The 57,671-nt window shown below is 32.8% G+C and carries 48 protein-coding genes (1 of these 48 cut by a window edge); 32 read left to right on the top strand and 16 right to left on the bottom strand.

Annotated elements, in window-relative coordinates; translation table 11 throughout:
- From BMX53_RS07690 to BMX53_RS07720, 7 genes are all read right to left on the bottom strand, one after another.
- Positions 1-265, bottom strand: the start of a protein-coding gene (locus BMX53_RS07690; RefSeq protein WP_074745510.1) for a Crp/Fnr family transcriptional regulator. The gene continues 311 nt to the left of window position 1, outside the view; only the first 265 of its 576 coding nucleotides appear in the window; it begins with the start codon at positions 263-265; the stop codon falls past the left edge of the window.
- 30 nt (positions 266-295) lie between these two features.
- Positions 296-1,240: an alpha/beta hydrolase gene (locus tag BMX53_RS07695; protein ID WP_074745512.1), complete on the bottom strand. Its 945-nt coding sequence runs from the start codon at positions 1,238-1,240 to the stop codon at positions 296-298.
- A gap of 63 nt (positions 1,241-1,303) precedes the next feature.
- Positions 1,304-1,873, bottom strand: coding sequence for a Crp/Fnr family transcriptional regulator (locus BMX53_RS07700; RefSeq protein WP_074745514.1), 570 nt, complete (start codon positions 1,871-1,873; stop codon positions 1,304-1,306).
- A gap of 7 nt (positions 1,874-1,880) precedes the next feature.
- Complete coding sequence (locus tag BMX53_RS07705; RefSeq protein WP_074745516.1) at positions 1,881-2,495, bottom strand: alpha-ketoglutarate-dependent dioxygenase AlkB family protein; 615 nt, start codon at positions 2,493-2,495, stop codon at positions 1,881-1,883.
- Positions 2,496-2,681: 186 nt separating this feature from the next.
- Positions 2,682-3,236 carry a hypothetical protein gene (locus BMX53_RS07710; protein ID WP_074745518.1) on the bottom strand — a complete coding sequence of 185 codons (555 nt, stop codon included), beginning with the start codon at positions 3,234-3,236 and terminating at the stop codon, positions 2,682-2,684.
- Positions 3,237-3,500: 264 nt separating this feature from the next.
- Positions 3,501-4,052, bottom strand: coding sequence for a hypothetical protein (locus BMX53_RS07715; RefSeq protein ID WP_074745520.1), 552 nt, complete (start codon positions 4,050-4,052; stop codon positions 3,501-3,503).
- A gap of 167 nt (positions 4,053-4,219) precedes the next feature.
- Positions 4,220-4,609, bottom strand: a complete 390-nt coding sequence (locus BMX53_RS07720) for a group III truncated hemoglobin (protein WP_074745522.1) — start codon at positions 4,607-4,609, stop codon at positions 4,220-4,222.
- Between the two features lie 58 nt (positions 4,610-4,667).
- Between BMX53_RS07720 and BMX53_RS07725 the strand changes: the two genes are divergently transcribed.
- The 5 genes from BMX53_RS07725 (at position 4,668) to BMX53_RS07745 (ending at position 9,087) form a co-directional block, all read left to right on the top strand.
- On the top strand, positions 4,668-5,417 hold the full coding sequence (locus BMX53_RS07725; RefSeq protein WP_074745596.1) for a Rossmann-like and DUF2520 domain-containing protein: 750 nt from the start codon (positions 4,668-4,670) through the stop codon (positions 5,415-5,417).
- Complete coding sequence (locus BMX53_RS07730) at positions 5,417-5,944, top strand: KdsC family phosphatase (RefSeq protein WP_074745524.1); 528 nt, start codon at positions 5,417-5,419, stop codon at positions 5,942-5,944. The genes BMX53_RS07725 and BMX53_RS07730 overlap by 1 nt, the downstream gene beginning before the upstream one ends.
- A 17-nt stretch (positions 5,945-5,961) precedes the next feature.
- Positions 5,962-6,546 carry a Maf family nucleotide pyrophosphatase gene (locus BMX53_RS07735; RefSeq protein ID WP_074745526.1) on the top strand — a complete coding sequence of 195 codons (585 nt, stop codon included), beginning with the start codon at positions 5,962-5,964 and terminating at the stop codon, positions 6,544-6,546.
- Between the two features lie 5 nt (positions 6,547-6,551).
- Complete coding sequence (locus BMX53_RS07740) at positions 6,552-7,076, top strand: mechanosensitive ion channel domain-containing protein (RefSeq protein WP_038986440.1); 525 nt, start codon at positions 6,552-6,554, stop codon at positions 7,074-7,076.
- Positions 7,077-7,395: 319 nt separating this feature from the next.
- Positions 7,396-9,087 carry an SLC5/6 family protein gene (locus tag BMX53_RS07745; RefSeq protein ID WP_074745528.1) on the top strand — a complete coding sequence of 564 codons (1,692 nt, stop codon included), beginning with the start codon at positions 7,396-7,398 and terminating at the stop codon, positions 9,085-9,087.
- Between the two features lie 44 nt (positions 9,088-9,131).
- Here the strand turns inward: BMX53_RS07745 and BMX53_RS07750 are convergent, their stop codons facing one another.
- Together BMX53_RS07750 and BMX53_RS07755 are read right to left on the bottom strand one after the other, a co-directional pair.
- Positions 9,132-9,740 carry a trimeric intracellular cation channel family protein gene (locus BMX53_RS07750; protein WP_038986438.1) on the bottom strand — a complete coding sequence of 203 codons (609 nt, stop codon included), beginning with the start codon at positions 9,738-9,740 and terminating at the stop codon, positions 9,132-9,134.
- A 20-nt stretch (positions 9,741-9,760) separates the two neighbouring features.
- Complete coding sequence (locus BMX53_RS07755; RefSeq protein WP_074745530.1) at positions 9,761-10,498, bottom strand: RDD family protein; 738 nt, start codon at positions 10,496-10,498, stop codon at positions 9,761-9,763.
- Between the two features lie 18 nt (positions 10,499-10,516).
- Here BMX53_RS07755 and BMX53_RS07760 point away from each other — a divergent pair, with 18 nt between their 5' ends.
- The 9 genes from BMX53_RS07760 to BMX53_RS07800 all read left to right on the top strand — a co-directional run bounded on the left by BMX53_RS07760 (position 10,517) and on the right by BMX53_RS07800 (position 21,375).
- A complete protein-coding gene (locus BMX53_RS07760; protein WP_074745532.1) occupies positions 10,517-11,482 on the top strand; it encodes a stage II sporulation protein M in 966 nt (321 codons plus the stop codon).
- A 3-nt stretch (positions 11,483-11,485) separates the two neighbouring features.
- Positions 11,486-12,412 (top strand): hypothetical protein, encoded by a 927-nt coding sequence (locus tag BMX53_RS07765; protein ID WP_074745534.1) that lies wholly within the window; start codon positions 11,486-11,488, stop codon positions 12,410-12,412.
- Complete coding sequence (locus BMX53_RS07770; RefSeq protein ID WP_074745536.1) at positions 12,412-13,242, top strand: DUF4129 domain-containing protein; 831 nt, start codon at positions 12,412-12,414, stop codon at positions 13,240-13,242. The genes BMX53_RS07765 and BMX53_RS07770 overlap by 1 nt, the downstream gene beginning before the upstream one ends.
- Positions 13,235-14,440, top strand: a complete 1,206-nt coding sequence (locus BMX53_RS07775) for a hypothetical protein (RefSeq protein ID WP_074745538.1) — start codon at positions 13,235-13,237, stop codon at positions 14,438-14,440. The genes BMX53_RS07770 and BMX53_RS07775 overlap by 8 nt, the downstream gene beginning before the upstream one ends.
- 9 nt (positions 14,441-14,449) lie before the next feature.
- Positions 14,450-15,448, top strand: coding sequence for an AAA family ATPase (locus tag BMX53_RS07780; protein WP_038986429.1), 999 nt, complete (start codon positions 14,450-14,452; stop codon positions 15,446-15,448).
- 14 nt (positions 15,449-15,462) lie between these two features.
- A complete protein-coding gene (locus tag BMX53_RS07785) occupies positions 15,463-16,797 on the top strand; it encodes a DUF58 domain-containing protein (protein WP_074745540.1) in 1,335 nt (444 codons plus the stop codon).
- A 4-nt stretch (positions 16,798-16,801) separates the two neighbouring features.
- The gene (locus BMX53_RS07790; RefSeq protein ID WP_083394397.1) at positions 16,802-17,596 is read left to right on the top strand and encodes a TrmH family RNA methyltransferase; all 795 of its coding nucleotides are present in this window, start codon (positions 16,802-16,804) and stop codon (positions 17,594-17,596) included.
- 642 nt (positions 17,597-18,238) lie between these two features.
- Complete coding sequence (locus BMX53_RS07795) at positions 18,239-20,836, top strand: SEL1-like repeat protein (protein WP_074745542.1); 2,598 nt, start codon at positions 18,239-18,241, stop codon at positions 20,834-20,836.
- 74 nt (positions 20,837-20,910) lie between these two features.
- Entirely contained in the window at positions 20,911-21,375 is a 465-nt protein-coding gene (locus BMX53_RS07800; protein ID WP_074745544.1) for a GNAT family N-acetyltransferase, read from the top strand.
- 161 nt (positions 21,376-21,536) lie between these two features.
- Here BMX53_RS07800 and BMX53_RS07805 read toward each other — a convergent pair whose 3' ends face one another.
- On the bottom strand, positions 21,537-22,439 hold the full coding sequence (locus BMX53_RS07805; RefSeq protein ID WP_074745546.1) for a LysR family transcriptional regulator: 903 nt from the start codon (positions 22,437-22,439) through the stop codon (positions 21,537-21,539).
- Positions 22,440-22,592: 153 nt separating this feature from the next.
- Here BMX53_RS07805 and BMX53_RS07810 point away from each other — a divergent pair, with 153 nt between their 5' ends.
- The 6 genes from BMX53_RS07810 to BMX53_RS07835 all read left to right on the top strand — a co-directional run bounded on the left by BMX53_RS07810 (position 22,593) and on the right by BMX53_RS07835 (position 27,087).
- Complete coding sequence (locus BMX53_RS07810) at positions 22,593-23,213, top strand: NAD(P)H-dependent oxidoreductase (RefSeq protein ID WP_074745548.1); 621 nt, start codon at positions 22,593-22,595, stop codon at positions 23,211-23,213.
- A 6-nt stretch (positions 23,214-23,219) separates the two neighbouring features.
- A complete protein-coding gene (locus tag BMX53_RS07815) occupies positions 23,220-23,507 on the top strand; it encodes a putative quinol monooxygenase (protein ID WP_074745550.1) in 288 nt (95 codons plus the stop codon).
- A 4-nt stretch (positions 23,508-23,511) separates the two neighbouring features.
- The gene (locus BMX53_RS07820) at positions 23,512-24,495 is read left to right on the top strand and encodes an aldo/keto reductase (RefSeq protein ID WP_074745552.1); all 984 of its coding nucleotides are present in this window, start codon (positions 23,512-23,514) and stop codon (positions 24,493-24,495) included.
- 4 nt (positions 24,496-24,499) lie between these two features.
- On the top strand, positions 24,500-25,459 hold the full coding sequence (locus BMX53_RS07825; RefSeq protein WP_074745553.1) for a cyclase family protein: 960 nt from the start codon (positions 24,500-24,502) through the stop codon (positions 25,457-25,459).
- 360 nt (positions 25,460-25,819) lie between these two features.
- The gene (locus BMX53_RS07830) at positions 25,820-26,293 is read left to right on the top strand and encodes a GNAT family N-acetyltransferase (protein ID WP_074745555.1); all 474 of its coding nucleotides are present in this window, start codon (positions 25,820-25,822) and stop codon (positions 26,291-26,293) included.
- Positions 26,294-26,298: 5 nt separating this feature from the next.
- Positions 26,299-27,087, top strand: a complete 789-nt coding sequence (locus BMX53_RS07835) for a hypothetical protein (RefSeq protein WP_074745557.1) — start codon at positions 26,299-26,301, stop codon at positions 27,085-27,087.
- An 86-nt stretch (positions 27,088-27,173) separates the two neighbouring features.
- On the opposite strand, the gene BMX53_RS07840 is transcribed toward BMX53_RS07835, so the two are convergent.
- Positions 27,174-29,627 carry a hypothetical protein gene (locus tag BMX53_RS07840; RefSeq protein ID WP_074745559.1) on the bottom strand — a complete coding sequence of 818 codons (2,454 nt, stop codon included), beginning with the start codon at positions 29,625-29,627 and terminating at the stop codon, positions 27,174-27,176.
- A gap of 436 nt (positions 29,628-30,063) precedes the next feature.
- On the opposite strand from BMX53_RS07840, the gene BMX53_RS07845 reads away from it, so the two are divergent.
- Positions 30,064-31,026 carry an IS4 family transposase gene (locus BMX53_RS07845; RefSeq protein WP_244154482.1) on the top strand — a complete coding sequence of 321 codons (963 nt, stop codon included), beginning with the start codon at positions 30,064-30,066 and terminating at the stop codon, positions 31,024-31,026.
- Here the strand turns inward: BMX53_RS07845 and BMX53_RS07850 are convergent.
- The gene (locus BMX53_RS07850; protein ID WP_074745562.1) at positions 31,023-33,944 is read right to left on the bottom strand and encodes a hypothetical protein; all 2,922 of its coding nucleotides are present in this window, start codon (positions 33,942-33,944) and stop codon (positions 31,023-31,025) included. The genes BMX53_RS07845 and BMX53_RS07850 overlap by 4 nt on opposite strands.
- A gap of 965 nt (positions 33,945-34,909) precedes the next feature.
- Here BMX53_RS07850 and BMX53_RS07855 point away from each other — a divergent pair.
- The 8 genes from BMX53_RS07855 (at position 34,910) to BMX53_RS07890 (ending at position 46,243) form a co-directional block, all read left to right on the top strand.
- Positions 34,910-37,126, top strand: a complete 2,217-nt coding sequence (locus BMX53_RS07855; RefSeq protein ID WP_038988242.1) for a RelA/SpoT family protein — start codon at positions 34,910-34,912, stop codon at positions 37,124-37,126.
- 97 nt (positions 37,127-37,223) lie between these two features.
- Positions 37,224-37,694, top strand: coding sequence for a Fur family transcriptional regulator (locus tag BMX53_RS07860; RefSeq protein ID WP_038988244.1), 471 nt, complete (start codon positions 37,224-37,226; stop codon positions 37,692-37,694).
- Positions 37,695-37,721: 27 nt separating this feature from the next.
- The gene (locus BMX53_RS07865) at positions 37,722-38,993 is read left to right on the top strand and encodes an adenylosuccinate synthase (protein WP_074745564.1); all 1,272 of its coding nucleotides are present in this window, start codon (positions 37,722-37,724) and stop codon (positions 38,991-38,993) included.
- Between the two features lie 120 nt (positions 38,994-39,113).
- Complete coding sequence (locus tag BMX53_RS07870; RefSeq protein WP_074745566.1) at positions 39,114-40,796, top strand: OstA-like protein; 1,683 nt, start codon at positions 39,114-39,116, stop codon at positions 40,794-40,796.
- A 4-nt stretch (positions 40,797-40,800) separates the two neighbouring features.
- A complete protein-coding gene (locus BMX53_RS07875; RefSeq protein ID WP_074745568.1) occupies positions 40,801-41,994 on the top strand; it encodes an aspartate aminotransferase family protein in 1,194 nt (397 codons plus the stop codon).
- A gap of 28 nt (positions 41,995-42,022) precedes the next feature.
- Positions 42,023-43,414 carry a tetratricopeptide repeat protein gene (locus tag BMX53_RS07880; RefSeq protein WP_038988249.1) on the top strand — a complete coding sequence of 464 codons (1,392 nt, stop codon included), beginning with the start codon at positions 42,023-42,025 and terminating at the stop codon, positions 43,412-43,414.
- A gap of 45 nt (positions 43,415-43,459) precedes the next feature.
- On the top strand, positions 43,460-44,212 hold the full coding sequence (locus tag BMX53_RS07885) for a shikimate dehydrogenase family protein (RefSeq protein WP_074745570.1): 753 nt from the start codon (positions 43,460-43,462) through the stop codon (positions 44,210-44,212).
- Positions 44,213-44,344: 132 nt separating this feature from the next.
- Entirely contained in the window at positions 44,345-46,243 is a 1,899-nt protein-coding gene (locus BMX53_RS07890; protein WP_038988251.1) for a DUF349 domain-containing protein, read from the top strand.
- Between the two features lie 118 nt (positions 46,244-46,361).
- Here BMX53_RS07890 and BMX53_RS07895 read toward each other — a convergent pair whose 3' ends face one another.
- Together BMX53_RS07895 and gyrA are read right to left on the bottom strand one after the other, a co-directional pair.
- A complete protein-coding gene (locus tag BMX53_RS07895; protein ID WP_074745572.1) occupies positions 46,362-47,630 on the bottom strand; it encodes a tetratricopeptide repeat protein in 1,269 nt (422 codons plus the stop codon).
- A gap of 25 nt (positions 47,631-47,655) precedes the next feature.
- Entirely contained in the window at positions 47,656-50,169 is a 2,514-nt protein-coding gene (gene gyrA, locus BMX53_RS07900) for a DNA gyrase subunit A (protein ID WP_074745574.1), read from the bottom strand.
- Positions 50,170-50,420: 251 nt separating this feature from the next.
- Here gyrA and BMX53_RS07905 point away from each other — a divergent pair, with 251 nt between their 5' ends.
- The 3 genes from BMX53_RS07905 to BMX53_RS07915 all read left to right on the top strand — a co-directional run bounded on the left by BMX53_RS07905 (position 50,421) and on the right by BMX53_RS07915 (position 56,233).
- The gene (locus BMX53_RS07905) at positions 50,421-52,955 is read left to right on the top strand and encodes an ATP-dependent Clp protease ATP-binding subunit (protein WP_074745576.1); all 2,535 of its coding nucleotides are present in this window, start codon (positions 50,421-50,423) and stop codon (positions 52,953-52,955) included.
- A gap of 692 nt (positions 52,956-53,647) precedes the next feature.
- Complete coding sequence (gene rimK, locus BMX53_RS07910) at positions 53,648-55,012, top strand: 30S ribosomal protein S6--L-glutamate ligase (RefSeq protein ID WP_074745578.1); 1,365 nt, start codon at positions 53,648-53,650, stop codon at positions 55,010-55,012.
- 51 nt (positions 55,013-55,063) lie between these two features.
- The gene (locus BMX53_RS07915; RefSeq protein ID WP_074745580.1) at positions 55,064-56,233 is read left to right on the top strand and encodes an LETM1-related biofilm-associated protein; all 1,170 of its coding nucleotides are present in this window, start codon (positions 55,064-55,066) and stop codon (positions 56,231-56,233) included.
- Here BMX53_RS07915 and can read toward each other — a convergent pair.
- Positions 56,230-56,880 (bottom strand): carbonate dehydratase, encoded by a 651-nt coding sequence (gene can, locus BMX53_RS07920; protein ID WP_038987705.1) that lies wholly within the window; start codon positions 56,878-56,880, stop codon positions 56,230-56,232. The two genes, BMX53_RS07915 and can, sit on opposite strands and share 4 nt — an antisense overlap.
- A gap of 4 nt (positions 56,881-56,884) precedes the next feature.
- Positions 56,885-57,529: a carbonic anhydrase family protein gene (locus BMX53_RS07925; protein WP_038987706.1), complete on the bottom strand. Its 645-nt coding sequence runs from the start codon at positions 57,527-57,529 to the stop codon at positions 56,885-56,887.
- Between the last annotated feature and the right edge of the window lie 142 nt (positions 57,530-57,671).

Consider the following 57,671-nt stretch of genomic DNA (forward strand, 5'->3'; position numbering starts at 1 on the left):
TCTTATGTTCAAAAGCCATATTATCTGTTAACCACCAGTTCTCTATTGCGAAATCTATAGTCTGCTCAACTCCATTAGCCTTCATATAATAACTTCTAAGACAGCCCTGCTCTACGAAAAATAATTTATCGCATAGCATATCTGCTTCTTGTAAAACCTCTTTCTTCTTCACAGTAATGATTTCAAAATAAGATAGTATAGTCTCTATCTCTTCTTCTGATAATTGACCAATAAACTTTTCTAAATGTCTTTTGAAGTTATTCATATCTCTTATTTTAATATGTGATAAATATACTTACATCGAGTATAACTTTTTAAAATAATCCATCTTATACTGAGTGAAATCAGTAGTAATAGCACATTCAAAGAAATCAAAAGTATGCACTGCTCCCTTTATCTCTTTAACTTCTATCTGTCCAGCACTCTGCTGTACTAACTTTACGTACTCTTTAGCTTCATCAATAAGAGGATCACATTCTGCTAAGATAAATGTCATCGGTGGTAGATCTTCATAATCATTCATTTGATTTGGGATAGCATACTCTCTCCACTTACTCTCGTTCCCTGATAAATAATGTTTCCACATATATATAGCACTATGTTTAGACTGCATAGGTGCATTAGCATAAGTCTGCATAGATAGTGTGTCTAATTTATCTGAAGTAGGTGGATATAGAATAAAGGCATTAGTTATCGGTATCTTATCACTATCTCTATTTAGGTGTAGTAATGACAAAGCGATAGTTCCCCCTGCACTACTTCCCATTACACTAATATTTTGTTTATTTCCTCCAAGAGTCTCTGCATATTTATAAACATATTGAAGAGCAATAATACTGTCTTCTAAAGCAGCAGGAAAAGGATACTCTGGGGCTAGTCGATAATCAACTGATACAACAATAACCTGAGCTTCACGCACTAAGTCGAACAATTGAAAGTCATATTGCTCTGGACTACCAAAGATAAAGGCTCCACCATGTAAGAATAAAACTACAGGTAATGGTTTGTGTATTTCTTTTGGCTTATAAATTCTTAAGCTCAAAGAAGTATTATATGATGTAAGAATCTCTTTATTATACACCTCTAAATCAGTAGGAATTGTTACTTGTCCTTCTAATCTCATCAATTGCTCTTCTTCTACACGGATCTGCTGAGGATTAAACTCTAAGAGAGTATCATAAGGAATTTGTGTCCACGCACTCATCATAAGAGCTAATAATAGTTCTTTATCTATATTCATATCTAATAGTTTATTTAAAGCACAAAGGTCTTGGCTTTAAATAACTAAAAAGAGGACATAGGTCTATAAATGAGCTTCCTTGCGTATTCGACTCAAATGTCGTGGGGTAATATTTAAGAATGAGGCCAAGTATATACCTGGTATTCGCTGGATATATTGGGGGTAGTGCTGCAATAGTTTTAGATATCTCTCCTTTGCTTCTAAACGTTGAATATCAAAAAGCTTCTCTTCTAACTCCATAAATTGCTCTTCTAACAGCTGCTTAAAAAAGATAGTCCATACTATATTATTCTCACATAACTTATCTACATCTGCCTTATATAATACGTATAATTCTGTTGTTCCTATAGATTGAATATTCTCTTTAGAAGGTTTGCCTGAAATAAAAGACGTCATCGCTGTCATCATACTCTCATCAAAAGTAATACAGTACGTACGTTCTTGTCCATCTTCTAACAAAAAATAAGAACGCAACACTCCTGCTCTAATCCACACAATCTTATCTGCTATCTCTCCTTCTCGGATTAGCATCTCTTTATTGTCTAGAACTTCTTCGTGAAGTAATGGTAATAGTGTATGCCATAATTCTTGATTCATTACATTAGACAGTGTACTAAATGACTTTTGTTTCATAAATCCCTTATTCTTTTATTTCGATGGTTCTAAAGGTAAGATTAATACGTGGAGTATGTACTACTTTAGTTGGAGGTAGTCTATGTAGCCAATTTTCTTGTGTTGTACCTTTCATTACTAACAAGCTTCCATGATCTAAAACTATGTCAATTTTGTTACCATTAATCTTATGTTTAAAAGCAAACTTACGTACTGCTCCTAAACTTACAGATGCAATAGCTCCGTGCTTTTTTAAATCTTTCTCTCCATCACTATGCCAAGCCATACCTTCTTCACCTGTATGATAGAGATTAAGTAAACAAGAATTATAGGTCTCACCCGTTTTCTCTTCTATAAGTTTCTTCAGAGCAACTAGAGTTTCTGTCCAGGCCAAAGCTGTCTTAGTAATATTAGAATATGTATAGCTAAACGACACATCACCATACCAAGCTACTTTGCGTTTAGTGGTAACTTTCTTCCCAAAAATAATAGCTTGATCATGTTGCCAATCAATATTCGAGAGAAACTCTTGGTAATAATAATCACTTGTCTTCTTATCTAATACAATACCGTAATAATCTACTTCTCCATCATAAGGAAGGAGATTAGTAAACTCTTGATTATAATCACTAAACAAATCCATAGTATTTGATTTTTATTATACAAGTTTAGAAAATATCTAACGGAGTATAAAAAATGTCATGCTATAAATTAAAGCAATTAAAGGGTACAAAAAAACCACTAAAAAATACTTTAGTGGTTTTAAAAAAATCTGAATATATAATCCAAAAAATAACGTCTATTTAAAAGGTAACCTTACTAGCCTTTATTACTTCATAGTCTTTAACTCATACTGTAAGTACTTGGCTTCTTTAGGAAAATTATATTTGATAGCTTCTTCCTCTGTTAACTCATAATCTTTTCTGATTAATAACATTTTATTCTTGCGCATCTCGTGTATTTCAAAAAAGTATATCATAAGTTGGTCTCCATCGTTTACCAATGCAGTAACTAATTCATTGCCATTCAAAATATTATAAGGAATTTGTTTTCTATGTTCTTCACATTTTCCTGTTTCTGGATCTTCTATATAAGATAAGTCTGTTCTCACTTTTATCTTTTCTTTATTCTCATCCAGTTCTTCCTTAAATATCCATAAATTATTTTTGCAATCTGCTCCTTTGGAATCCATCTCAAAAACAACCTTTCTGTCTTTGTCTAATAATTGATACTTTGTGAAAGCCCATTCATTTTGGATAAATTTATCATAATCTGTCACAATTGGTGGCTCAATAATAGGAGCTTCACCTCCGTCATCTGATGAACATCCAAAGCTAAACATTGTCAATAAAGACACTGCCATAAACATAAAAATTTTCTTCATAATAATTAATTAATTTGGTTAGACTCCAAATATATAACCATCAATAACGAAGAAAACCAAACAAAACAAAGTAAAACTTATTGAATCTTATAGTATTCAACGATTACAAAAAAAGAAAGTACACTTTGTCGGTATACTCTCTCTAATTTTGTACATTTTAATTCTTTAAGCTAATTTAAAAGTTTAATATTATCTTCTTTAAAACACTACATTATACTTCTCTTCTATCATCATGCATGTTCAATGCTGTGTAATAGTAACTCTTTATTTTTTAAGCTTTAACTTATATTGTAAATACTTAGCTTCTTTAGGATAATTATATTTAATAGCTTCTTCTTCTGTTAACTCATAATCTTTTCTGATTAATAACATTTGCTCCTTACCTATTTCACGGATTTCAAAAAAATAAACCATCATTTGATCACCATCATTTACTAGGGCAGTTATTAATTCTTTATCTTTAATACTATAAGGTGCTACTTTTCTATGTTCTATACACTCATTAGTATCTGGATCAGTTATATAAGATAAATCTACTCTTGCATTCTGTTTCACATTATCCTCGTTAACTATTTCTTTAAAATTCCAAATGTTCTTTTTACATTCAAATTGTCCCATAGCATCGAACTCTTTAACTACTTTTCTATCTTTATCTAATAATTGATAATTATCAAATACCCATTCTTTCATTATTGCTTTTTCATAGTTCGTTTCAATAGGAGGTTCAATAATTGGTTTATCATTATCATCTGATGAACATCCAATACTAAATACTGTCAATAATGACAAAGTCATAAACATAAAAACTTTTTTCATAATAATTAATTTGATTAGACTCCAAATGTATAACCTCCAATAACGAAGAAAACCAAACAAAACAAAGTAAAACAGCTCTAGTCTTACAGTATTCACATATTCCAAAAAAAAAAGAGTGTACATTTAGATGTACACTCTCTCTTATTATCTTTATTCTATCCTTTAATTTATTCTAAAGGTTTCATATTAGCCTCTCTAAAATACTGAATCTTACTTAAGAACATTGCAGCCATACGTTCTGCACGCCACTTAGCTTCATCAGCTCTTTTTCCTTCATATAACTCATCTACTGTAGCATTAAAAAGTACTTTCCATGCTTCAAAATGCTCTGCTTCAACTGGTAGTTGAGCATGTGGGGGAAATGGTTTTCCTCTATAGCTGTATTCTTCTAAAAGAATAGTCTCCCAAAACGCATACATCTTCTCAATGTGTTCTGGCCATCGCCCTTCTAATTTACTATTAAAAATAGGTCCTATAAACTCATCCTCTTGCACTCTTCCATAAAAGGTATCAACTAACACTTTAATATCTTCTATATTTTCTATGTCTTTTCTCATTACAAATTGCTAATTTTACAGTCAATCAGTTTACAAATTAATGCTAAACTTTACTGCTATGATTACAATATCTATTTTAGGTTCAGGTAAAGTTGCTCACCACTTGATTCTAGAGTTCTTAGAACACGATGATATCAAGTTGCAACAAGTCTACTCAAGAAACCCTAACAAAGTTAAGAACTTAGTCTCTGACAATCAAATTATTTCTGATATCAGTGAGCTAAAACCTGCTGATATTTTTATAATTGCAGTCAGTGATGATGCTATAGAAGAAGTCTCTTCGTCTATCCCTCTAAAAAATGCTTTTATAGTGCATACCTCTGGTACCAAGCCGATGGATTCTATTATGAATACCACAAGAAAAGGCGTGTTCTATATGCTGCAAACATTTTCTATAGATAAAGAAGTAGATTTTAGCCAAATACCTTACTGTATTGAGGCTAATAATCCTACTGATTTTCTTCTTTTAGAAAAGTTAGCACTAGCATTCTCTGAAAAGGTATATAAAATATCGTCTGTACAAAGACAGTCTATTCACCTAGCGGCAGTATTTGTAAACAACTTTACCAATCATCTATTCAAATTAGGAGAAGATATTTGTAAAGAAAATATGGTTCCTTTTGATATTCTAAAGCCACTGATTTTAGAAACAGCAAATAAAGTTCAGACCTTATCTCCGAGAGAAGCACAAACTGGACCTGCTGCACGTAATGACCAAGGAACTATAGATCGTCACTTAGAAGCACTAAATGACCCTATTAAAAAAGAAATATATCAACTTATAACTAATTCAATACAAAATAACTAATGTCTAAACATTTTAAAGAAATAATGAATGACATCACTACTTTTATCTTTGACGTAGATGGTGTGTTAACAGATGGAACAGTTCACGTAGCTCAAGATGGTAACTTACTTAGAGATATGTTTATCAGAGATGGATATGCAATGAAAGCAGCTGTAGAAAATGGATATAACGTATGTATTATCTCTGGAGGAAGTAATGAAGGAGTTAGAACTAGATTTAGTAATTTAGGTATTAAAGATATTCACTTAGGAGTATCTGATAAAGTAAAAGTGTTTAAAGAATATATAGCTGCTAATAATATCTCTCCTGATACAGTACTATACATGGGTGATGATATTCCAGATTACCATATCATGCATGAAGTAGCACTACCTACTTGTCCTCAAGATGCTGTACAAGAAATAAAGAGAATCTCTAAATATATTTCTCACCTTAATGGAGGTAGAGGTGCTGTTAGAGACGTAATCGAACAAGTGATGAAGACTCAACACAAATGGTTTCAACATTTCAATGCTAAATTTGATTAATACAGATATTCACTGTTATGCTAAATAACTTATTAAAAGATTACAAAATAGTGTTAGGTTCTAACTCGCCTCGTCGTAAACAATTCTTAACTGAATTAGGTATTGACTTTACAGTTAGAGCTTCTGATATTGATGAAACATATCCTGTAGAACTTACTGGAGCACAAATCACAGACTTTATTGCTAAGGCAAAAGCTGATGCAATAGAACTACAGCATGATAATGAAATTATTATCACTAGTGATACTACAGTATGGAACAACAATCTGTCATTAGGTAAACCAGAAAGTCGCGAAGAAGCATATGTGATGTTAAAAAGTCTTTGTGGACACGAACATGAAGTTATCAGTTCAGTTTGCCTTAAAAGTCGAAACAAAACGACATTGTTCCACTGTACTACTAAAGTCAGCTTTGCTAATTTATCAGACAAGGCCTTATACTTCTATATAGATACCTATAAACCTTATGATAAAGCGGGTGCTTATGGCATACAAGAATGGATAGGATTAGTAGGAATAGATAAAATAGAAGGATCTTACACTAATATAGTTGGTTTACCAACCAAGGAGTTAGTTGACGAATTATTACAATTCATTAAATAAAAAATATGTTTGCAGAATATTATCCAGAAATCATAGCAACAGCAATTACATTAGCCTTATACATTCCTTTTAGAAAATTAGTAGGTTATATCATACGTTCTTTTTCTACAAAAGAACAACGTAAAGATAGTCGTGTAGTATTGATTATACGCTTATTTAATACACTACTATCTGTTATATTTTTAATCGTTATTCTTACTATTTGGGGGGTTAAAGCAGAGAACTTTATGCTTACTCTTACTTCAGTCTTCACAGTTATAGGAGTAGCTATGTTTGCACAATGGTCTCTATTGAGTAACATAACTGCAGGTATTTTATTATTCTTCTCTTTCCCTTTTAGAATTGGAGATACAATCAGAATTCAAGACAAAGACTTCCCTATTGAGGCTAAAATAATTGATATTAAAGCATTCTGTACAATATTAATGACAGCAGATAACGAAAAAATATCTTACCCTAATAGCTTATTACTTCAAAAAGGTATAGTAATAGTTGAGAAAAAAGAAGATATAGACAATCCTACTATTTAATAGTGGCACAAAATTTGTAATTACCATTATGGTTTAAATAGTCAAATGGTAGTAATTTAAGGCTAGCTAACCTCATCACGCAGGTTGTGCTAGCCTTATTTTTTATAAGACTCTCATTTTTACTACATAAACCTCCTCAAAAACAAGACACTAAGAACTTCATTTACTACTTAACCGAGATACAGTATTGAGTACATATATCATGTAACTCCTTTATTGTGATGTTAACTCTAGTTTACATATAACTAGGTTTGACCTATTATTAATATACGTTAGTAAGGTATTAGAATTAACCTACTAACCAAATAAGTTAGTTAAAATGAATACGATTGATTGGAGTATTTTTATCCTTATTCTAATTATTACATTAGCTATAAAGCAGTTTAAACTACAGAAAGTAAATAGTAGCTCTATTTATGACAAATCTACTTTGAACTATGGTGTAAAGCTTATAGCTATACAATCTTTTGTCTATTCCTTCATTTCTCTACCTGGGCAGGCATATTCCCAAGGTATTACCTTCTTACAACTATACTTAGGTATACCAATTGCTGTTTTTTTTACATTGTATGTAATCATTCCTAAATACAAAATAGCAAAAACAAAAAATGCTTTTGAGTACATACTCAATCATTCAGATAAAAAAATACACAACTTAACTGTTGTTCTATACCTTATATTGAGAATGCTAATATTAACTATTACATTCTATGCTATAGCTATGGTCTTATCAATCTTAGTGAAGGTGAACTTTAAAACACTTCTTATATTTATCAGTATTGGTTTTATAGTATTGCACTTACTTTTTAAAAATAAAAACTACCTATTTCAAAAGCACAATCAACTACTATATTGCACGATTATAATCATTCTTATCTTCACTTGTATTTTGTATAAACTTCCTCTTGGGATGTATATAGATGATACCTTAAGCTTTACAGCCTCATTTGATAAGTTAACTTTAATAGACAGTAAACTAGCTGAAAAAGACAAGTTTGATTTAACGAAATGTCTTATTAATGGCACAATCCTGTTTGTTGCATTATTAGCAATGAATACTAAAACACTTCAAATCTATAGACAGAGCAAATATTCTTATAAAACTAAGGACAGCCTATTTATCTATGGTTTATTAAATATTCCTTTCCAGTTTTTCATTCTTTTGACAGGATGTATACTTTTTACATTCTATCAGTTTAATGACGCTCCATTACATTATAACCCTAATAATGTACATACTGTTAAACAGTCAATATATGCAGATCAATACAATGAAATAAAACAAAAATATCACAAGATACTTAGCCTTAGAAAAGAAGCAAGCCTTTTATATAGTGGGCAAATCTACCAGAACTATAGTAATGAGGTACTCCAAGACCAAATATTGAGTTTAACAGAGAATGCAAATAAACTACAACAAGAAGCAAAAACACTTATTAAAAAAGCTAATGATGATGTAGAGGTTAATGACTCTGATTTTATTCTATTACACTTTATCAATTTCTATGTACCAGATGGTATCACAGGTATTATTATTGCAATATTTTTAATTAGCTTAATATCTCTTGGCTTACGTGAAATAAACTGGTTAACAAAAAGTATACTCAATATACTACCTATCAAAAAGAAAAACAAAGCAAATGAACATCCTATTAAAAACAGGTATTTCTTAGTTAGTATACTCGTTATAATACTTATACTTTTGATAACGTATCACGTTCCAGTATTCCTAAACCTGATTCAAATACTGTGGACTTATGCTTCTTTATTTTCAGGTACATTACTTGCCATCCTATTAATAAGCATGTATGGTCGAGCTAATAATCAAATATTCTTTGTCAGTATTATCATTGTTCAACTTAGCATATTCTACCTATACTTTACCACAAACATTCATTATCTATGGTACAATGCCATAGGGTTATCAGGGCTTACTGTGCTTACATTTGTTCTAAGTACGGTATACAACTCTATCTCTATAAGTCAAAAAGAAAAGGATATCCTGATCTAAATCAAGATATCCTTTTATACATAGTACACGTTAAAAGTCTCTACTTATACATTAGCGAAAGGTAAACTCCATTTATACTTAACTGCTAATACTCTTATAAGAATAATAATTCCAGCTGTTCCTATATATAAAATGTCTTTACTCAACTCAAAATAGTTTAATAAATAATACACTAATCCTCCTAAAATACAAGCCGTAGCGTATATCTCTTGTTTAAAGATCAAAGGTATCTTATTGGCTAATATATCTCGTATTACCCCTCCAAAACAAGCTGTAATGGTTCCTAGAGTAACACAAATAACAGGATGTAATCCTACTTTCATCCCTTTCTCAATACCTATCAATGTGAATACTGCAATCCCTATTGTATCAAATAAAAACAATGAATAGCGTAAGAAATTAAACTTTTTATAGAATACAATAGCCATTACAACACCTAACAAAGTAACATAAAAATAACTCAGATTAGTTAACCACATCACTGGGGTCCATCCAATCATCATATCTCTTATAGTTCCTCCGCCTATGGCTGTTGCAAATGCTAAAATAGTCATCCCAAACAAATCCAACCTTCTTTCACGCCCTGCTAATGCTCCGGAAATAGCAAATGCCAATGTTCCTAGCAAGTCTAAAATGTAAAAAAAATCAAACATTAAATAATAATAAAAATCTGCTAACTCTTAGCTGTTAAATAATTGTAGTCTTTTAAAATAGTCTCGACAAACTCTAATTCAGAGGAAGATTTGATATCTACTATCCCCAAAACATTCTTTAGCTTATCTACTAACTTGTATAATAATTGTACATCTCTACTTGCTTTTATTCTAGTTAAAGCTTCTTTTATGATATATACATCTTTGTCTGTTAAACTTAGTACCTGTGAAAATAATGGCACATACTGCTCATCAACTTCCTGAAATATAGTTGCAGATAAAAAAACTCTCTCTTTTACAGAGATTACAGCTGTTCCTGCTAAAATATCCCCTAATCGCTGTCCCTTATCAGACGAAATAACTGTGATTAACCCGATTACTGCTGACCCTATCCAAAAGTCAACTAATCTCATCACCCATCTAGTAGCATAATCTATAATAGTTGCCTCATACCCATCTATCTTAATCACCTTTATCCTCATTATCTTTTTACCAGGAGTTGCTCCTTGCAGAATAGTTTCAAAAAATAAAGAATAAAAGAACGCTGGAAGTAAAAATGTAATTGTAATAGCAGCTTCTGACCATCTATCTAATCCTTGTTTAAAAACATTAAATTCCTCTAATAAATAAAAAACTAAAATAACATATAGAATCTTAAATATCATGTCTAATATAGACGATAACATACGCTCTCCTAGTGAGGCTGGATTAAATTCTATTTTAATATTTTGTGTCGTATTTATTGTTAAATTAGCCATAAATTACATTGCTTTTAAATGAGAGAAGTCGCTTTTATCAAATATAATAAAGAAAAGTGGATTGAATTCGAACATACTTTATATGCCGAAACAATTCACAAACCTGATTATCTTGCTGATATGTACATTCAGATAATGAATGATTTATCTTATGCACAGACTTACTATCCTCATAGTAAAGTTACACAATATCTCAATACTTTAGCGGCACAAACTTATCAAAAAATTTACAAAACTAAACGTATTGAAGAAAATAGAATAGTACATTTTTTCAAGACAGAAGTACCCCTTATTGTATATGAATACAAAAACTATTTATACTTCTCAGTTTTGACGTTTCTAATTCTATTTACCATTGGTCTTGTTTCTGCTCATTATGACTTAGGTTTTATAAGATTAATCCTTGGTGATTATTATGTTAATACCACCTTGGATAACATTAACAATGAAGATGCAATGGCTATCTATAAATCTGGTAGTAATTGGGGAAGCTTTATCGGAATAGCTTTTAACAACTTATTTGTATCTCTTAAATTCTTCGTATATGGTATTTTTGCAGGAATAGGTACATTAGTGTACTTGTTATATAACGGTATTATGGTTGGAGCCTTTCAATATCTATTTATAAAAGAAGGTGCTTTCTTAGAAAGCCTTAAAGGTATCTGGTTACACGGTGCAATAGAGATTACAGGAATAATTATTGAGGCTTTTGCTGGTTTTATCTTTGGAGGTAGTATTTTATTTCCTAAAACATATTCTCGTAAGAACTCTTTTATTATAGGGTTTAAAAATGGATTCAAGATATTCATTGCTATGATCCCTTTTGTAATTACAGCAGCATTTATAGAAGGCTTTATCACTAGATACGCTAAAGAAATGCCAGATATTTTGAACTACTTTATTATCCTGAGTACATTCTCCTTAATTATTTTCTACTTTTTTATCTATCCTAAAAAAGTATATTCTAAACTTAATAAACAATAGTCTATGTTCATTGTATTTAAAAGAAGATCCTTTAGTAATCTAATGAACGATACTATCGAATTCTTCAAAACTGAAGGAGCTGTATATTTTAAAAATTACTTTTCTATTTGTGGTGTTTTAATAATGCTATACTTATTGTGTTCTTACTTCTTAATTGATGTAATTTTTAACGCAATTAGAGAAAGTAAATATGAGACTTCACCTATAAACTCTTTTATAGATAATAATATTGGATTAATCATAGGCTTAGTGATAGTATCTATTATTCTGGTAACTATCATCAGTATTATATCCGCAAGTTACCCTGTATATTTTCTAAAAAATATAGAGGAACAGCCTAAAGAATATCAAAATAAAAACCTTGTTGTAAAGACAATAAAGAAAGACTTTGGTAGATTATTCGGTTTTGGATTAGGTACGTTATTTCTTATTGGCCCCTTATCATTATTACTACTAAGTCTCTCTACTCTTTTAGTCATATTTGTAATCGGAATTCCATTAGTTTTAGCCTTATTCCCAACTATTACATCTTGGATAAGTTTATCTCTATACGAATATATTACGAATAGAAAAGGCTTTTTCGAATCATATAAGATTGGTTTAAATATGTTATTTAGTCAATTCTGGATTATCATTGGTAACACTCTTCTATTTTATGTAGTAATGCAAATAATCCTAGGATTAATAACTTCCATACCTCAGCTACTTTTCTATGGAAATTTATTCTTATCACAGAAGAACAATAGTGATTTTTCTGAGACACAAGGCTTCAAATTAATGTTTTTAGCCATATTCTTACTTACATCTTTAGTCTCATTTATAGCTAACAATGTATTACTGATCAATCAAGGACTAATTTATTACAGTATTAGAGAAAGTAAAGAAAACAAACAGTCTTACGCAGACATTGATATGATAGGAACTAACTAATGAAAAAGTTATATATAAAAATATTATTATCCTTATTTACCATTCACTCTTTTGGTCAGGTAGAGCATGATACCTTGTCTGAACCATCTTCAGATCATTCTAATATAGAAGAAGACGAAGATTATGATGAAGATGAAGAAATAGAGAAAGTCATAAATGTACTACCATACACTGAGGATAAAACAGATAGTATTGTAATTAATAAATTCAAAACAGATTATAAGAAGAAGTATAAATCTGACGAAGAATTTGATTATACTGAGCATGTTAGAAAGAAATCTGCTTGGCAACGTTTTAAAGATTGGCTTAATAAGAAATTAGATGAGCTCTTTAAACCTCTGAATGTCCAAACCAACACATCTCGTCATCTTGATGATCTGTACCGAATCGCTTCTGTATTTGTCATCATACTATTATTATTTTATATAATTAGAGCATTTATCCAAAAGGATATGTATTGGTTATTTAAGAAAAAAGGACGTAAAATAGATGTCCCAGTAAATGATATAGAGCTTAACTTAACTACTGTTAACTTCCCTGCTTTACTAGAAAAAACAATAAACGAGAAGCAATACAGATTGAGTATTCGTTATTATTATCTATGGTTATTACAACGTTTACAAGATCAACAGCAAATAGTATGGAATATAGAAAAAACTAATGCTGACTATTTAAATGAAATTAAAGACGCTAAACTAAAAGAAGACTTTACTTACCTCTCTTATATCTATAACAATATATGGTATGGAGAATTTGAAATAACAGAAACTGAATTTAAACAAGCTCAGAAATCTTTTGATGCTCTATTAAAACAAAGCCATAATGAATAATACTTCTAAAAAAATGCTGTTCCTCTTCTTGGTGATAGTTGGCTTTGTATATTTTATAGAGTCTAATAAAGTCGACCCTATCAACTGGAGAGTAACCTTAGACAATACTAGTAAATCTCCTTACGGAACCTACATACTTGATAAGGAGATTGATTATATGTTTCCTAAAGACAGTGTTGTTCGTATCACTGAGCATCTCTATGATTTTTTTGATAATAGTAACTATGATAGCATTCATACTAATAGCCTATTCTCTTTAAAAGACTATGGTTATCTAGACTCTTTTTCTAGAGTAAAACTAAATGAATATATACTTAAAGGAAATACAGCATTAATTATCCAAGACAATATAGATGGATTAATAGCCGGCATAGAAACCTCTTCTCTTTACTATGAAGTGGATTATAATAACGCAGAAAGCGAACAATTATTTGTTACACTAGCTAATCAAAGCATATCTACTTACTCTTATAAAATCAAAGGATTAAATCCTTACTTCTTTGATATTCCAGATTCATTAAGAAGTAAAATAGAAGTACTTGGTTACCTGAAATACAACGGTGTTAAGTACCCTAATCTTATTCGTCAAAGACAAGAAAAAGGACAATTAATACTAGGGCTTCAACCTATTGCTTTTACTAACTACAATCTACTAGAAAGTAATAATCACTTATATGCACAAGGGATTCTATCTTATTTACCTCAACAAAAAACGTATTACACGGTCAATAAACTACCTACAGATACAGAGTACCACTCTGAGTCTATATTGAGATTTGTATTTAAGAATCCTGCGCTTAAATGGGCTTGGTACTTCTTTTTGGGTACGATAGTCGTATTTATTCTATTCACTGCTAAGAGAAAACAAAGAATAATACCGATAATCAAACCACTTTCTAATACAACAGTCGAATTCACTAAAACAGTGTCTAACCTATACATTCAGAACAAGGATTATCACGATCTAATGAATAAACAAATCATCTATACATTAGAAAAAATAAGAAGAGAGTACTGGATAGATACTACTAAGTTAGACGAGCACTTTATCAATAATCTTCATGCTAAGACTAAAAAGAATAAAGAGGACATTGTTAAGTTTATACGCTTTATAGAACAATTTAGAGCATCTGAAAATTATGCATCTGAAACCTTATTAATCGAATTAAATAAATTAATAGAAAACATCATTGACTAAAAATATACTATGGAAAATATACTAAACACAGAAGAGAACCTACACTTTGAATCTCGCCTTGACTTAAACCTTTTACAAGAGAAAGTACAAGCTATAAAAACTGAAATCAAAAAAGTAATTGTAGGGCAAGACAAAACGATTAACCAATTAATAGTAGCTCTTCTAGCTAATGGACATATTCTACTAGAAGGAGTTCCTGGAGTAGCGAAGACTTTATCTGCTAAGCTACTAGCTCAGACTATTTCTATGGATTTTAGTCGTATTCAGTTTACACCAGATTTAATGCCTTCTGACATACTAGGTACATCTATATTCAATATGCAGAAGAGTGAGTTCGAATTTAAAAAAGGACCTATATTCTCTAATCTAATCCTAATTGATGAGATTAACCGTGCTCCTGCTAAAACTCAGGCTGCTTTATTTGAAGTAATGGAAGAGAGACAGATCACTATAGATGGGCATTCATATATCATGAGTGAACCTTTCTTAGTTATTGCTACCCAAAACCCAATAGAACAAGAAGGTACGTATAGACTACCTGAAGCCCAATTAGACCGTTTCTTATTTAAGATTAATATAGAATATCCTACTCTAGAAGAAGAGATTGCAATAGTTCAAAGAGAACATCAACTGCTAGACCAAAAGAAACTAGCACAAATCAATAAAGTGGTCTCTCCTACTGAGATTATTTCGTTCCAAAAGCTGATTAAAGAAATCATCGTAGAAGAAAAAATCATAGAGTACATCGCTAAGATAGTTGCAGATACACGTACTAATCCTTTATTATATTTAGGAGCATCTCCTCGTGCATCTATAGCTATACTAAATGCAGCTAAAGGTTTTGCAGCTATTAATAACAGAGACTTCGTAACACCAGAAGATATCAAAGAAGCGGCTATACCAGTGCTAAAACACCGTATTATAGTATCTCCTGAGAGAGAAATGGAAGGTGTAACAGCTAATGACATTATCAATCAAATCATAGAAACTATAGATATTCCTAGATAATAAAAACACATCTTATGTTTAAATTATTCAAACAACTTTATTTGCAAAAACGAGTATATATAGTCCTAGGCTGTATCATTGCTCTATTTGTTCTTGCTTTTATATTTCCAATCCTTTATAATGTTGTTTGGGGAATATTTTTACTACTGTTTGTTACAGTACTTGTTGACATTACACTGTTATTTACTAAAAAAGATAATATCAACGCTGTTAGAATTTTACCAGAGAAACTATCTAATGGCGATGATAACGTTATTTATATTTCAGTAGAAAACAAGTATAATATCACTATACACTGTACTATCATAGACGAAATACCATTTCAATTTCAAAAAAGAGATTTTGAGATAAATAGGACTATTCCATCGAAAGAATTAAAGACAATTAGTTATAATCTAAGACCTACTGAACGAGGAGAATACATCTTCGGAAAGCTAAATGTATACATATCTAGCCCTCTTAAGCTTATCTCTAGAAGATTAATATTCTGCGATCAAGCCAACTTAGCTACCTATCCTTCATTTATTCAAATGAAAAAATATGACCTAATGGCATTTTCTAAAAACAAATATACTTATGGAATGAAGAAAATCAGAAAAATAGGTAATACTACTGAATTTGAACAGATAAAAGAATATGTACTAGGTGATGATATCCGAAATATCAACTGGAAAGCTACTGCTAAGTCTAGCCAATTAATGGTCAACCAATTTCAAGACGAGAACACAGAGACTATCTATAACATTATAGATCGAGGACGTGTGATGCAGATGCCTTTTAAGGGGTTATCTCTACTTGACTATGCTATCAATTCTACTTTAGCATTATCTAACGTTATTTTAAAGAAAAATGACAAAGTAGGATTAATGACATTCAATGAGAATATTACCAATCAATTACCTGCAGAAGGAAAAATTAGTCAATTACAAAAGGTTATGGAGCAACTTTACAGAGTTCAAACCAACTTTGTAGAGAGTGATTTCGGCAAATTATATGCCCATATCAGACATAAGATTACACACCGAAGTTTAATCATACTGTATACTAATTTTGAATCTTTATCAAGCTTAAACAGGCAATTACCCTATCTAAGAGCAATAGCCAAAAACCACGTTCTACTAGTTGTGTTTTTTGAAAATACAGAACTGACTAAACTAACGCAAAAGAAAGCTAAAAACTCAGATGAGATTTTTGACAAAGTAATTGCAGAAAAATTTAACTTTGAAAAGCGTTTAATAGTGAATGAATTAACCAAATATGGTATTCAGTCAATCTTAACCACTCCAGAAGATTTATCCATAAACACGATTAATAAATACCTGAAAATCAAAGCAAAAGGTTCCCTGTAATATGATGATTAAAAAAATAGACAGTCCTCAAAACACACTAATCAAAAGCATTGTTCAACTTCAAGAAAAGTCTAGAAACAGAAGACAATCTGGTGCATTTGTCATTGAAGGACTTCGAGAAATAGAATTAGCGACTAAAGGTGGATATAAATTAAAGACTCTTTTATTCAATGCTGATCTTGTATCAGAAGTATCATTAAGACCTTATACCTCTAGAGATACAGAACTCATAGAGATATCTAAAGAGGTATATCAAAAACTTGCTTACAGAGATACTACAGAGGGCGTAATTGCTATTGCTAACACTAAATCATTAAGCTTAGAAGATCTAAAGCTATCTGACAATCCTATTATCTTAGTGGCTGAAGCTACAGAAAAACCAGGTAACTTAGGAGCTATCTTACGTACAGCAGATGCTGCTAACATTGATGCTGTTATCATTGCTAACCCTAAAAGTGATATCTATAACCCTAACGTTGTACGCTCAAGTGTAGGATGTGTATTTACTAACCAGATTGCTATGGCTTCTACCACAGATGCTATCGCATTCTTAAAAGAGCACAATATCAACATATACTGTGCTACATTACAAGACTCTACTTCTTACCACACTAGAGATTATAAAGAAGCGACTGCCTTCGTAGTAGGTACAGAAGCGACAGGACTTACTCAAGAGTGGAGAGATGCTAGTACTAAGAATATTATCATACCTATGAGTGGAGTGATTGATTCTATGAACGTATCAGTAGCAGCCTCTATCCTACTATTTGAAGCTAAAAGACAAAGAGATTTTAAATAAACAATATTAAGGCCTTATACTAGGTTCTTCCTCTATGCTCTATTATGTGTACTACTTATAGTACACATAATAGAGCATATTTTTTTGTTCCCATTTTAAAACTCCTGCCCTTAGACATACCACTCTCATGCAATCTTAAAGGACAATAAGAGAACAATAAATGAACATTTCATCGACAAAAGGCCTCTCCACTCAACTAAACTCGTTGTATTCTCCATGAATTGTCGATGGATCTCGCTCTAACTCACTATTTATAAGCCTTTACAGAGACTATCAATTCTATCTCTCTTTCACACAAAAACAACACAACCTTAAAAATCAACAAGTTACACAAAACAAAATCTTTATTAGAGGAAAGAACATACCTCTTTTTTTTAAAATAAGTGCTAAAAACAATCAAATGACACTTAAAAAAGAAAAAGTGAGTAAAAAAGAACCTAATTGATTACATAAATGCTCATTATTAGCGATGAAAAACAAAAAACAATTTTCTTTTTTTAACTCACTGCCCTATTTTACTATCTACACCAGCAAAAAAATAACAGCCCCTCAATAATTGTTCTCTATCTCCCAAATAGCTGTAAATAGGTATAACTTCTTAACTGTAATTATCCTATTTTTGAAGGCAAAACAAGAAGTATCATGGGACATAGACATATAGTTAGCAATATAGAATTAACATCACAAGGAGAAGTAGAACATCAGTTTGTAGGTGAGTGGAAATATGAGATTCCCCTATTTTTTTTCCCTTTATTCTGTATTCCTATACAATTCAACGAATTAAAAAACTATAGTCTAAAGCCTTCTTACCTTCTATACTTCAGGATGAAAGAGGCGATGCCTATTTTTAAGCAGTTTCACCAGTGGATACAAGGCCATATTGATGAATTAATACCTCAAGAACATCAACCTAAATACACCGAATCGTATAATAAACAAGTATACTACTTCAATAACTTAGAGGGAGACTGTCTAATGTTAGATGGTTCTGATGTGTATAATATGAGCGAAGGCAGTCACAAGAAGTTGGCAAAAGAGTACTTAGTGACTTTACAAGGGTTAGCAGCTGAGTTTAAAGAATTATTAGACAGCAATGCAAGTGTGGAGCAGTTCAACAATTCAGATATCGCTACCTACTTCTTTCCTTTTAGCACTTTCCAGGAGTACTTAAATAACGACAATGCTAATTATGGTTGGGATTGGTTAGAAATAGCCTTCCAGCCTAACTATGACTTTCTACATTTTGAAGAAAATGAGAAATGGGGTATTAAAAAACTTGATGGAGAGATTATACTACCTGCCCTATATGATGGAATTGGAGAATTTGAAGAAAGTGGATTAGCATACATCATCTTAAATGACAAATGTGGACTTATTGATAAAACAGGAAAGATTGTATTAGAACCTGTTTGGGATTATGTAAGTGATACTGCTGTTACCTATATATCTGGTGACAATAATGACTTTGACGATTACGAGACTGTGATTACTTGTTCTTTAAAAAAGGAGGAGAAATACGCTTTTTACAATATCAGTACACATGAGTTTCTTTCTGATTTTATCTATGACGAAATAGAGCTCCTAAACGAAGAATACTTCAATGTATTACAAGGAGACCTATATGCCGTGTTTAATTACAAAGGAGAAGAGTGTATTCCATTTACCTCTACTGCTCCTTTTGAGTATTACTACTTGTATTTCTGTGGAAAACAGAAGAACAAGAATATTATGTATTCAAACTCATTTGGCTTTATTGGTAACTACGATTTTAGTGATATATCAGACATTGGCACTGATAAGTGTCTTTTAGTTCCTTCAACTCTTGGACCTAAACTAAAAAAGATAATCAATGCACAAGGAGAACTTGTATTAGATAACATAAAGACTGCAGAAGGGTTAACAGATAAGTGTATCAAAGTAATCACTGATGAAGGAGTGTCTATCTATGATATTGAGCTTAAGGCATTTTTGTTTGAACCTATCAAAGGCCGCATTGAGAAATACATCTTGATGAATATCAACCTACAGATAGGTCAAGTCTATGTAAGCTCTGGCAAAAAGAAAGGAGTTTATGACTGTATCAAACGTTTATGGGCAATCCCATTACAAGTTGCTACTGACTTAACCATCTTGTCAGATGAAGTGTATGCAAGTAAGAATAACCTATGGGCTATAACTCCTATGGAGACAACAGATCCTGTTATTACTGATTGTAATTATATCGCCTTACACCCTTTAAACAATACTCCTCAAGAGATCATTGTGTATAAAGACAATACTGTCTATATCTGGACTGATGGTTCTTTACAACTATTACCGAATACACAGTTATTAGCCTTAGCTACACGTATGCATTATAATGCTGAAGGAGAAGTTGGCCTATTTAGCCCTTATTTCACAGCACAGGCTAAACACTTTACCCTATCTGATTATAAAGCATTGGAGCCTTATTATATCACTAAGATTAAGGATTATTACTTAGAACATGATCACTCTGAGCTATATGAACAAATTCTAAGCTATGCGGAAGAACTAAATAACGATGAGCTACTACAGGATCTTGGTTATCGCTATTTGACAGAAGAAGCTTATATTGATTATCCTAAAGCAATGAAACTCTTTTTAAAGGCTTCTGAGCTTGGTAATAACTACGCCGCTACGAATATAGGGTATATGTATTTTGAGTCCTTAGGTGTGTCTTATGATAGCATTAAAGGAGTTGAATATTATAAACTCGGAGCAGAAAGAGGAAATAATCAAGCAAAACTAAACTTAGCTTATTTATACTATCAAGGAGCTGAAGGAATAGAACTAAACTTCGAAGAAGCATTAAAATACTTCTTACCTCTTGACAAAGTTTGGGGCTTTTACGTTGCTAACTATATTGCAGATTGCTACTATTTATTAGGTGAGTATAAGAAAGCAATGAAATACATCAAAAAAGACATTAAAGAAGAAGATCACTTAGGCTCTTTTTTAATGGGTAAATTTTATAATTTAGGTCTTGAAGTAAAACAAGACACTGCTAAAGCAATCGAATACTTTGAACAGGCAGTAGAAAAAGGTTATGTACATGCTGCAACAGATTTGTTGTATATTTATGCATATGATGAAGGTTTTAAAAACAGTGAAAAACTCGCTCATTACTTAACTATAGCTAAGAAGAATGACTTGTATATTCCTACGGAACTACAAGAAAAAAGCTTTCTAAAAAAGATATTAGGTAAATGGTTTAAGTAGTTTTGGGTTTATGGTAAACTGTTTACGGTTTACCTACCACTCTTCCTTTGTCCTATTCCCTACTCCCTAAAAATATGATACACATACGCCCAGCCATATTAGAGGATATACCTCAACTACAACTGCTTTATCAAAAGCAGTTCGTAGTCATGCAAGAGTACCAACCAGAGTACTTTAAAGCAGACCTACCAGCTATTGACTTCTTAGAAGAAACAATACAGTCAGACGAATGGGATTTCTTAGTCGCTGTAGATAAAGATCAACTTATCGGTATGGTAGCACTGTTTATAGAGCATACTCTACCCTACGAATGCTTTGTACAACACAGATACCTCAACTTTGCAGATATCTATGTAGAACCAGCATACAGAAATTTAGGCATCGGCAAGCAACTTATAGACGCTGTCAAACAATGGGCAAAAGACAAAAAGGTAGATTATATAGAGCTTTTGGTAGTGGAACAAAACAAACGTGCTTATGACCTCTACCTTAAAGAACATTTCGAACCTGTACACACAGTGATGAGGTATAAGATTTAATACAAACCCCGTGTAACATATCAGTTACACGGGGTTATTTTATTCTTTCAATGCTTTTACAATTCCGAAACTCAGCAATAAGGCGATTAATACTCTCTAACTTACTTATTAATGACCAGTGTTATACGTTGATCCTAAAAAAAAGAAAAAACACAAAATCATTATACCTCCCACTTCTCCTTTAGCAGCTCTTGAAGTTGTGTAATTTCTTCAGCATACATCGTTTTCTTACGCGTACCGAAGTATAATGTATTCTCCAAAGGTGTTGCACCTTCCCATACCACTTTTATCTTTTTGGACTGAATAGCATCTGCACATAAAAAGTCAGGCACTACAGCCACTCCACTTCCATTACTTAAACAGCGTACGATAGAACTAATATTAGGCACAATATAGTTTGGGCTAAAGTCAGGGTGTTGTTTAAAGTGTGTTAACCAAAAGTTCTTTAGGTGCTCCATATCCGCAGCTGTACTATACCATAAGAGCTGTTTTAATAAATTACCTGCCTCTTTGACTTTACCATTGCTTAATAGCTTCTCTATTTCCTCCGTATTAGTATCACAACCAGCTATTAGTACTAAGCGTTCTTTAGAGAAAGCATTGTACTCTAAGTTAGGTTGGTTCCCTTTTTGAGGAGTTATAATTAAGTCCAATAATCCATTGTCTAAATCCTGCTGCATCTGAGGGTACTCGCCAAACTTGATAATTAAGTTAAAAGGCAAAGTAGCGATATGCTCTTCTAAAGTATATTGAAAAGTCTCAAAACACATTCCCACACTAATCGTAGTACGCTCTTCTTGTGCGCGTTTATGAAAGTGTTGTTCTGCTACTTCCATACGATTAAGAGGTTCTAATATACAATTGTACAATATCTTTCCTTTCTCTGTCGGCACCATCTTTCTTGCAGAACGATCAAACAGCTTATACCCTGTATAAGCTTCTAAAGAGTTCAGGTGTAAGCTCACCCCTGGTTGCGAGATAAATAACTCTTGCGCAGCAGCAGATAGCGTACCTGTCTCATATATAGCTTTAAAGGTTCTCACCCATTCTAAATTCCAACGCATAATTCATTGTTTTTGTCCTACAAAAATACAGTTTAATTTATTCAATCCACATAATAAACTATCAGTATTATAATACACTACTATAATATAAGTTATTTTTATAATACATAAAACTAATAGAACTTTGCACTATCAATAATTAAAATAATACAAATGAAAAAGATATTTATAATTAACGGAGGGCAAACATTTGCACATTCAGGTGGTTTATTCAACAACACATTAACAGATTGGACTCAACAAACATTAGAAGATTTAGGATATGAAGTACGCGTTACGAATATCAATAATCCCTTTGATACTAACGAAGAAGCAGAAAACTATAAATGGGCAGATACTATTATCTATCACACTCCTATATGGTGGTTTCAAGTTCCTAATGCTCTAAAAAAATATATTGATGAGGTATTTACAGCAGGGCACAATAACGGTATCTATGCTAATGATGGTAGAAGTAGAAAGAACCCTGACATCAACTATGGTACAGGTGGGCTAATGCATGGTAAACACTATATGGTTACCTCATCTTGGAATGCTCCAAAAACAGCATTTACACTACCTGGTGAATTCTTTGACGAACATACAGAAGATGAAGGAGTACTATTCGGTTTTCACAAGATGAACCAATTTATAGGTTTAAAAAGAATTGAAGGTTTCCACTTTCACGATTTAGAAAAGAACTGCACAGAAGAGAGATTAAATATGTATCACAGAGACTACGTACAGCATCTAAAAAACCAATTTATCAATATAACTGAATCGCAATTAGCATAAATAATAATGAACGTAATTATAACAGCTATAATAAAGGCAAAGCCTTCCTTTAAAGAAGAAGTACATAGTACGCTACTTAACATGGTTAAGCAAACTCGAAAAGAAGAAGCTTGTATTCTATATGATTTACATCAAGATCTATCAGATGCAAACACTTTTATCTTTTATGAAATATGGCAAGACCAAGAAGGTTTAGATAAACACAACCAACAACCTTATATCAAGGAATTTGGCAGTTTAATAGAATCACATTTACAAGAACAACCACAAATATACTTAACACAAAAAATTTAATACAATGGAATACAGAAAATTAGGAAATACAGACTTAGAACTATCTACAATTACTTATGGAGCTTTTGCTATAGGTGGTAATATGTGGGGTGGTAACGAACAAAAAGACTCTATCGAATCAGTAAGAGCATCTATTGATCACGGAGTAACAACTTTAGACACAGCTCCTTTCTATGGATTTGGATTAAGCGAAGAAATGATAGGTCAAGCTATTAAAGGCTATGACAGAAGTAAAATACAACTATTAAGCAAATTTGGTTTAGTATGGGATGGTAGTAATCAAGGACGCGGAGAACACTTCTTTGACGCTGAAGACGCTGGTAAGACAATTCCTATCTATAAATATGCTTCAAAGGCTAATGTTATCAAAGAAGTAGAGGAGAGTTTAAGACGTTTACAAACGGACTATATTGATCTATTACAAATCCACTGGCCTGATAACACTACTCCTATCGCAGAGACAATGGAAGCGTTAGACACCTTAATTCAACAAGGTAAAATACGTGCTGCTGGAGTGAGTAACTACAGTGTAGATCAAGTAAAAGAAGCTCGCCAAACACTAAATATAGCAAGTAACCAAGTAGGTTATAGCATGCTAAACAGAGGAATAGAACAAGACTTAGTTCCTTATGCTTTAGACAACAATTTAGGAATTATCGTATATAGCCCAATGGAAAGAGGATTATTAACAGGAAAGTACTTCAGAGATGGTAAACTAAAAGACAACGATCACCGCAATGGATACTTCCAGCAGTTTGACTTACAGAAAGTAGAAGCTTTCTTAAATGCAATCACTCCATTGGCTAATGAAAAAGGAGCTACACTATCTCAATTAGTATTGAGATGGACAAGCTTACAACCTGCTATCTCAGTGGTTCTTGCTGGAGCACGTAATGCAGAACAAGCTATCGCTAATGCTAAAGCAATGAATATCATACTTACTACTGATGAGATTAACTTCATCAATACAGAATTAGCTAAAATCTAATACAATGAAAAAAATAATAATAGCAGCAGTAGTACTCTTAAGCGGAATACTACATGCACAAAATACCAAATTAAGCATAGACCCCAACGACCATAGTTGGCATCCTTCTGTTTATGGGGCTAATGACGAAATAGGAGCTGTTAATTTACTAACTCCTGAAACTGTAATGCAGTCCTTAAAATTAGTAAAACAAGGAAAAACAGTAGCATTGGCAGTGCCTATCAACAAGCATTTACCTGCGTTTCGTCACCGCAGTTTTAACTTATACAATATCCAACCTGGAGAACAAGGTGGACAAACTCTTGGCCCTAACAAATTCAGTTTTAATGATGAATTAGTAACGGCTTGGACAGGTGTAGGTACACAACTAAATGGTATCGGTCACATCGGTATAAATAATGTCTACTATAATGGTAACAAAGCTCAAGACTTCGTAACAGTAGAAGGTGTTAAGAAATTAGGAATTGAAAAAATACCTCCTATTGTAACACGTGCAGTAGTCTTAGATATGGTCGCTTATTACAACAAAGCCATTGTACCTGGAGGCACAGAATTTACTGTAGCAGATATCCAAGCAGTCTTAAAGAAACAAAACATTGAAATCAAAAAAGGTGATGTTGTACTGTTTAATACAGGTTGGTTAGAGCTTATAGGTAAAGACAATAAACAATTCTTAGAAGTAGAACCAGGTATAGGAATGGAAGCAGCCAAATGGTTAGCTGATAAAGGAATTGTCGCTTTTGGTGGAGACACTTGGGCATCCGAAGTTTACCCTAATCCTAATGGATCTGAAGAATTTCCAATTAACCAATATATGCTTGCTAAAAGAGGTATTTACAACTTAGAACTTATAGATACCCGCCTATTAGTAAAAGAAACAGTATGGGAATTCTTATTTGTATTAGGTCAACCTTTATACGTAGGTTCCACACAAGTAAATATCAATCCTGTCGCTATTTATTAAAACTTATGCTTCTATAATCACAGAGCCCTAATAACGCATTATTAGGGCTCTGTGATTTAGTATATAATAAAAGTCTATAGAATATCTTTCCATATATCATTCGCTTCATTTACCTTAACTACATATTCTTTTTCTGCCTCTTCATTCACTTGTAGAATATCTTTTATGAGCTCAGTGTTATACTTTAATGTTTTTCAACACACATCATCTTTTCCTTTTTTTGTATGACACAAAAGCATCAAAAAAATACACCTTAAAACTAATAATATCTATCCTACCAACACCATCTACATAATCTATTATACTTTATTAGTTCATCTAATCACGATGTCATATTTTAGTTGTTTAATACTAATGACGATGATAAGAAAAGCACACTTAGAAGACTTAACTACTATACAACAGTTATACTTTAACTTATTCGAAGTAATGGCTGACTTAGAACCTCACTATATGAAGGCTGCAGCGCAAGACCAAGACTTTATCAAAAGTGTGATCTTAGAAGAGAATGACTTTACTATTTTTGTAGCTGAAGATAATGATGAAGTACAAGGCTTTGCTATTGCACAGTTACAGTCTGCCCCTCCTTATAACTGTTTTGTACAGCAGCGTTTAGTTTATCTAATGGACTTAGTAGTTAACCCTAACAGTCGCAGTAAAGGATATGGCAAGACGCTAATTCAAGCTGTTAAAGAATGGGGAGTAGAGAACAAAGTAGACTACTTTGAACTTAGTGTATTAGCACAAAACAAAAAAGCAATAGAACTATACCTTAGAGAAGGTTTTGATACCTTCAACCTATCTATGCGTATGCGCCTTGACAACCAAGAATAAACACAATGGACAATAAAGAATATGCACTAGGTATATCTGTACCTATAAAACCTGATTCTGTATTATCACCTACTGTGATCTATGCTGATGACTTAACAGGCATATATTTTGAAACAGAAGATGAACGATATGGCCGTATTACTTTCTATAATCTAGATGCTATTCGCATCTGTCGTGGAGAGTATCTACCTTATGATGATGACTGGACTGAAGATAAAGAATGGTGTTGGGTATATGAAGTACAAAACTCTGCATGGCAAATAGAACGTTATACCTATGAGAAAAAGCATTATGGTAGAGCATACGAGTTTGGTGGTAATGTCAATGATATGTTATCAGATTTTAAGCATTATATCTTTAGTTTTCACGATCAGTTTGTAGAGGTTATTGCTAGAGGGTTCTGGTGGGAAGAAGACCAAACTTCTTTAATCAACCGACCTTTACAAAAAGGACATCCTTTTTTAGCACTAACAGAAGAACAAGTCTCTCTATATGAAGCTTATGGATATAAGTCACAGATTAGAACTAATCCTTTACCTACAAGTCAACTAATAGAACAAGCTAAGTTCTGTCCACAAAAACTCTATCAGTTCGCGCTTATTATAGATAACCATGCAAGCATAGATCACACAGTGACTATTACTAATAAAAATGCCATAATAGAAGCTAATCTTAGAGGATACTTTGGTAAAAAAGAAGTCTGTTTTTCAGGTATTCCGTCTTTAGAAGAAATACTACCTTACATAGATAATTATATAAGTGAAGTAGCTGAACGAAGAAAAAAAACACAATAAATCATAGTACTTTATTCATACAAAAAAGGTATTACCTCATCATGTTGATGAGATAATACCTTCTTAAATTTATATTCTATGACTTCTTATGGTTTTCCAGTCATCTGATAACCCTGGTCTACATTACTTTGAGCAAAGTTAATAGCCCATTCCATCATATTAGCCATAAAGAATGAATTCTCTACAGGTACATAGTCATTAATCTTTTCGCTGACTTTATAGTATTTTGGCGTAGTTAATGGTTTACCATCTATAGTAGTAGTACTAGGGTAACTTGATGCTCTTACTACTTTTGTATCAGTATATCCAGCCATCCAGCCATTATCACCTACTACGGCAAAACCTTTTGTTTTATGTTTCACACCAAAAGCCCAAGTTGGATCATCTATTCTTGTTGATAAGACATTATACTGCCCTAAAGGTAAATTAGAGAAATAAAAACCATAAAAGTAATCTATTCCAAAGTACTTATTTCTAATATCTCCAAAAGAACCATTTAATATAGGATCGTCTATATTCGAGATTAAATTAGATTGCGTAATAACATTGCTATACTTAGTAGTACCTGCTGAAGCATTTCCTATTTTATCAATCAACAGAGAAACATCCTTGATATCTCGTTCTTGATTCAATAATAACACTCCTTTTTTATTGTTTACAAACTCTGTTAATACATCTATATAACTTGCATTCATGGCTCCAAAAGTAAGCCAGATAATATCTATCTTCTCTTGGTTGATTATATTTCTTAAATCTTCTGGCGTTGTAAGCGTAGTTCCTATCATATTTAAGCTTTCCACTTGAACTACAGAATTATCTTTTGTTCCAAAGTTTTCAGTATTACGCATTATTACTCCTGCGGTATAAATATTAGCTGACAACAATGAAGAACTTGCTGTATTATTAGGTGTTACCAAAATATTCATCTTACGAATAACTGTTATAGTAAAGAAATCACAAGATATGTTACCACTCAATGCATTACTATTAGATGTTAGATGGTAAGAGAACTTCCCTGTTTCGATAGGCTCTCCATATGCAGGTAAATAAATTACTTGTTTTCCTGTAGAAGTAAATGTTCCTTTACCTTCATATCTTATTCCGTTTACTACTTCTGTAGACAATTCGTAATCTCCTACATACTTAACATCCACTGTTACAGCTAGTTTATTACTTTTATCCATAGGAACCTTAGGTGCATATACTCCTTGTGTTCTTATATCATTACACATTATTGTATAATTAACAGCTTGTGGAGATACTGTAATCTTATAGTCACATGGAGATACTGCTCCTACATCACCTGTAATCTTAAAGTTGTAATCTCCCACTACCTGTGGTGTTGTTTCATTTGAGAATAAAGCCACTATCTGTATATCATTAGCTGCTTTATTAAACTCTAACTCTACCTCTCCAGAACTAAAACTCACTCCATTAACTGTTGTAGTAGATATTGTAGTTTTCCCAGGAGCTAATACCTTTACAGGTACATTAATTACATTAGATTTATCTAGTGCTACATCTTGTTGATAGTTACCTTCTATATTAATATCCTTACATATAATCTCGTACTTAACTGATTTTACAGATATAGTCACAGGACAAGATGTATTATTCTTAGCAGAGTTAGAAGTCAAAACAAGCTCTGTAGATCCTACTGTAGTAGGTACACCACGACCAATTAATTCTATCTTTTGAGATCCCGTAGCCTCAAACTTACCTTTACCTATATACGAAAGACCATTCACTGTATTAGTTGTTACATTCCATGTCCCTATTGTATGAACGACCACATCTATTGTTATCTTATTATCTATAGTTAATGGCATTCCTAAGAATAAATCCTCTCCTACTGATATTGTATTACACTGCATATCAAAAGACATCTCTTGTTCTTTAACAAAGACAACAGGCTTACAAATTCTAGTCTTACCATTTAATATCATTGCAAGAACATCTCCCTGTTCTCCAGGTTCATACCCTCTCAATGGCGTACCTATTCCTTGTAAGATGATATTGTAATCTCCTTCTGTTGGAAATCTACCCGAAGCGTAGAAGTAATATCCATTAGTAGACTTCACTATGATATCATATACTCCTGCTACAGTCACAGTCACAGGTATATTCATTTTATTTAATTCAGTAAGTGTAACACCTTGTTGTAAGGGTTCGGTGATAATACTCGTACACTGATCTGGAGTTAAAGCAATCTCTGCTGGTGGTGGCGTACCACATACACTTAACCACGTGTCTTGCAAACCACTCCAGTAGTTAATACAACCTGTAGTCGTATTAAAAATAAGTAAACCATCTTTTAGCTTTGCCTTATCTATCACATCTCTCTGTACTGTAGTCATTCTAGGTGCTAAAAACCCCTTGTTACTAGACTCTAACTCTAAGATAACAGCCTCACTTGGTACCGAACTACTCTGTGCTACTGTACCATCCTTAATCTTTGTCATATAAGTTTGCTGTCCTTGAACTAGGTTAATGCTCAACAAACTAATAAGTGCATATATATAAATTATGTAAGTTCTCATTTTTTTTACTTTTTAGATTGATTAAGTATTAACTGTTCCATCAATTGCAAACGCTCTTTTAAGCCATCAATCTCGTTTTGATTTTTGTTCAATCGTTCATTCACTTCTTGTAATTCACCTTCTAATGAAGTAATCTTCTTCTCTTGCTCGATGGTGTGTAAATACAGTTCTTCTGTTTTTTCTCTTAGTACACGACAAAAGTATTAATTAGTTGATTTTAAGAGAAATAAAGGGAAAGATTATTTGTAAAAAAGGCTGATATTCAGTATATTAAAGAATTATTTCTCACGTAATGCCTTTAAAAACGAACAACAGCCTAGAGTACAAAAATACAGAACTTCTAACAACTATAAAAGCCAATTTTAAAGGTAAATTAGGGGTAGCTAGGATCCGACTTATTTGTTTGTTTATCGTCTCTCTATGCAAAGTAAAGTCTGTGAATTTTTCTAAAGTATCAACTGGATTTGACAATTGTGCAGAAACAAGTAGTAACTATAGACGTATTCAACGTTTTATATCTTGTGTTGATTTGAAATTGGAATGGATATCTCGACTAATATTTGCACTTATTCCAACTGAGGAATCTTATGTTCTTGTGATAGATCGCACCAATTGGAAGTTTGGAAAACAAGATATAAATATCTTAATGCTAGGTATTAGTTATAAGAATATGTGTTTTCCAATACTATTTAAAATGTTAGATAAACGAGGTAATTCAAATACAAATGAGCGAAAAGAGCTCATTAATACTTTTATTGATTGGTTTGGTAAAGATCGTATTGATTGTGTATTAGCTGATAGAGAATTTGTTGGAGAAGATTGGATTAGCTATCTAAATGATAGACAGATTAAATACTACATCCGTATTCGAAATAACTTTAAGGTTTACCTGCCTAGTAAACAGAAAGAAATAACAGCTTCTCATCTATTTAATAACTTAAAACCTGGTCAAACAAGGCAATATTACAAGATTGTTAGAATTCATAATCAGCTATGTTATATCTCTGGAACTAAAGTGATAACAGATGGTAAAATAGACTTCTGTATAATCATAGGTTTTAATAAACCAGAGAAAGCTTTAGATACTTATAAAATAAGATGGCAGATTGAAACTTTGTTTAAAGCCTTCAAGTCTAGCGGATTTAATATAGAAGATACACACTTACAAAAAATAGATAGGCTTGAAAAACTAGTCATATTAGTGATGATTGCTTTTGTATGGTGCTATAAGATTGGAGACTATATTGACGCTATTAAACCTATCACAATCAAGAATCATGGCAATAGGCTTATTAGTGTATTTAAACTTGGACTTGACTATCTATCAAGATTATTGCTTTCTAAAAATAGCCATAATCCTTTAAATATCAATTGCTTTAGATTTTTGTCGTGTACTTAGGTTTTTTCTAATAACTGAATTGACAACTCTGATACATTAAAACTATATCCTGACTCCTCTTTTCGTAACTCTGTGATAGGTGTAATACCTGGTAAGTGTCTGTTCTCTTTAATGAAGTCTTCTACTGTTTTTAAATTCTTAAAATTGTAGTCGTATTTTAAATTAGAATAACCATCAAAGTATTTCTCAAATACATAATCTGCATAGTAACTATTCGTAGCAGTAATACTACCATTCACTCTCAGCTTTTCATTAGGCACACTAGATGGTTTATCATACCCTATTCCTACCCAACCTTGTGTATAAATATCTTGCGTATTATTTGTAGCTCCTTGTTTAGTACCTGATATAAACCAAGGTTCTTGTACTAATGATGTCAGGTTAATCTCCTCTTCTCCATCTTCACTTTTAAACACTAATACTTTATTGTCTTGATCTATACTTAAGTTAGTCTTAGATTCATATCTCTTAACTAAGCTTTTAAGAGGTACTTCAGTAACCTCATCTATTTCGTTATAGTACTTAATCGTTCCTTTTTCTACATCGTAATCTAATTTGGTAACTGTTTCTGAACCTTTTATTAATTCTGCAATCTTGATTACTTGATTACGAGGATCATCTTTATCTTCTCCGTGATACTTCAGTGTATGTATTTTTTTCTCAACTTCCCCTTCATAAGTATCTTCTATCACAGTCTCTACTTTATGCTCCATCCAAGTCACAGTTTCATTAGCTTTTACTAACACTGTCATATCAATAACTACTAGATTATTCTCTTCATCTGTGTATTTAAACACTGGTGACTCTCCATCTTGTTCATATACTACGTTTCCTTTAGGGGGAGCTGTTGTGATATATTGATTTAATAACTTCTGTACCTCTTCGTTTTTAATGATTGTCTCAAAGTTACTCTCTACATCTGCTACTACATCGATTACCACTCCTGCCTCACTATTCTTTATCTGATCCTCATTGCGGTATTCGTACTTACCTGCTCCTATAGAACTTAATGAAGTTACAGTCTCATTAGCTTTTACTAACACTGCCATATCAATAACTACTAGATTATTCCCTTCGTCTGTGTATTTAAACACTGGATACTCTCCATCTAGTTCGTATACTACATTCCCCTTTGGTGGAGCTGTTGTGATATACTGATTTAATAACTTCTGTACTTCTTCGTTTTTAATGATTGTCTCAAAGTTACTCTCTACATCTGCTACTACATCGATAACTACTCCTGCTTCACTATTCTTTACCTGATTCTCGTTGCGGTACTCGTACTTACCTGCTCCTATAGAACTTAATGAGGTTACAGTCTCATTAGTTTTTACTAACATTGTCAAATCAATAACTACTAAATTATTACCCTCATCTGTGTATTTAAACACTGGAGACTCTCCATCTAGCTCGTATACTACGTTTCCTTTAGGGGGAGCTGTTGTGATATATTGATTTAATAGCTTCTGTACCTCTTCATTCTTAATGATTGTCTCGAAGTTACTTTCTACATCTGCTACTACATCGATAACTACTCCTGCTTCACTATTCTTTACTTGATCCTCATTGCGGTATTCATACTTACCTGCTCCTATAGCACTTAATAAAGTTACTGTTTCATTAGCTTTTACTAACGCTGACATATCAATAACTACTAGATTATTTCCTGCATCTGTGTATTTAAATACTGGTGATTCTCCATCTAGTTCATATACTACGTTTCCTTTTGGTGGATTAGCTTCTATAAATTGATTTAATAGCTTCTGTACCTCTTCGTTTTTAATGATTGTTTCGAAGTTACTCTCTACATCTGCTACTATATCAATAACTACTCCTGCTTCACTATTCTTTATCTGATCCTCGTTGCGGTATTCATACTTACCTGCTCCTATAGCACTTAATGAAGTTACTGTTTCATTAGCTTTTACTAACACTGACATATCAATAACTACTAGATTATTACCCTCATCTGTGTACTTAAACACTGGAGACTCTCCATCTAGCTCGTATACTACGTTTCCTTTTGGTGGATTAGCTTCTATAAATTGATTTAATAACTTTTGTACTCTACTATCATTAATAATATCATCAAAGTACTCTTGTACATCTGCTACCACATCGATAACTACTCCCGCTTCGTTATTCTTTATCTGTGTCTCATTACGATACTCGTACTCTCCATCTCCACGAGGGGTTAATACAGTAACTGTCTCAAACTCTTTTACAGTACCGTCCATTGGAATTGATACAGCATTATCATTATCATCTGTATACTTTAAAGCATAAGACTCTCCATCCTTTACATATACAACGTTACCTTTAGGAGGTGCTACAGCTATATGCTCTCTTAAGATTTGTTTGACCTCTTCGTTATTAATAATAGTTTCAAAGTTTGCTTGAACATCAGTAACTACATCTATCACATAGGTCTGCTTCTCCTCATTCGTGTACACATAAACACCATCCCCTTTAGACGATATATCAGTGACTACATCTTCTTTTTGTAACTCTGATAGATCTATAGAGATCTCTTGACCTTTGCTATCTCTTAATACTAAATTCTCATCTTTTACCTTTAGAGATTCATTCGTAACAACCTCTCCACTAACGATATCATTAGTAGTAGCAACCTTTATCCATTGATGTTTTAGTTCACTTTTACCCCAAAAGTAAAACCCAGGTTGAAGCTCTTTATCATTCGTATTAAATACTAACAATCCTTCTTTAGGATTTCCACCATTAATAGTTTTGGTATCATCTATATTCTTTAATTCTACTTTCGGGATTAAGATTCCTTTATTAGAAAATTGGATATCTAAGGCAGCAGAGGCATCAGGATACTTAGTTCCTATTCCTACCTGAGCATAACTCATAGATCCCCAAATAAGTAAAACAATTGGTAACAACTTTTTTTTCATACTATATAATATTATACAATACTATACTCAAGTAAATAAAAGCTACTTTATTAGCTATAGTATTGATTTAATAATAACTCACTTTTTAAAAGAAAAACGTATAATTTTTCTCACAATTTGTCAATTTTCAAAAATCAGACCAAAAACAAAACAAAGGCCAATCTGCGAGCTATAACATACAACATTATATTTAAAAACGAAACAACAACAATACACAATGAAAACAAAAAAACAAAATAAACAGAATATTAAAACAAAATATTGATTAAAATAATCATATTTATCAATCTTTAAAAAAACAAATATTAGTATCAAAAAGCCCTCAAAAAACCTTTTTTACCTTATTTTTATCTAGTAAGTAAGTGACTACATTTATCAAACTTTAAAACAAATAAATCACATTATGCGTACTTTTTAGCTTTCAGATCAATATAAGAGAGAATCACGGATTAAAATCGATCACTCTGCTTCATACTATTTGTTTTATCCTTGTTGAGGTTTACATCATATTTAGATGTATATAGCATTTAGGTGACTGCGTTGTAAGTCCGTTATGAGTCCGTAGTGAGTCCGTTATTTTAAATAAAACAACGGACTCACTACACACAGATTACTTAGTCATACCACAGTAATACCAACCATTTATAAGACTATGCATTATCAATTGTAAAACACAATCGCTTTATTATTACTAATAAATACACATTATTACTCTGAATATACTTTTGAAAGCATTTATATTTTCAACTTTCTCTCTTCAACCTAAGAATATTTGTCATATTTCTCCGTTTTTTAAAACTAAAATAACACAAGAGAATCTCACTAATAAACTCAACTATTTGATAACAAATACAGTATATCAAATTATAATTCTATATTTTTTTAACAACTTAGAGTTTTAATGTGTCTGATTTTTCCTTATATTTAATCAACAGTTTTTAGATATAAAAAGTTGCGAATTATATATGACAGAGGAAGAAATAGAATTAGAAAACAAAGCAATAGCCAAAGAGTATAAAGAACTTCTTAAGATTAGTTATCAAACCTTATCTGAGGATGATAAAAAACTAATCCGAAAAGCATTCGATGTGGCTGTTGAAGCACATAAAGATCAAAGAAGAAAATCTGGAGAAGCTTATATTTTCCACCCTATCGCTGTGGCTAAAATCGTGGCATCTGAGATAGGATTAGGAGCTACTTCTATTGCAGCGGCTTTAATGCACGATGTGGTAGAAGATACTGATATTACTGTAGAGCAAATCGAAGAGTGGTTTAACCCTAAAATAGCCAAAATCGTAGAAGGATTAACGAAAATGGCTATGCTAGAACCAGACCCGCATATCTCAATGCAAGCGGAGAACTACCGTAAGATGCTACTTACGTTAAATGACGATGTACGCGTTATCTTGATCAAAATAGCCGATCGTCTACACAATATGCAGACGATGGAAAGCATGGTAGACTATAAGCAAGCTAAAATAGCGTCTGAGACTTTATATATCTACGCGCCGTTAGCACACCGTCTAGGTTTGTTTAATATTAAAACTAAGCTAGAAGATTTAGGATTAAAGTACACTGAACCTCGTATTTACCAAGACATTCTGAATAGAATGAAAGAGAGTAAAGAAGAACAAGATCAGTATATCCAAACAGTAAGTGAAATCTTAAAAAAATCATTAGATGAGGAGCAAGTAGAATATTCGATGAAGGGTAGACCTAAGTCTATATATTCTATTCGTCGTAAGATGAAAGCTCAGAATGTTACTTTTGACGAAGTTTATGACAAGTTTGCGCTGCGTATTATCTATAAGTCTACTCCACATGACGAGAAGTTTATCGCGTGGAAGATATACTCTATCGTGACTGATCACTTCCGTCCTAGCCCGAATAGACTTAGAGACTGGATCTCGGCTCCTAAATCTACAGGGTATGAAGCACTACACATCACTGTGATGGGGCCAAAAGGTAGATGGATAGAAATCCAAATCAGAAGTGAGCGTATGGATGAGATAGCTGAAAAAGGATATGCTGCTCACTATAAGTATAAACAAGGAATAACAGAAGAAAACAGTTTAGACAAATGGCTTAATCAACTAAAAGAGGCTCTAGAAAATGCAGAGACTGATGCAGTGGATTTCGTAGAAGACTTTAAACTGAGTCTATATGCTAAAGAAATATACATATTCACACCTAAGGGAGAGATTAAATCACTTCCTAAAGGAGCTACAGCTTTAGACTTTGCTTTCTCTATTCACTCTGAAGTAGGACTGCGTACGCGCGGCACTCGTGTCAATGGTAGATTAGTACCTCTAAATCATGTATTAGCTAGCGGAGATCAAGTAGAAGTAATTACCTCTGAGAACAAAAAGCCTAGTGCGAGTTGGTTAGAATATGTAACAACTACTAGAGCGAAGAACAAGATTAAAAGTTCTTTAAATGAAGATACTAAGCGCATCGCTGAGGATGGTAAAGAACAACTTATCCGTAAACTTAGACATCTAAAGATTTCTTTAGACGAAAAGGTGGTAAACGAAATGGTATCTTACTTTAAGCTTAAGACTAGTCAAGATTTATTCTACCGTATTGGTGCTGGAGAAATAGATAACGTACAGCTAAAAGAATACGCTTCGAATAGAAATAACTCTCTGTTTAGCTTCTTTAAGAAAACAATCAAAAGAGCTCCTTCTATTCCAGCTATGACTGATACATCATCTACTAAAACAGGTGATTTACTAGTATTCGGTAAAGACAAAGAAAAGCTAGACTATAAACTAGCTACGTGCTGTAACCCTATTCCTGGTGATGACGCTTTTGGTTTTGTAACTATTAATGAGGGTATTAAAGTACACAAAACTGACTGTCCTAATGCTATCAGTATGCGTTCGAACTATGCTTATAGAATTATGCCTGCTTATTGGGTAGATTCTAAAGAGGCTATGAACTTCGAAGCTACGATAAACATCACAGGTTTGGATTCTGCTGGATTAACAACGGACATAACGCGAATAATTATAGATAGTAAAGTTATCAATATCAGAAGTATCTCACTAAGTGAGGATGCAGGTATATTTAAAGGGTCTATTACAGTTATCGTTCCTAATAATGATGTACTTAAAAAAATGATGACGAACCTTAAGAAAATAGAGGGAATAGAAAAGGTAACGAGAGTGAACCCTTCATAAAATAATGATAATTTATAGCATTATAGGATAAGCTTATTCTAATTCTTTCAATTCAAAAGAAAATAGCTCTATATTTGCAACTAAGATATTTTTGAATATGGGAAGTGAAAAAAATCAAGAAATCGTAAAAAATGTGTTTACTAAGTTCCTAGAAGAAAGAGGACACCGTAAAACACCAGAAAGATATGCTATTCTTCAAGAGATATATGATAGCGAAGAGCACTTTGACATTGAGTCTCTTTATATTAAGATGAAGAATAAGAACTACCGAGTGAGTAGAGCAACTCTATACAACACTATCGAAATCCTTCTAGAATGTGGATTAGTTCGTAGACATCAATTCGGACAAAATCAAGCACATTATGAGAAGTCTTACTTCGATAAACAACACGACCACATTATCCTTACGGATACTGGAGAAGTGATAGAGTTCTGTGATCCTCGTATCCAAACAATTAAAAAGACAATTGAAGAAATCTTTAATATAGATATCCACAACCATTCACTTTATTTCTATGGAAGTAGAAAAACTAATGAAGCTGAAGAAACTGTGGAAAACAACAACTAAATTTCAAACTTTTTAACAACACAAACAATGACAGTAGACTTACTACTAGGCTTGCAATGGGGCGATGAAGGAAAAGGTAAAATCGTAGATGTACTAACTTCTAAATATGACATCATTGCTCGTTTTCAAGGAGGACCAAACGCAGGACACACATTAGAATTTGACGGGATTAAACATGTACTACGCACTATCCCTTCTGGAATTTTCCATAAAAATTCTATTAACATCATCGGAAACGGTGTAGTTATCGATCCTGTTGTTTTCATCAAAGAGCTTGAAGGATTAGAGAAGTTCAACATCGACATTTACACTAGATTATTAATTTCTAGAAAAGCTCACTTAATCTTACCTACTCACCGCTTACTAGATGCAGCTTCTGAAGCAGCTAAAGGAAAAGCTAAGATTGGTTCTACACTTAAAGGTATTGGCCCAACTTATATGGACAAAACTGGTAGAAACGGTGTTAGAGTTGGAGATATCGAGCTTGCAGATTTTAAAGAGCGTTACCGCGCTTTAGCTGATAAGCACGAAGCTATGATTAAGTTTCACGATGTAGAGTTGCAATACAACTTAGCTGAATTAGAAGAGGAGTTCTTCACAGCTGTAGAGCAATTAAAAAAACTAACATTCATTGATAGTGAAAACTACATCCACACAGCTTTAAGAGAAGGAAAATCTATTCTAGCTGAAGGAGCTCAAGGGTCATTATTAGACGTTGATTTTGGAACATATCCATTCGTTACTTCATCTACTACTACGGCAGCAGGTGCATGTACTGGATTAGGAGTTGCTCCTAATAAAGTTAAAAACGTATTCGGTATATTTAAAGCTTATACTACACGTGTAGGTAGTGGACCATTCCCTACTGAATTACATGACGAAATAGGTGCTACTATGGCAAACGTTGGTCGTGAATTTGGTTCTGTAACAGGTCGTGCTAGACGTTGTGGATGGTTAGACTTAGTAGCTCTTAAATATGCAGTAGATGTTAATGGTGTAACAGAACTTTATATGATGAAAGCTGATGTATTATCAGGTTTTGACACATTACAAGTTTGTACTAAATACCAATATAAGGGACAAGAGATAACTCACTTGCCTTATAACATCGAACCAGAAAACGTAGAACCTATCTATGTAGAGAAAAAAGGATGGAAAGCTGATCTAACAGGTTTAACTGAATATGATCAACTACCTATAGAACTTAAGGAATACATCTCATTCATCGAAGAAGAAGTAGGAGTTCCTGTAAAAATTGTTTCTGTAGGTCCTGATAGAACACAGACTATCGTAAAATAACATATTAAAACACTTCTTCGGAAGTGTTTTTTTTTGCTTATTTCTCAAGTGTTTATAAATTATTCTTAACTAAAATCTTTGTACGTATTTTTTACTTAAATTTGAAAAAAATATAGTGACTTGAGAACAATACCGTATTATTTACTATTTATACTATTTGCCCTACTAAGTTTTAGTCAAAACAAAAAAAAAATCATCATACATCACGCAGATTATTCTGATATAAATCACGAGCTATTACCTGATGCTGTAATACTTACTGGAGAAATATCAGCTGAACACGATGGAATGACGATGACGTGTAATAAAGCTTATTTCTTCGAAAAGGAGAACTACCTTAAACTTTTTGGTAATGTACAGATTGTACAAGGTGATACACTTACTCTAAACAGTAAGTATGCTGAATACAATGGTACTAATGGATTTGCCTATGCACAAGGTGATGTTGTGATGACTTCTCCTGATTCTTCATTAGAAACTGATACTCTTAAATTCGATAGATTTAAGAATCTTGTTTTCTATGATACGCATGCTGTTATTCATAACAAAGGTAATGTACTAGAGAGCCAAAAAGGAAGATACTACACTGCTGAGAAAAAGTTTCAATTCTTTACAGCGGTTAAAGTTACTTCTGAAAAAGGAACTGTAATCAAATCAAACCACTTGGACTTCTACGAAGTGCCACAGCATTCTTATGTATTTGGACCTTCTACAATAACGAATAAAGAAGACTATATCTACACAGAGAATGGATTCTACGATGTAAAGAAAGACTTAGGTAAAATGGTCAAAAACTCTTACATCTGGTATGATAAACGAAAAATAGAAGGTGACTCAATCTACTACTCTAAAGCGAAAGACTTTGCTTCGGCTACGAATAATGTGAGAATTACTGATACTATTAATAAAAGTAAAATCACAGGGCACTATGCTGAGATGTATAAAGCTAAGGACTCTACATTTGTAACTAAAAAAGCTCTTGTAAGTATGAAGTCTCAAGAAGGAGATTCTGTATACATGCACGCTCCACGTATCTTACTAACTGGTAAGGATAAAGAAAGAGTAATTAGAGCTTATCACGATGCTCGTATCTTAAGGGATAGTATGAGTGGTAAAGCTGACTCTATCCACTGGAGTGAAAAAGCGGGTCTTACTCAGATGATAGGTAAACCTGTGTTATGGAATGGAGATAGCCAGTTAACTGGACGTTTTATCCACTTAATAAGTGATTCTGCTACACAAAAAATGGATTCACTAAAAGTATTAGAGGATGCTTTCATTATCCAAAAAGACACTATTGGTGATGGGTTTGACCAAATGAAAGGAGTTAATCTATATGGTAAATTCAAGGAAAATAAACTGCATGAACTAGACTTAGTTAAGAATGCAGAAATCATCTATCATATGTATAATGATAAGAATGAATTAGTAGGAATAGATAAAGGTATCTGTAGTCATATAAACGTACTATTCGAAGATGGTAAGATTACTACTGCGACTAAATACGTTAGCCCTGAAAGTGAATTACTACCTGATGCACTATTACCTAAAAACGCACGTCAATTAAGAGGATTCTCCTACAGGATAGAAGAACGAATAAATACATTGGCAGATATCTTCACAAATGAAGAACTAGAAAAAGAGAAAAATGGTGAACAAGCGAGAGATAAAATGAAAGAAGGTCATAGCAAACCTATCAATGTTCAACCTGAAACAATAAAGGCTACTCCTGGCCTATCTAAACAATTAAAGGAGAAGAAAAAACAAACTCAAAACAATACGTCTAACAAAGGCAAAAAGTAGTGTAATGAAAGAAGATTTTTATAAATATCAAGCTCAGACTTCACCCAATCCTCTAGCAATGGAAATATCTCATGCTAAAGGATCTTATATATATGACAAGAATAACAAGGCTTATTTAGATTTCGTAGCAGGTGTATCTGCTTGTACTTTAGGGCACCAACACCCTGGAGTTAACCAAGCAATTAAAGACCAATTAGACAAATATTCACATGTAATGGTTTATGGAGAATATATCCAAGAACCTTCTGTAGAATTTTGTAGACTATTGGCAGAAAACATCCCTGCTCCTCTTAACAAGACCTATTTAGTAAACTCTGGTACTGAAGCTACTGAGGGTGCTTTAAAACTAGCAAAAAGAGTAACTGGTAGAAGTCACTTAGTATCTTGTTTTAACGCTTACCACGGTAATACTATGGGGTCTATGAGTGTAATGGGATTTGAAGAGAGAAAAAGAGCTTTTAGACCATTGCTTCCAGACGTAGATTTTATTAACTTTAATAGTGTTGAAGATTTACAGAAGATTACGACTAAAACTGCAGGAGTAATATTAGAAACTATACAAGGTGGTGCTGGATTTGTGGAACCATTTGACGGATTTCTAACTAAAGTACGTGAAAGATGTACTGAGGTAGGTGCGCTTATGATTGTTGATGAAATACAGCCAGGTTTTGGTAGAACAGGTAAATTGTTTGGATTCCAAAACTATGACGTAGTTCCTGATGTTATCGTTATGGGTAAAGGTATGGCTAGCGGTATGCCTGTAGGAGCTTTTACAGCTAGTGATACACATATGGATATGTTATATGACAATCCTAAATTTGGACATATCACTACATTCGGTGGACACCCAGTAATAGCTGCAGCTAGTTTGGCAACTCTAAAAGAGTTAGTAGAGACTGATATTATGGCTCAAACACTAGAAAAAGAAAAGTTATTTAGAGAATTATTAGTTCACCCTTTAATTGAAGAAATTAGAGGTCGCGGATTAATGATAGCTCCTATGACTCCTAGTGCTGATATTACTAATAGAGTAATTATGAAGTGTCAGGATAAAGGATTAATCTTATTCTGGTTACTATTCGAAGGAAAAGCGATTAGAATCACTCCTCCTCTAACAGTATCAGAAACAGAAATAAAAGAAGGATGTGCTATCATTATCGAAGCACTAAATGAGGTACAAAAAGAATTAGGATTATAATATCCTAAGTAATTAATTAAAAACAAATATGCATTTAGATAACGAAGAAGAAGAATATAAATTATCTCTATCTCGTTTTGAGTCTATGTTAAAGACCAATAAGGTTCTGTTTTTTGATTCAGAGGAGTTTGAGAATATCATTCTACACTACCTCGATTCTGGAAAGCTAAACCTAGCGAAAAAAGCACTAAAACTTGGATTAGAACAACACCCTAACTCTATCGGACTAAAACTAGTAGAGGTAGAACTACTTGTGTTCCAAAACAAACTTGAGGCTGCAGATCGCTTACTTAACGAAATAGAGAATATAGATCCGGAGAATGAAGAAGTATTCATTCAACGCGCAACTGTATACTCTAAAAAAGGAAGACATGAAGATGCGATAGTGTCATTACAAAAAGCACTAACGCTAACGGAAGACTTAGCTGACGTATACTCTCTACTAGGGATGGAATACTTAATGCTAGACAATATCGAACTAGCAAAGATCAATTTTATACAATGTCTAGAGCATGATGATGAAGATCAATCTGCGCTGTATAATGTAGTATATTGTTTTGACTTCTTAAGTGAAAATGATGAGGCAATAGAGTTCTTAAACAAATTTATTGACAAGAACCCTTATAGCGAAATAGCTTGGCACCAATTAGGACGTCAATACTTCATTATTAAAAACTATGAAAAGGCTGAATGGGCGTTCGATTATGCTACCTTGATAGATGAAGAGTTTATCGGGGCTTATATAGAAAAAGGAAAGACGCAAGAGAAATTAAACAAGTTTCAAGCAGCAATAGACAACTATATGACAACTTTAGAATTGGATGATCCTAATTCTTATGTGCTTATGCGTATAGGAAGTTGCTACGAAAGCTTAAATAATTTCCCTCAAGCCTATCAGTACTACAAAAGAGCTGTGCATGAAGACCCTATGTTAGACAAAGGATGGATTGCTTTAACAGATCTATGTATACTAGAGAGTAACTATGATAAAGCACTGTTTTACCTTCAAAAAGCTTTACAGATTGATGAGTTCAATGAAAAATATTGGATACGTCATGCTATTTTAAATAAAACATTGTTTAATTTTGAAGAAGCTGAACGAGGTTACAAGGTTGCTGCTGAGCTTGGAAATGATATTGTAGAACACTGGACTGGATGGGCTGATGTATTATATCTTTTAGGAGATTTTAATACTGCTATTCAAAAACTACTACAGATTGCTAATTTCCATGTTAATGAAGCAGAGATAGATTATAGATTAGCTGTTATATACTTTACCTTACACGATATAGATAAAGGTACAGAGTACTTAACAAGCGGTCTAAACAAGGACTTTGAAAAAAGAACAATTATAGAGACTTACTTCCCTACACAATGGGAAAATCCTATAGTACAAAGTATAATAAAGAATCACAAATAAACAGTAAAGCTATTCGAATGAATAGCTTTTTTTATATAGAGAATTATGAGCAAACGATATGGATTAATTGGTAAAAATATAGACTACTCTTTTTCTAGAGCTTACTTTGCAGAAAAGTTTGAAAAACTTAAAGATAAAAAGAGTGTTTATGTAAACTTTGACTTACAGAATTTAAGTGAATTCAATGATACTGTATTAAATCAAAAAGACCTTAAAGGTCTTAATGTGACTATTCCATACAAACAGTCTATCATTCCTTATCTTGACTCTCTATCTAAGAAAGCAAAAGCTATCGGTGCTGTAAACACAATCCAAGTTAATAAAAAAGGACAATTAAAGGGATACAATACAGATTGGTACGGGTTCTACCATTCATTAAAACCTCTTTTAAAGTTTCATCATAAACGTGCTCTAATACTTGGAACAGGAGGCGCGAGTAAAGCCATAGAATACGCATTAAAGAAACTGGGGATAAAATACATATTCGTTAGTCGTACTAAAGAAAGCGACAACCTGCTATATTCTGAACTTACTGAAGAAATTTTAACGAAGTATACAGTGATTATCAACACTACCCCTGTAGGTACATTTCCTAATTTAGATCAAATGCCTGAAGTGCCTATGGAGTACATTAATGACAAACATATAATATATGATCTAATCTATAATCCTGAAGAGACAGCACTAATGAAGGCAGGTACATTAAAAGGAGCGAAAACTAAGAATGGTTACGAAATGTTAGTACTTCAAGCTGAAAAAGCTTATAAAATATGGAATAAGCCATTTGAGTGTGATTAAATATAAATAATTGATTAGATTGATTCTAGCAAAAGAAAAGTAAGAATTATTCAATATTTTTTACTAAATTTGAGTGAGTGTGATAAAAAATCACACTTTACTACATATTGTTTAAATAAATACTTTTCAAACATGTTAGAACACAAGAATGATAACCTGCATGAGCTAGCAGATGGACAAAAACCGGAATCAAATTCAAATGCGGTTGTCCCAACTGATAAAGAAAAAGCTCTTGATTCTATTACAGCTTCAAACGCTGAGGAAGGAGAAGATTTAGCGTCTTTTGAAGACACTAATATTCCTACTGTTAATTATGAAAAGTTAGACTTGGAAAAACTTAACAAGGAACTTCACAAATTAATTAAGCATCACAAAGTAACAGCTATCAAAGATCACGTAGAAGAAATCAAAAAAGAGTTCTACAGAAAATACAATGACTTGATAGAAGAAAAGAAAGATGCTTTCTTTGAAGAAAACCCTGATGCTAATGAATCGGATTTTCAATACATCCTTCCAATCAAAAACGAATTCGATCACAATTACGAAGAATATAGAGTAGCTAAAAACAGTTACTTTAAACAACTTCAAAATAACCTAAATACCAATCTAGAAAAACGTCTAGCTATTATCGAAAAACTTAAACAATTAATCGATAACAGTGAAAACAATAGTGACGCCTTAAAACAATTAGGTGATCTTAGAGATGAATGGAAAAATGCAGGTCCTATTCCTAAAGATAAATACAATCATGTATGGAATAACTACCACTTCCATGTAGAGAGATTCTATGATCAATTACACCTGGATAGAGAATCTAGAGATTTAGATTTTAAATATAATTTAGAGCAAAAACAAAAACTTATAGCTAGAGCAGAAGAACTACTAGACAATAAGGATGTTATCAAATCATTTAGAGAGCTTCAAACTTTACACAGAATCTGGAAAGAAGAGATAGGTCCTGTTGATCGAGAAATAAGAGAACAAATCTGGGATCAGTTTAGCGAAATAACTAAACAGATGCACGATAAGCGAGAATTATTATTCGAACAACTAAGAAGTGTCGAAAAAGAAAATCTTGCTTTAAAAGTAGCTATAATTAGCGAAATAGACGTATTATCAAAACAGAAGATCTCTAATCACAATCAATGGCAAAAAGAAATAGCTAAAGTAGAAGAACTAAGACAGCGCTTCTTTTCTATTGGTAAAGTTCCAGCTGAAAATACAGAGGAGCTTTGGGATTTATTCAAACTAGCGACTAGAAACTTTAATAGTAATAAAAACAGTTATTATAAAGAGCTTAAAAAGGAACAACAAGAAAACTATGCTAAGAAACTAGCATTAATACAAAAAGCTCAAGAATTAAAAGATAGTGAAGACTATGCTAAGGTCACTCCTATCATGAAAAAGATACAAGATGATTGGAAACTGATAGGGCACGTTCCACGCAAATATTCTGATCAACTATGGGCGGACTTTAAAGAAGCTTGTAACTCTTACTTTGATCGTTTTCACGCTATTAAAAACAAAGAATCTGAAGTAGAAATAGATGCTTATAACAGAAAGAAAGAATATCTTGATTTACTAAAAGGATTCCAACTATCAGGAGATCATAAAACTGATTTAGGAGAAATTAAGAATCATATTAACAACTGGAAATCTATTGGCTCTGTTCCTGCTAATAAACGCTTTATAGAAGGTAAATTTAACAAGATACTAGATGTATTGTTCGATAAGCTAAGTTTAAGTAAAAGAGAAACTGAAGCTGTTAAGTTTAATAATAGATTAGAGTCTATCTTAGAAACAAATGATAAACGCAAACTGCAAAGTGAAGCTATATTTATCCAACGCAAAATAGAAGAGATTAACTCTGGTGTAATACAACTCGAAAACAATCTAGCTTATATTCAAAATGCTACTGACGAAAATCCTTTCGTTAAAGAAGTTAAAAAGAATATAGAAAAGTACAAAGATGAGTTGAAAATCTGGGAAGATAAACTCAACCAAATTAGAGAACTAAACACAGAAAATTAAACGATTATAATAAAAAAGGGAGGACTTATTAAATATTAAGTCCTCCTTTTTACTTATTGTATAACGCAACAAAAAAAGGAGAACTCTACAGTTCTCCTTTTCTTATATATAACTTTAATTATTTTTTAGCTTCTAAAGCTTTTAATTTATCGTTCATCTCTAATGCACGGTAAATGTTTCTTAAAGTACTAACAGCAGCTTCGTTATTAGGATTGATAGAAATAACTTTTTCTAAGTCATTCATCGCATCTTGATAAATAGCATTCTTTTGTTTTTTGTACTCTTCATATTTCTTATTATCTGCAGCAGACATACCTAAGTTATTCATTTTATTAGTTAACTCTTGGTCTGGTTGCAATTTAAGGAAAGCCATATTTAAATAAGCGTTCTCTGATTTAGGATTGATACGAATCGCTTGCTCATAGTATTTACGAGCTTCATCAAAACGTCCAGCGTCAAAACTAGTAACTCCTAAGTTGTATAATAATACGTCATCGTTAGGGTTTTTAGCTAACGCTTGTTTAGCTAACTCCTCATATTTACCCATATTATTAGACTTTAAATAAAGATCCATATGAGTTAATAATAAGTTCATATCATTTGGATTAGCCTCTCTTGCAACAGAAATAACTTTCTCTGCCTCCGCTGTTTTACCCTCTTGACTATAGATTAACACTAAGTTTTTAAGGATCTCTGGACGCTTAGAATCTTCTTTTACAAACTTAGGGTCTGTATGAGTTCCTTGCTTAACCATTAAGTCGCGCATTTTAGAATCCTTTCCAAAACTTTGTACAGCCCCAGAAGCTTTTTCTATTGCAGTGTAATAAGACTCACTTCCGTTATATCCTATCTCAACTAACTTTTTATATTTCTCAGCTGCGTCTGCATAATCTTTTGAATTAATAGCTGTAGATGCTGCATAGTATAAATACACAGTATCTTTTGGGTTTAACTCATAAGCTTGAGTAAAACGCTTTGTAGCTCCTTTATAATTTGAAGAATTATTATCTTCAATAGCAGTAGCTACTACTTTACCAGCCACAGTAGTTACCTCTTCTTGAGCTTGTTTAACTACTTTACTTCCTTTATTAGTTTCGAACTCATTAACTTTTTTGAAAGCAGCGATAATAGCATCAACATTGTTATCTACATCAACACCTTTCTCATATTGACTATAAGCTAAAGTTCCTTTTAATCCATAGTACTGAGCTTTTTCAGCACTAGTAGCATTCTCTAATACAGCTTCTACTGCTTTTAATGCTGCTGTAGCTTCAGTTAAATTACCTTTCTTAACAGCTTTTTCAGCTTCCTTAAGCTCTTTTTTTTGAGCCATAGTCAACCCTGAAAACATCAAAGCTGACAATAAATAAACATATCCTTTATTCATAATTGTATAGTATGTTGTTTTGTTACTATTCTAAATTATCAGTTGTTTGATCATCGATATCAATGATATTTCCTTCTTCACCTTCTAAGATTTCCTCATCTTCTTCACGCATTACTTTACACACAGCAGCGATAGAATCATTTCCTTTAATATTAATTAAACGAACACCTTGTGTTGCACGTCCCATAACACGAAGATCAGATACTTTAAGACGAATAGTTAATCCTGACTTGTTGATAATCATTAAATCATCTGCATCAGTCACAGCATTAATAGAAACTAATAATCCTGTTTTATCAGTAATATTCATTGTTTTAACCCCTTTACCTCCACGGTTAGTCTCACGGTACTCATCTAGAGCAGAACGTTTACCATATCCGTTTTCAGATACTACAAGGATTTCACTTTCAAGATCACTTACTGATACCATTCCGATTACTTCATCCTTCTCATCAGCTAAAGTAATACCTCTAACTCCAGAAGCAGTTCTTCCCATTGGACGAGTTTTCTCTTCGTCAAAACGAACTAACTTACCTGAACGAAGTGCGATTAACACTTTACTCTTACCGTCAGTTAATTTTGCTTCTAATAGTTCGTCATCTTCCTTAATCGTAATAGCATTAATACCATTTTGACGTGGACGAGAATATTGTTCTAGAGGAGTTTTCTTAACCTGACCTTGTTTAGTAGCCATGATAACGAAATGCTCATTAATGTACGCTTCATCTTTTAAATCTTGAGTACAGATAAATGCTTTCACTTTATCATCATTCTCGATATTGATCAAGTTTTGGATAGCACGTCCTTTACTAGTTTTTGTTCCTTCAGGAATTTCATAAACTCTCATCCAGAAACACTTACCTTTTTGAGTAAAGAATAACATGTACTGGTGGTTAGTAGCCACATACATATGCTCTAAGAAATCTTGATCTCTTGTACCAGCAGATTTTTGCCCTACTCCTCCTCTATTTTGAGTTTTATATTCAGATAATGGTGTACGTTTAATATAACCTGCGTGAGAAATAGTAATTACCACTTGCTCATCAGCGATTAAGTCAGTGATACTAACATCTCCTCCTGCATATTCTATTACAGAACGACGCTCATCACCATATTTATCTCTTACTTCAATTAATTCCTCTTTAATCAAGTTCATTCTTAACTCTTTACTAGCTAATAACTCTTTTAAATGATTAATTAATTTCATTATTTCTTCATACTCAGCACGTAATTTATCTTGCTCCAGTCCTGTTAACTGACGTAGACGCATCTCAACAATAGCACGAGCTTGAATCTCAGATAAATTAAAACGCTCTATTAATTTAGCTCTTGCTTCATCAGCATTACTAGAAGAACGAATTAAAGCAATTACTTCATCGATATTATCAGAAGCAATGATTAAACCTTCTAAAATATGTGCTCTCTCTTCAGCTTTTCTTAATTCAAACTGCGTTCTACGAGTAACTACATCATGTCTGTGCTCCACGAAGTGGTAGATTAATTCTTTTAAATCTAACGTTTGTGGTCTTCCATTAACTAATGCAATATTATTTACACTGAAAGATGATTGTAACTGTGTATACTTATAAAGAGTATTTAATACGATATTAGGCACCGCATCACGTTTAAGTACATAAACGATACGCATACCATTTCTATCAGATTCATCACGAATAGTAGCGATTCCCTCTATCTTTTTCTCATTAATAGCTTCAGCAGTTTTCTTAATCATTTCTGCTTTATTAACTTGATAAGGAATCTCTGTTACTATAATAGATTCTCTACCATCTACTTCTTCGAAGTTAGCTTTAGCACGCATTACTACACGTCCTCTACCTGTTTTAAATGCTTCACGCACTCCTTCGTATCCATAGATAATACCTCCTGTTGGGAAATCAGGAGCTTTGATGTAGTTCATTAACTCATCTATCGTAATTTCATTATTATCAATAAATGCTAATGTACCATCGATCACCTCTGTTAAGTTGTGAGGTGCCATATTTGTAGCCATACCAACAGCAATACCAGATGCTCCATTCACTAATAAAGTAGGAATTCTAGTAGGCATTACTTTAGGTTCTTCCAATGTATCATCAAAGTTCAACTGGAAGTCAACTGTTTCTTTATCAATATCAGCAAGAATATCTTCAGATAACTTCTTCATTCTTGCCTCTGTGTAACGCATCGCTGCAGGGCTATCACCATCTACAGATCCAAAGTTACCTTGTCCATCCACTAGTAAGTAACGCATACTCCAATCCTGAGCCATACGTACCATCGCATCATACACAGAACTATCTCCGTGTGGGTGATACTTACCAAGAACTTCCCCTACAATTCTCGCCGACTTCTTATGTGCTCTATTAGCCATTACGCCAAGCTCATACATTCCGAATAATACTCTTCGATGAACAGGTTTTAAGCCATCTCTAACATCTGGAAGCGCTCTCGATACAATTACAGACATTGAATAATCAATGTACGCAGATTTCATTTGCTCCTCAATGTTAATAGGAATCAACTTTTCTCCTTCAGACATATGTATATAAAATTAAAAATTGTCAAAATTATTAAACGTGCTAATATACGGTTTTTATAGGTTTTCTCCATGTATTTATACAAGTATTTCACTTGTTTATTCAACTCTTTCATTTTTTATAAAAAAAACACTTTCTTACTTTTTTATTCTACTTTTTTTTTGTCACTTAGCTATTGTCAGCTTTTTGGCATAGGTACACTTTTTGTATCTTTAATATTAAAAATGAATATTCACCTAATTTGAATTGAAAAATGGATGATAATTTCTCACAAGAAGTAAAAGATGTTATTTCTTATAGTAAGGATGAAGCTATCAGGCTTAGTCACGACTCTATAGGTACAGAACATCTATTACTAGGACTATTAAAAGTGGAACAAGGTGAAGCGTCTAATATTTTAAATAATCTAGACATAGATATTGATTTTCTACGTCATAAAATAGAAACATTAAACCCTGCTTCTCATAATAAAGAATTGCTTAGTAACAAAGTACAACTACACCTAACTAAACAGGCTGAGCGTGCATTGCGCCTAACTTACCTAGAGGTTAAGCTGTTTAAAAACGATGAAATTAACTCTGTTCATTTGCTACTTTGTATCCTAAAAAACAGTGACGATCCTACTACTCAAATTTTAAATAAAATGAAAGTAGATTACGACACTGTAAAGCAAGAATATCTTAATACTAGAGATACCGAAAAAACATCTTCTGAAGATTTATTTGAATCTCCGAAAGCACAAACTTTTGAAGAATCAAGCCAAGATGACAGTAAAAGTACTGACAGTACTGACAGCTCTTCTACTAAATCTTCTAAAAGAAGTAAAACTCCAGTATTAGATAATTTTGGGCGTGATTTAACAGAAATGGCCGAAAACGGGAAGTTAGATCCTGTAGTTGGTCGTGAAAAAGAAATCGAACGTGTATCTCAGATTTTGAGTAGACGCAAGAAAAACAACCCTCTTCTTATTGGAGAACCAGGGGTGGGTAAATCTGCTATCGCTGAAGGGTTAGCCCTTAGAATTATACAGAAGAAAGTATCGCGTATATTATATAATAAACGTGTAGTTACACTTGATTTAGCGAGTCTAGTAGCAGGTACTAAATACCGCGGACAGTTCGAAGAGCGTATGAAAGCTGTAATGAACGAACTAGAGAAGAATGATGATATTATTCTTTTTATAGACGAGATACACACTATCGTAGGTGCTGGTGGAGCTACAGGTTCGTTAGATGCATCTAACATGTTTAAACCTGCTCTAGCTAGAGGTGAAATCCAATGTATCGGTGCTACTACGCTAGATGAGTTTAGACAACATATTGAGAAAGATGGTGCTCTAGAGCGTCGTTTCCAGAAAGTAATTGTAGAACCTACTTCTGTAGATGAAACTATTACTATCCTGAACAATATTAAAGATAAATACGAAAGTCACCACAATGTTATCTATACAGATGAAGCTATCGAAGCATGTGTTAAGTTAACTAATAGATATATGAGTGACCGTTTCTTACCAGACAAAGCTATTGATGCTATGGACGAGGTAGGATCACGTGTACACATCACTAATATTAATGTACCAGATAACATTCTTGAGCTTGAACAAAAATTAGAACAAGCTAAAGAACAAAAAAATGAAATGGTACAAAAGCAGAAATATGAAGAGGCTGCTAAACTTAGAGATGACGAGAAGCAACTAGAAAAAGACTTAGCTATCGCTCAAGAAAATTGGGAGAAAGAAGTTAAGGACAACAGAATAGTTGTTACAGAAGAGAATGTTGCTGATGTAGTATCTATGATGACTGGTATACCAGTAAATAGAATTGCTGAAAAAGAAATCACTAAACTAGCTAATCTTCCTCAGTTAATCAAAGGTAAAGTAATCGGGCAAGACGAGGCTGTTACTAAGATTGCTAAGGCTATTCAAAGAAATAGAGCTGGGTTAAAAGATCCTAATAGACCTATTGGTTCATTTATTTTCTTAGGACAAACAGGTGTTGGTAAAACACAATTAGCTAAAGTGATCGCTAAAGAAATGTTTGACTCTGAAGATGCTCTTATCCGTATCGATATGAGTGAATACATGGAGAAATTCGCTATCTCTAGATTAGTAGGTGCACCTCCAGGATACGTAGGATACGAAGAAGGTGGACAGTTAACTGAAAAGATTAGAAGAAAACCATATAGTGTAATTCTTTTTGATGAAATCGAGAAAGCGCATCCTGATGTATTCAATATGCTGTTACAAGTATTAGATGATGGACACCTTACGGATAGCTTAGGCCGTAAAGTTGATTTTAGAAACACAATTATCATTATGACTTCTAACATCGGTGCTCGTCAACTAAAAGACTTTGGTCAAGGTGTTGGTTTTGGTACAACAGCAAGAATGGAACAGAGTGATCAAAACTCTAAATCTGTAATAGAGAATGCTCTTAAAAAAGCCTTTGCTCCTGAGTTCTTAAACAGAATAGATGATATTATCGTATTCAACGCACTAGAGAGAAGTGACATTGATTTAATCATCGATATTGAGCTTAAAAAACTATTTAACAGAATCGTTGATTTAGGTTATGAGTTAACTCTAAGCCCAGATGCTAAAGATTTTATCGCTGAGAAAGGGTTTGATAAGCAGTATGGAGCTAGACCTCTTAAGAGAGCTATCCAGAAGTACATCGAAGATCCATTAGCAGAAGAAATAGTAAATTCTAAAATAGCTCTAGGAGACAGTATAGAAATGAAGCTAAACGAAGCTAAAGACGCTTTAGAAATAACTGTAAAAGCAAAATAAAATATTGAGATTTATTATAAATCTCAGTGACACAAAGAGGATATCTGATTTAGATATCCTCTTTTTTTGTACAATATGTCTATTATTTAATCCCTCCCTACTGTATTACTTCATTACACACTATAGCTTAGTAATTACTAATAAGCACTCCTTAAAAATCCTTCATATAGACTAACCTAAATAATTATCAAATGTGACATGCTGTGGAGTGATAACATATTCATTCAATAATACATCTATAGTAACTCTATTAAAAACAGCATAATTAATAGAGGTATTATGGACACATCATGGACTCAGTATGGACTCACTCCCTTCTATTCCTCCTTAACTTTAAGTTTTATAAACTGCAGCAATGTAATTACATAACAACTAATCTTACTCTTTAAAAGCACGTTATCAACCACATAACCATTTAACTCAACATAAACCAGGAAATAACTTATTAATAAATAACACTCTGTAAAGACTTCCCATTACATTCTATGGCAATTTATGTCACAATAACCTTTTTACTACTTCAATGATTTACTAAAACAAAGAAAGCTATTAATCTAAACAGCTCACTCTTTCATCTTCTTCTTCTCACATCTATAATATGTTGCGAAATCATTAAATCTTATATTTTTTTTCACTCTCATATAAAAGCATTATATTTATTACAGTACATTCGCGTTAGATTTTATAATTATATGTTAGACAAAGTTATTGTTGGTAGTGAAGAATGGTGTTCTTTTTCTACTTTAAATATTCCCGCTATTAAAGCTAGAGTTGATTCAGGTGCTAAGACATCTGCATTACATGCTATAAACATCGTACCTTTTGAAAAAGATGGTGAAAAGTGGGTTAAGTTTGATGTCAATCCTCTTCAGAATAATGGAAAAACAATCATCCATTGTGAATCAAAAGTAATAGATAAAAGAATAGTAAAGAGCTCTAGTGGTACTAGAGAGTCACGCTACGTTATTCAGACAGAAATATCTATAGCTGATACGAATTGGTTGATAGAACTTACTTTGACTAATAGAGATTCTATGGGTTATAGAATGTTATTAGGTAGAGAAGCTATGGGAGGTAGAGTGTTAGTAGATCCTGAAAAACACTTCTTATTAGGCCAACCTACAATGGAAAAACTAGACGAATACTATACTAAACCTAAAACTGAAAAGAAAGGTTTGCGTATCGGTCTATTAGCTAGTAATCCTGAGTTATATAGTAACAAGAGAATTATAGAAGCAGGTGAATTAAGAGGTCATGAGATGCACTTCTTAAATCTTAAGTACTGCTATATGAAACTAGATGCTAATCAACCTGAGATTCACTATCGTGGAGGACGAGTTCTGAATGACTTTGATGCTGTGATACCTCGTATTCGCCCTAGTATGACTTACTACGGATGTGCATTGACTAGACATTTCGAATCTCTTAAAGTATATAGTCTTAACAATGCTGCTGCCATCGCACAGTCTAGAGATAAGTTATTCTCTTTACAGTTGTTATTAAATAATGGCATCGATATACCTACTACTGGATTTGCTAACTCTCCTTTAGATACTAATGATCTTATCAAGATGGTGGGTGGAAGTCCTCTTATCGTAAAGTTATTAGAAGGTACACAAGGTAAGGGTGTAGTATTAGCAGAAACTAAAAAAGCAGCTGAGAGTGTTATCAATGCATTTAAAAGTTTAAATGCTAACATTTTAGTACAGGAATTTATTAAAGAAGCTAACGGTAAAGATATTCGTTGTTTCGTAGTAGATGGTAAAGTTGTCGCTGCTATCCAACGTGAAGCTGTTCCTGGAGAATTCAGAGCTAATATTCACTTAGGTGGTACTGCCTCTGTGATAAAAGTTACAGCAGAAGAAAAGAAAATAGCTATTAGAGCTGCTAAGGCTATGAATCTAAAGGTGGCTGGAGTAGACATCATTCGCTCTGCTAAGGGTCCTTTATTATTAGAAGTAAACTCTTCTCCTGGTCTAGAAGGAATAGAAGGAGCTACAAATAAAGATATTGCATCAGAAATGATCAAAGCTATAGAAAAACAAGTTAAATGGTAAACTGGAAGTGATGGCTTTTTAGTCATCACTTTTTTTATATTTAGATACAGCATGAACCCATCTACAAACGGTTGGATTAAAAAGTATTTTACAGATAAGGATAAGTATCAAATCTTTCTATCTAATGACAGTGAAGAAATTTCTACGCAGATTAGAAAAATAGGTTTTAGCTATGGAATTATCGATATAGCCGAATTACCTGCCATTTATCAAAACTTTAAATACACTCAAGAAGAACTTTCTAAAATCTGTTACTTACAACTATTAGAAAAAGTATTCAACATTCATGCTAAGTCTACTAATGAAGAAGACTTCCTAAAGGTATTAATAGGATTTTATGATGTACTTATTCCTCATAAAAATAGTATAATAACTTCTCTATTCGCAGATAAGAACCCTTATAGCAAACTAGAGAGTGTAATGTCTATGCGCTGGAAAGAGCACTTCTTTTCACAGTCTAAGATTAATGACTTCGTGATGAATATGATTCTACTCTTTATAGATGTATTAGCATTCGAAGCCTACATAAACGAAAATATAGATCCTAATGTGTTCAATCAGCACATCGTGGAACATTTAAAAGAAATAACTCTATCGTTTAAAAAGAACCAAAACAACCCAGATAGTAAAGACTTACAACTAATCAATTTCTTACAATCTAATAAGTCATTAGATACTGATCCTATTAAAGACAGACCTAGTATCAACTTTGAGAATAACTTTATCATTGATTATATAGTATGTAATTCGTGGGACAATGAGAAAAAGGAAATAGAACTTCCTGATTTTAGTACAGAGCCTTTTGTTACTGTACTTTATTCAGAAGAGAAGCTCGAAGAAAGCATATCTTACTTTATGACAATGGTAAGAAAGAACAATGAAGATTACCATTACTATCGTTCAAGCAACCTGTTTGACAACGTAATTAAAAACTCTAGTAGTTACTTAGAGTTACTATTAACACGTAATAAGGATAGACTGATTAAGGAGTTACAGAAGAATACGCAACTCATGAAATTATTAGTAGATTCTACACATAGAGATCTTACTAAGGAAGAAAAAAAGATGGTCAAAAAACAAACTGTTGAAGTTATTAAGACCATCCCATCTCTTGCTATATTTATTTTACCAGGAGGGACTATTATATTACCTATTTTACTAAGGTTTATCCCTTCCCTATTACCTTCATCCTTTAATGAAAATATTGATGAATCAAACTAGATTTTTTTAAATCTCAACTGATATACTTCATCTAAATCTTGATTACTCATTAAGTTGACATTCATATCTGTCACATACCCTGAGTTAAGCCCATATACCCATCCGTGTATACTTAGCTCTTGATTACGAGCCCAAGCCTCTTGTACGATAGAGGTTTTACCTAAATCATACACTTGCTCATGAACGTTTAATTCCACAAAACGATTAAAACGTTCTACTTCATCCTCTATCTGATCTAACTCGTGATTATGAAGTCTATAAACAGTTTTAATGTGTCTAATCCAGTTATCGATGATACCATATGAGTGATTTTTCATAGCAGCTAAGACTCCTCCACATCCGTAGTGTCCACAAACAATGATATCCTTTACCTTTAGAATATTGACAGCATAATCTAATACGCTTAGCATATTCATATCAGAATGGATAACCATATTAGCTATATTACGATGTACAAATACATCACCAGGTCCTGCACCGATAATTTCATTAGCAGGAACTCTACTATCTGAACATCCAATCCATAATACAGGAGGTTTTTGTTCTTGTGACAGATGCTTAAAATAATTAGGGTTATCAGACAGCTTCTCCTCTACCCATTGTTTATTATTATCTAATAGCTTCTTATAAAACTCACTATATGCCATAGTACTATTTTTTATTAATGAACAACTCTTTTACGATGCTCACTTCTCCTGTTTCTACTTTATAAAAAGCACCTACAATACCTATCTCACCTGCTTCATACATTTCACTAAGTACTGTACTCGTATTTAAGATGTGATCTATAGTGTACTCTACATTGTGATATGCCACTAAATCAACAGCTTCTTTAGAATGAATGTCTAATTCGCTATTATTTGCTTTCACATAATCAACTGACGGCTCTACCTTTGCTAACAGATTAGTTAAGTGACCTAACTTAGCTCCTTTACATGCTCCTGTAATAGCTCCACAGTGAGAATGTCCTAAAACCATTACTAATTTACTACCTGCTAACTTACAAGCAAATTCCATAGATCCAATAATATCCTCGTTTAAAACATTACCAGCTATACGTGTACTAAAGATATCTCCTAACCCTTGATCAAAGATTAACTCAGCAGAAGTACGGCTATCTATACAACTTAATATAATTGCAAAAGGAAACTGACCTTCTTTAGTTGAGTTCACTTGCTCTAATAGATTGCTATGTGCTTTTAAGTTTTCTACGAAACGTTTATTACCTTCTACTAAAAACTCTAAAGCTAATTCTGGTGTTACTAATTTTTGGTCTTCTATGTTGTGTAGTCTCATTCTATTGTTGTTTTGAAAGTTTAAAACTGATAGCAAAAGTACAAAACAATCAATAAAATATAACAGATTATTATTTTTCCTTCCGATTTTTATCAATATGACATTTAATACATACTTTTTAACATATATTACATACACCTTA

Origin of the sequence: Myroides marinus (assembly GCF_900109075.1) — a bacterium.
GTDB classification, from domain to species: Bacteria; Bacteroidota; Bacteroidia; order Flavobacteriales; family Flavobacteriaceae; genus Flavobacterium; species Flavobacterium marinum_A.

Coding starts and splice junctions, on each gene's coding strand:
- BMX53_RS07695 (WP_074745512.1), bottom strand. CDS start 1,240: ATGAATATAGATAAAGAACTATTATTAGCTCTTATGATGAGTGCGTGG.
- BMX53_RS07700 (WP_074745514.1), bottom strand. CDS start 1,873: ATGAAACAAAAGTCATTTAGTACACTGTCTAATGTAATGAATCAAGAA.
- BMX53_RS07705 (WP_074745516.1), bottom strand. CDS start 2,495: ATGGATTTGTTTAGTGATTATAATCAAGAGTTTACTAATCTCCTTCCT.
- BMX53_RS07710 (WP_074745518.1), bottom strand. CDS start 3,236: ATGAAGAAAATTTTTATGTTTATGGCAGTGTCTTTATTGACAATGTTT.
- BMX53_RS07715 (WP_074745520.1), bottom strand. CDS start 4,052: ATGAAAAAAGTTTTTATGTTTATGACTTTGTCATTATTGACAGTATTT.
- BMX53_RS07720 (WP_074745522.1), bottom strand. CDS start 4,609: ATGAGAAAAGACATAGAAAATATAGAAGATATTAAAGTGTTAGTTGAT.
- BMX53_RS07725 (WP_074745596.1), top strand. CDS start 4,668: ATGATTACAATATCTATTTTAGGTTCAGGTAAAGTTGCTCACCACTTG.
- BMX53_RS07730 (WP_074745524.1), top strand. CDS start 5,417: ATGTCTAAACATTTTAAAGAAATAATGAATGACATCACTACTTTTATC.
- BMX53_RS07735 (WP_074745526.1), top strand. CDS start 5,962: ATGCTAAATAACTTATTAAAAGATTACAAAATAGTGTTAGGTTCTAAC.
- BMX53_RS07740 (WP_038986440.1), top strand. CDS start 6,552: ATGTTTGCAGAATATTATCCAGAAATCATAGCAACAGCAATTACATTA.
- BMX53_RS07745 (WP_074745528.1), top strand. CDS start 7,396: ATGAATACGATTGATTGGAGTATTTTTATCCTTATTCTAATTATTACA.
- BMX53_RS07750 (WP_038986438.1), bottom strand. CDS start 9,740: ATGTTTGATTTTTTTTACATTTTAGACTTGCTAGGAACATTGGCATTT.
- BMX53_RS07755 (WP_074745530.1), bottom strand. CDS start 10,498: ATGGCTAATTTAACAATAAATACGACACAAAATATTAAAATAGAATTT.
- BMX53_RS07760 (WP_074745532.1), top strand. CDS start 10,517: ATGAGAGAAGTCGCTTTTATCAAATATAATAAAGAAAAGTGGATTGAA.
- BMX53_RS07765 (WP_074745534.1), top strand. CDS start 11,486: ATGTTCATTGTATTTAAAAGAAGATCCTTTAGTAATCTAATGAACGAT.
- BMX53_RS07770 (WP_074745536.1), top strand. CDS start 12,412: ATGAAAAAGTTATATATAAAAATATTATTATCCTTATTTACCATTCAC.
- BMX53_RS07775 (WP_074745538.1), top strand. CDS start 13,235: ATGAATAATACTTCTAAAAAAATGCTGTTCCTCTTCTTGGTGATAGTT.
- BMX53_RS07780 (WP_038986429.1), top strand. CDS start 14,450: ATGGAAAATATACTAAACACAGAAGAGAACCTACACTTTGAATCTCGC.
- BMX53_RS07785 (WP_074745540.1), top strand. CDS start 15,463: ATGTTTAAATTATTCAAACAACTTTATTTGCAAAAACGAGTATATATA.
- BMX53_RS07790 (WP_083394397.1), top strand. CDS start 16,802: ATGATTAAAAAAATAGACAGTCCTCAAAACACACTAATCAAAAGCATT.
- BMX53_RS07795 (WP_074745542.1), top strand. CDS start 18,239: ATGGGACATAGACATATAGTTAGCAATATAGAATTAACATCACAAGGA.
- BMX53_RS07800 (WP_074745544.1), top strand. CDS start 20,911: ATGATACACATACGCCCAGCCATATTAGAGGATATACCTCAACTACAA.
- BMX53_RS07805 (WP_074745546.1), bottom strand. CDS start 22,439: ATGCGTTGGAATTTAGAATGGGTGAGAACCTTTAAAGCTATATATGAG.
- BMX53_RS07810 (WP_074745548.1), top strand. CDS start 22,593: ATGAAAAAGATATTTATAATTAACGGAGGGCAAACATTTGCACATTCA.
- BMX53_RS07815 (WP_074745550.1), top strand. CDS start 23,220: ATGAACGTAATTATAACAGCTATAATAAAGGCAAAGCCTTCCTTTAAA.
- BMX53_RS07820 (WP_074745552.1), top strand. CDS start 23,512: ATGGAATACAGAAAATTAGGAAATACAGACTTAGAACTATCTACAATT.
- BMX53_RS07825 (WP_074745553.1), top strand. CDS start 24,500: ATGAAAAAAATAATAATAGCAGCAGTAGTACTCTTAAGCGGAATACTA.
- BMX53_RS07830 (WP_074745555.1), top strand. CDS start 25,820: ATGATAAGAAAAGCACACTTAGAAGACTTAACTACTATACAACAGTTA.
- BMX53_RS07835 (WP_074745557.1), top strand. CDS start 26,299: ATGGACAATAAAGAATATGCACTAGGTATATCTGTACCTATAAAACCT.
- BMX53_RS07840 (WP_074745559.1), bottom strand. CDS start 29,627: ATGAGAACTTACATAATTTATATATATGCACTTATTAGTTTGTTGAGC.
- BMX53_RS07850 (WP_074745562.1), bottom strand. CDS start 33,944: ATGAAAAAAAAGTTGTTACCAATTGTTTTACTTATTTGGGGATCTATG.
- BMX53_RS07855 (WP_038988242.1), top strand. CDS start 34,910: ATGACAGAGGAAGAAATAGAATTAGAAAACAAAGCAATAGCCAAAGAG.
- BMX53_RS07860 (WP_038988244.1), top strand. CDS start 37,224: ATGGGAAGTGAAAAAAATCAAGAAATCGTAAAAAATGTGTTTACTAAG.
- BMX53_RS07865 (WP_074745564.1), top strand. CDS start 37,722: ATGACAGTAGACTTACTACTAGGCTTGCAATGGGGCGATGAAGGAAAA.
- BMX53_RS07875 (WP_074745568.1), top strand. CDS start 40,801: ATGAAAGAAGATTTTTATAAATATCAAGCTCAGACTTCACCCAATCCT.
- BMX53_RS07880 (WP_038988249.1), top strand. CDS start 42,023: ATGCATTTAGATAACGAAGAAGAAGAATATAAATTATCTCTATCTCGT.
- BMX53_RS07885 (WP_074745570.1), top strand. CDS start 43,460: ATGAGCAAACGATATGGATTAATTGGTAAAAATATAGACTACTCTTTT.
- BMX53_RS07890 (WP_038988251.1), top strand. CDS start 44,345: ATGTTAGAACACAAGAATGATAACCTGCATGAGCTAGCAGATGGACAA.
- BMX53_RS07895 (WP_074745572.1), bottom strand. CDS start 47,630: ATGAATAAAGGATATGTTTATTTATTGTCAGCTTTGATGTTTTCAGGG.
- gyrA (WP_074745574.1), bottom strand. CDS start 50,169: ATGTCTGAAGGAGAAAAGTTGATTCCTATTAACATTGAGGAGCAAATG.
- BMX53_RS07905 (WP_074745576.1), top strand. CDS start 50,421: ATGGATGATAATTTCTCACAAGAAGTAAAAGATGTTATTTCTTATAGT.
- rimK (WP_074745578.1), top strand. CDS start 53,648: ATGTTAGACAAAGTTATTGTTGGTAGTGAAGAATGGTGTTCTTTTTCT.
- BMX53_RS07915 (WP_074745580.1), top strand. CDS start 55,064: ATGAACCCATCTACAAACGGTTGGATTAAAAAGTATTTTACAGATAAG.
- can (WP_038987705.1), bottom strand. CDS start 56,880: ATGGCATATAGTGAGTTTTATAAGAAGCTATTAGATAATAATAAACAA.
- BMX53_RS07925 (WP_038987706.1), bottom strand. CDS start 57,529: ATGAGACTACACAACATAGAAGACCAAAAATTAGTAACACCAGAATTA.